The sequence below is a fragment of the Edaphobacter sp. 4G125 genome (assembly GCF_014274685.1).
Taxonomy (GTDB): Bacteria; Acidobacteriota; Terriglobia; order Terriglobales; family Acidobacteriaceae; genus Edaphobacter.
Map to the genome: position 1 here is coordinate 3,691,872 of NZ_CP060393.1, position 57,671 is coordinate 3,749,542.

Sequence of the window (57,671 nt, forward strand, 5' to 3'; positions counted from 1 at the left end):
GCGCTCGAGAGCCAGTTTGCTGCACGCGGCGCAAAGGTCATCGGCCTGAGCGTCGATCCCGTCGACAACCACCACAAGTGGGCCGAGGATATCAAAGAAGTCACCGGGTCTGCCGTCAACTACCCCGTCATCGGCGACACTGAGCTGAAGGTCGCCAAGCTCTATGACATGCTTCCCGGTGAAGCAGGTGACAGCTGTGAAGGCCGTACCCCCGCCGACAACGCCACTGTGCGTATGGTCTTCGTCATCGGACCCGACAAACGCATCAAGCTGCTGCTGGCCTATCCCATGACCACGGGCCGCAACTTCGATGAGATTATCCGCGTTCTCGATTCCATCCAGCTCACCTCGAAGCACAAGGTCGCGACCCCCGCAAACTGGAAGCAAGGAGAGGATGTCATCCTCACAGGAGCGATCTCTAACGAGGAGGCAGCAAAACTGTTCCCGGACTTTAAGACCGTCAAGCCCTATCTGCGCACTGCTGCTCAACCGCGATAAGGTAATCTAACTCTGTAATGCACTCCGCTGCGCATCCCTGTGCAGCGGAGCATGAGCACCGATGGCGAAGTGGCTAACGCGCTGGTCTGCAAAATCAGTATTCGCGGGTTCGATTCCCGCTCGGTGCTCCAAATTTTCTACGGCTTTGGCAGAAGATCCACCTCGAAGAGGTGAACCGGCGTAGAAGCTCTTCGACCGCAACCTCGATCTTTGCAGAGTCCCCGGTTCAATCTTCAGTCCTCCAAACGATAAAGTCCCTTACTCTCTCAACAGCCGTTCCTGTACTAACAAGTGCGCTCAACACGGTACCCCCGTACTTCATGACAAAGCGAGCACCTGTTGGATACTCCGGTTTCGGTTTGCTGTAACGTACCTCAACAGCAAACTTCTCAGGCTGGTTCACGCGTACGTTCCACGAAAGCACATTTCCCGTGTTTCTCAAGTCCATCGACATAGCAGCTGCAATAGCCGTCCATCACTGCCTTTATAGGTCCCTTGACCTCTAACGCGATGACGCCGTCCGCAGGATCAGAAGCCTGAGCAGGAAGCTGCACTAAGATCCAGCGCATTCATTCGAGTGACTTTCAATGGTTTTGCTGTGGCTCGCTAAGCACGTAGCCGTCTGGGCATCTCCGAGAGCTACCTCATCTCGCTTAACAGCTTTGCCCATCTGCATGGGTTCGTTCGCTGCGATGTTGCACCGTCACAGCAGGAAACTGCGCAACGATAGAACTGCCATAAATTACTATGGTTGCCTGGATTGCTTCCGGAATAAAATTCTACGCAGGTGAGAATGTCCTTATTTCAAGCTGCTATGAGCGAACGTCAGAAAAAACAATTCGGATTCACAATCCCCTCACTCTGCGCCCTGGGATTGTCGTTCGCCTTGCTTTCTGGCCTCGCACGAGCACAGCAAACCGTACCCAGACCGCAAGAAAAAGCTCCTGGTACTGCCTCAATCTCGGATAAAAGCAAAAAGCCCCCTCTCTCCCCCGAGGAACAGAGGCAAGCAGATCTGCAAGCCGATACAGAAAAGCTCTACCAACTCACACAAGAGTTGAAAGCCGAGGTAGCAAAGAGCAACAAGGACACGCTCTCGGTTTCTGTTGTCAAAAAGGCCCAGGAGATCGAACGACTCGCAAAGAGCATCAAAGATCGGTCCCGTACACGATAGACGTCAAGACTTTAACCAGTAGCAACAAATCATCTCACCATCGTTCCGGTATTCTGGCTGTGTAGCATTTTAAGAACGGATACATCGAACAATCCCATCCCCAGGAGATACGGTCGAGTGAATCCAGCTCATGCTCAAAATAATTGGCCACCTGTAGTTGTCGCCAGCGTATTTCAAACCGGGTTGAACCTGATGCGGGATCTGCTTCGCCGTGGCGTCCAGACCATTGGGATCGATTGCCACAGCGAGCACGAAGGCTTTCGTTCCTCATACGGCAAATCGTACCTCTGCCCAAACCCTGATACATATCCGGAGCAGTGGGTCGATTTCATGATCGAGCTTGCAAAAAAGCTCGGCGCCAAGCCAGTAATCATTCCCGCCGCAGATATCTTTGTCTCTGCGCTGGGAAAATACGTAGAAGTTCTCAAAGAGCATTACATCTTTTCGCTCGACTCCATTGCGATCCAGGCTGCTCTAGCCACCAAGGAACAACAGTACGCTCTGGCCGCCCAGCACGGGCTTCCGATCCCTCGAACTGCATACATCCAGTCTCGCCCTGACCTTGAGGCATTCGTCGCGCAGGCACGCTTTCCTTGTCTGATTAAACCGCGCCATCAGCGCGAATGGGATGCCTTGCCTGAAGGTAATCCTCTGCGCGGTCTGAAGTTGATCACGGCCGATACTGCGGAAGATCTGTTGACGAATTATGCCTATGCGGAATCTCAACAGCCCGAAGTCGTCGCGCAGGAAATCATCGCTGGCGGCGATGATGCAAAATATTGCTACCTCTCCGTCTATGGTTCTGGAGGTCGTCGCCTCGGCCATACCGTGGTTCACGAGCTACGGGCTCATCCGGTCCTTTTTGGCAGCGGCTCCATTGTCGAGCCGGTCATCGATCCTGAGATCGCTTTACTCTGCGACAATTTTCTGTGCGGCATCGGTTATGTGGGAATCTGTGAGATCGAAGTAAAACGAGATACTCGCGATAGTGTCGTGCGTCTAATCGAAGCAAACCCACGCTATAGCGTTACGGCTGATGCTTCAGTCTATGCAGGAGTTGATATCGGCTGGCTGCATTATCTAGACCTGATTGGTCAGCCCGTTACCCCTGCTGAAGCCTCCCATTTAGGTTTTCGTCATATCGTTCTACGACGCGATATTCCAGCTTTACCTCGTTATGTAGAACGCGGTCTGCTTACCTGGGCTCAGATTCGCAATACTTATCGGGGAGAACTGCATTTTTTTGATTTTGATCGATATGACTGGCGTCCAACACTCACAACGGTCAAGGGTTGTGCTCGTATTGCAGGTGGTACTGTGCTTCGCGCTCTGGGTTTGAGGCGACAACTCTCCTGATGACATACCGGAGCGACATTTCCTTCCCCAATAACATCCAAGTTAAGGTAAATGGGCCCAAGAGGAGAACATTCAACTGAATGTCGAAGAGACGACTAGCTGCCACCTTCCTGCAGAGATCCGGCATTCTTCAGCTTCTGGAACGATCTCGGTCGAAGCCTTCCATCCTGATCGTGAACCATCACAGAGTTGGCGACGCTGCTCTGACGCGTTTCGATCGTGATGTTTTCAGCGCCTCTGCGGATGCTTTTGAGATGCAGTTGAAGTATTTCAAACGACACTTCAACATCGTGGCCGGAGAAGAATTGGAAGATCTCGTCTCAGGAAAAACTCCCCTCAAACATACCCAAATAGCCATCACTTTCGACGATGGCTATTTAAACGACTACACGATCTCATTTCCAATTCTCAAGGCGCATAACTGCGCAGGAAACTTTTTTTTGGTTCCACAATATGTAGGCACAGCTACAGTTCCTTGGTGGGACGAGATCGCTTATCTCCTGCGCAACTCACCGAAATCCGAGATTACATTCCAATCTCCGGTTCCATTCACTATCAATCTCAATGGAGACCGCGAGCAGGCCATTCGCGAAGTGCTGCGCTACTACAAACGACGAGACAATCACAATAGTGATCAGTTCATGAATGAGCTGCGCGAGCAGATAGGATGTGAACTTCCACAGGTTGAGCGACGCTTCATCAACTGGGAAGAAGCTCGCGAGATGAAAGCCGCTGGAATGTCAATTGGCTCACATACTCAAACCCACAATATCTTGGGACAAATGGCACCAGAGGTCCAACGATGGGAACTTACCGAATCCAAAAAGAATATCGAAGCGAATATTGGAACAGAGATCCGAAGCCTTGCGTATCCCGTGGGAATTCGCGGAGCCTTCGACGAAACCACAGAGCATATTGCTCAGAGCCTGGGATACAAGATGTGCTTTTCGTTTTATGGCGGAATCAATACTTCAGATCACATCCAGCCGATGAACCTGCTACGCATGGCTACAAGTCGAGATGATCTGATTTTCCGTGTTGAAACAACGCTTCTCTCACGTCTGGGCAAGCTTCCGTATTAAAACAGAGATCTTGCAAAACAAGGATGTCGCCTGATCACTTCATCAGGCGACATCCTTGTTAATCTGGTTTCGATCAGAGTTTACGAAGCCTTCCCTTCAAGCACCGCCTCGATCCGATCGCAGGCCCATAGCAGGTCTTTGCGTTCGATCACCAAGGGGGGAGCGAGACGGATGACGTTGTCATGTGTCTCCTTGCATAGAAGGCCCTCTTTCATCAGGGCCTCGCATATGGGGCGAGCCGGCCCGTTCAATTCGATCGCCACCCAAAGACCCCGCCCACGAACCTCGCGAATCTGTGGGCTTCGAATCCGGCGGATACGCTCCATCAACAACGCGCCAAGCTCCGCGGAACGCTCCGACAACTTTTCTTCGACAATCACTTGTAACGCAACCCGCGCAACCGCACACGCCATCGGATTTCCACCAAAGGTACTACCATGATCGCCTGGGTGGATCACACCCAGTACCTCGCGTGAGGCAAGCACTGCAGAGACTGGGTAGAATCCTCCAGCCAGCGCTTTACCAACGATCATCACGTCCGGGGTAACATCCTCATGCTCACAGGCAAAGAGCTTGCCTGTGCGTCCCAAGCCAGACTGAATCTCGTCCGCAATGAACAGGATCTTGTTCTCGCGGCAGACAGCGGCAGCCTCACGCAAAAACCCGTCGGGCGGAATCAAAACTCCCGCTTCACCCTGAATCGGCTCAACCAGGAAAGCGGCTGTGTTTGGCGTAATCGCCTCACGCAAGGCCTTTACATCGCCAAAAGGAATAATCTTGAAACCAGCAAGATACGGTCCAAAGCCATCTCGGTACTGCTCCTCGGTCGAAAAGCTGATGATCGAAATCGTACGGCCGTGGAAGTTGTTCTCGCAGACGATAATCTCGGCCTTTCCTTCAGGAATGCCTTTGATCTTGTATCCCCATTTGCGCGCAATCTTCAGTGCCGATTCAACGGCCTCTGTGCCCGAGTTCATGGGCAGAACCATTTCAAATCCCGTCAGCTCTGTCAGCTCCTTATAGAAAAGAGGGAGCTGGTCATTCCGGAAGGCTCGCGAGGTCAGCGTAACGCGCTGAGCCTGCTCCAGCAAGGCGGCAAGAATACGAGGGTGGCAATGCCCTTGATTTACAGCAGAATACGCTGCAAGGAAGTCGAGATAACGTCGGCCTTCAACATCGTAGACCCAGACTCCAGAAGCGCGATGAACCACAATATCCAGTGGCTTATAGTTGTGCGCGCCGTATTGGTCCTCCAGCGCAATCAACTGAGAAGTCGATGCGCCGGTTCCCGTAACATCATTCACTGTGTCACTGTGCAGAACTGAGCTTGCCATATCAACCGCCTGAGCCAGATGAAAATTTGAATTGTTGACTATAGCTATTATTCCATGCGTTGAATGCATCTCCAAGAAGCGAGATCTTATACATCACGCTTGCATAAAAGACAGAAGGCACAGCAGGAAACCGCTGTGCCTTCTGAATACGCAATGTATAAATATGCGCTACTTCGCGGCTAATGCAAGCTGCTGCTGGTATTCCTCGTATGGGCCTTTGTGATCAGTGATGTGGAAGTCCTCTGGGCCACCCTCAAAGTGCCAGATACGCGTTCCCACCTCTTCGATCAGGTCTTCGTCGTGCGTCACAAGAAAGACTGTGCCCTCATATTTCTGCAGGGCCTGATTGAGCGCGTTGATACTCTCCAGATCAAGGTGGTTCGATGGCTCGTCCAACACAAGGATGTTCGGCTTCTGCAACATCAGCTTGCAGAAGAGGAGGCGGGCAGCTTCACCTCCGGAGAGAGCCTCGGTCTTCTTCATTCCCTCTTCGCCGCGGAAGAGCATCTGGCCAAGAATGCCGCGAATATCTTCCTTCGTCGCCTTGGGGTCAAATGTATGGAGCCACTCCGCTGCCGTCGTTCCCTTGGGGATGGAAGCAGCATGGTCCTGGGCGAAGTAGCCAATCTGGGTCTCATGCCCCCACTTCACCGTGCCGGAATCGATTGCCGTAGTTTCAGACTCATCCAATCCAGCATTAGCCAGCAGCGCTTTCAGCAGGGTAGTCTTGCCCTGACCATTGCGCCCAATCAGAATAACCTTGTCTCCACGAAGCACCGCAGCAGAGAAGTTGTTGATGACATGCTCCACCTTACCTTCAGGCTGCGCGTATGACTTATTAACACCCTCGAATTCCAATACATGCTTGCCTGACGGGCGCAACATATCGAAACGGAGATATGGCCGTTGGATATTCGAGCGGGCAAGCTCGGTCGTTTGCAACCGCTCGACCTCTTTCTTACGTGAGTTCACCTGTGAGCTACGCGTACCAGCAGAGAAGCGCGCAATGAATTCATTCAGCTGCGCAATCTTCTTTTCACGCTGCTCGTTTTGCGACTCAATGCGAGCACGAATCTGCGTCTTCTGCAGCACCATATCGTCATACCCGCCGGTATACGTGATGATCGTCTCGTAATCGATATCGGCGATGTGCGTACAAACCGAGTTCAGGAAGTGGCGGTCGTGAGAAATCGTGATCACCGTACCGTTGTACCGGTTCAAAAAATTCTCAAGCCAATGAATAGAGTCGAGATCGAGATAGTTCGTTGGCTCATCCAGAAATAGAGCTTCGGGATTACCGAATAGCGCTTGCGCCAGCAGTACACGGACCTTCTGGCCACCCTGCAGCTCGCTCATCTTGCGCTCATGCACTTCATTCGGGATATCGAGCCCCTGAAGCAGCACGGCAGCATTAGCCTCAGCCTCGTAGCCGTCTTCATCGCCGACAATGCCTTCCAATTCCCCCAGTCGGGAACCGTCTTCATCCGTCAGTTCGGGCTTGGCATAGATCTGTTCGCGCTCTTCCAGAGCCGCCCACAGGGCCTTATTGCCCATAATGACCGTATCGATCACGCGATACGCATCAAACTCATACTGGTTCTGCTTGAGTACGCCAATCTTCTTCGGCCGAACAACTGTTCCCTTCTGAGGATCGATCTCGCCAGTAAGGACCTTCATAAAAGTCGACTTTCCGGCGCCGTTAGGACCGGTCAGGCCATACCGCCGGCCAGAGGTAAAGGTAACGGAGACATCCTCGAAGAGCAGCTTCGAGCCGTAGCGCATCGTGACATTAGAAACAGAGATCATCGCTATCTATTTTCGCACGCGATAATTCGCGTTATTCAACGTGAAGGCCCAAAGGGCCGAATGAAACATAGGAAGAGAACCGAAAAGATTCTCCTCCAGAGCCCAGATCCGCGCTATTCCTCATTCAGAGAAAGCCTTTATCGCTTCCCCTGACGGGCTGTTGCAGTCCCCGGCTTACGTCCTCGGCCTTTGTGTCTGGGACCAGAACGACGGCCCTTTCCTGATGGCATCGGCGCCGACTCATTTCGCCAAGTGCGTGTCTCGAGAGCCAGTAACGCCTCCAGGCCGGAAGCCTTGCCTGTGTTGGTCGATGGTGCAGGCAGCGTATTCAGATCGATTGGCCTGTTTCGTTCCTCTTTTGCGAGGTTCTTATCTGCCTCGCGCCAGTCGAACCTGATCTTTAGTTCGCGCTCAAGTTTCCTGGCATCATGGTGCTCCTGCGGCATCACAAAGGTAGTTGCAACTCCCTTGGCGCCCGCTCGCCCAGTGCGCCCAATGCGGTGAACAAAATCCTCGCTGGCATTCGGGAGATCGTAGTTCACCACGTGGGCAATACCGGAAATATCAATGCCGCGAGCCGCAACGTCCGTAGCGACCAGAACCCTATGCTTGCCCCCGGCAAAGCCTTTCAGTGCCGACGTGCGTTGCGACTGCGAACGGTCGCCATGAATCGCATTGGAGCCGTGGCCCAACTTCTGCAGCTTGCGAGAGATACGGTCTGCCCCATGCTTGGTGCGCGAAAAGACCAGGAAGCTTCCCTCCTCTTCCTCAAGCATCTGGTTTAGCAGGCTCAGCTTCTGATCTTGCATTACGGTGTAAACGCGCAACTCGACGCGGTCCGATGGCTTTGAAGTTGAGCCGATTTCAATGCGAATCGGGTTCTTAACATAATCACGCACCACCTCCTGGATATTGGCATCCAGCGTGGCCGAATAGCACATCGTCTGGCGCGTACGTGGTACCGCAGCAGCAATCCTGCGAATCGCTGGAAGGAACCCCATGTCAAGCATGCGGTCCACCTCGTCGAGAACAAACATCTCCACGCGTGAGAGATCGATCTCGCGGCGACGGAGAAAATCCTCCAGTCTGCCAGGCGTTGCAACCACCACGCGGGGGCCGCGGTCAAGATTTTCAAACTGGGCGTTCTCCGAAAGTCCTCCGCAGATGAGCGCCGCATCGTGTCGCGCCACTGGCATCAGTTTCCAGTAGTTCTCCAGCACCTGCATCGCAAGCTCACGTGTCGGCAGAAGAATCAGTGCGCGGATCGCGTTGCGCTTGCCGCGCGTACTGGGTGTAGAAGTAGCATCGAGCTTCTCAAGAATGGGAACGAGAAAACTGAGCGTCTTCCCAGTTCCTGTTGAAGCTGTTGCAAGAATATCGCTCCCCTCGAGCGCAGGTGGAATCGCCCCCGCCTGTACCGGCGTTGGCCGGATAAAACCGGCAGTGGTCAGCCGCTCTTTCAGAGAGTCGGAAAGATCAAAATCTGTAAAGAGAGGAGAATCAGGGGAGGTAGTTGTGGAATTCCCGATGGAATTCAGCGTTTCTATTGTTTCTAATGTTGTCGTCAAAATAGTCCTTCAGTGAGGCCGCTCCTCTTATGAGCGGAAGATACAGGATGCAGAACGATGCACAAACACATCATGGATTCCTTAGGGAATTCAGCTCAAACGCTGCTGCACGGCGAGAAAGATCACAACGATCTTCCATCAAAGCCAGAGCAATCAACGCATCCAATCGACATGGATCAATGCTGGAGATTTTTGGTCTCAGCGGTCTCTGGCCAGCCTGAATCCATCCCAGGCTCTTCCCGCGAGGCAAGTACTCATACTCCAAGTACAGCTTTATTCTATCAGGCTCCCGGTTGCGCCGCGATTAAACGTAAAGGGACCTGTCTGAAACAGGTCCCCTACGGCCTGAAACTCCAATCAGATGTGGCAGCTCACCATGCCTCGTTTTTCAAGATAGCGCTGGTGATACTCCTCAGCCCGCCAGAAGGTCCTCGTCAGACGCACCTGAGTCGCGATCGAATTCCGGTAGGTTCCAGAGGCATTCAGCTCAGCAATCTTGGCTTGTGCCTGTGCAGCCTGCCGTTCATTATGGGTAAAGATGATACTGCGGTACTGGGTCCCGATATCTGGGCCCTGCCGATTGATCTGGGTCGGATCATGCATCGCGAAAAACACATCCAGGAGGGACTCATAGCTGACCCTGGAGTTATCAAACGTCACCTGAACGACTTCCGCATGGCCGGTGCGGTCTGTACAAACATCTTTGTAATTCGGTTGCTCAAGGTCTCCGCCTTCGTAGCCCACCGTTGTATCGATTACTCCAATAACTTCATTGAACTTTGCTTCTACACCCCAGAAGCATCCTGCTCCAAACGTAGCCTTCTCGGTTGCCACTTCGTGCTGCTCCTTTACTACAAAAAAACAACATATACGCCGAACAGCTGACAACAGACCATGACGATCTGCGATCAGCGATATCTATTGGATGCTCTTCACCAGGGCTTTGTCATCCCCCTAAAGATGAATAGCGTGAGTATTTTGGTCATGAGAATTGAGACCTGTCAAATGCTTCCCGGCGATCTTCCACACGGCCGTCGATAACTATCGATAGATCATGGCTTCCATGCCAGAACCAGCTTTGGTTCAATGAGGAAAAATAAATCTGACTAACGCGAAGAGGAACGTGGCCGGCGTTCTTTTCTCGCGCTCGAAGTCGGCCGACGGCCGACTTTTTTAGGTGTTGCAACTTTTTTCAGCTGAGCAAATTCAGGCGTCTTCTGCTTCGGAACAACCTTCTGCCCCTTCGCGGCTCGATCAAGCGCAGTTACCTCTCCCGGAGTCAGTTCCCGAAATTCTCCCGGGGGCACATCCAGTCGCAAAGCTCCATACCCAATCCGGCGAATTTTTTCCACATGATGTCCAATCTCTTCAAACATCTTGCGGATCTGCCGATTTCGCCCCTCGGTCAGGGCAAGTTCAAACCAGGGATTCTCTCCCCCGCGCACCAATTCCACCCTGGCAGGAGCCGTAACCACCCGATCACGCCGCCCGCTACGGACCTCGTTGAGGCGTCCGCGATCGATCATGATTCCCTTCCGAAGCTGATCAAGTCCTTCTTCTGATGGAACCCCGGCAACTTTCACCAGATAGGTCTTCTCAACGCCTGCGGCGGCCTTGGAGAGGCGGTTCGCCAAGTCACCGTCATTCGTCATCAACAGCAACCCCTCCGAGAGATAATCCAGGCGCCCTACTGGATACAAACGCACACGCGCACTATGAGGCCCCTGTCGCTTCGCAATCAGGTCGACCACCGTTGGTCGGTTCTCCGGATCGGACACTGTGGTGACATAGCCACGCGGTTTGTTGAGCATGTAGTAGCGCTGTGGCTCTCGGCCATGCAGCAGCTTTCCGTCTACCCGGATATGATCCTGTTCGAGGTCGGCCCGTGTGCCAAGCTCGGTCACAACCTTCCCGTTCACCTGGACGCGGCCTTCAAGGATCAGTTCCTCGGCCTTGCGGCGGCTGGCAATCCCTGCCTGCGAAAGAATCTTCTGGAGGCGCTCGCCCCGGGGTTCGGTCGATTGAGTCATCCTTCCATTATCGCCTGAATATCCGGAGCAGCATCATGGATCATAGCCATCGACGATCAGTTATTCAGGTCTCTTTCCGCTTGTGCGACGGTAGCCTCGGATTCAGCTGCTGGCTGTTCTTCCTCGTCGGGAATTTGATCATCGAGCGGGTCATCCACTGGGTCCGGACTGCCATCGGCCTGGGGCAGATGCGTATGTCGCTCCGGCTCAAGCTCCGCGGCCGTCTCGGGAGCATCATGCTCCTCGTGGGCCTCCATTGGAATCTCTTCCTGCTCATTGAGTTCGCCAGCCATCTTCTCGAACTCTTCAATGGAAGGAAGTTCGCTGATGTCCTTCAGGCCAAAACGCAGCAGAAAATCCTTGGTGGTCTTGTAGAGAATCGGCCGGCCGATTACCTGCTTGCGTCCTGCAGTCGTAATCAGCTTGCGCGCCATCAATGAGCCAAGCACACCGCCAGAATCCACACCGCGAATCTCGGCAACCTCGGGCGCAGTGATGGGTTGCTTATAAGAGACCACGGCCAGCGTTTCCAGGGCCTGCAGCGACAACTTCAACGGCGGTTTGAGAGACTTCACAAACCCACGCACAGCGTCGTGATACTCCGGCTTGGTGGCCATGCGATAACCACTGGCAACCTCGCGAATCTCAAGTCCTCGATCCCCATTGGTATAGTCGGCGATCAACTCCTCGAGAATCGAGCGGAAGTGCTCGCGCAAGCGACGAGTCTTCTCCTTATCTTCCTTGTTTTCGCGGGCCGAACGCTGTTCCTGGCTCTCTTCACCTGCCCCTTCGGAGGGTTCAGGTGATGCCTCTGGAGCCGATACAGGTGGTTCAGATTCGGCAGAAATCTCACGATTCAGGTTCTCCAAGTCGACATCTGAATCCTGTTCAGATTCTTCGAGAGCAAGCGCCTGCTGGGCTTGTGCAATCTGGTCCAGTTCGGCCTGGGCCTCCTGGCCGAGCAGGCCCATCAGTTGGGCCAGGGTAACCGGTTCTTCCGATGCGTAAATAACAGCTTCAATCTTTGCTTTGAGGCTCATTGCCTTTGAGTGTATAGGAACGAACCCACACCATAAATGAGGGAAATCCCCCATTTAAGACGCGTTTTGCACAGAATGGCGCATGTCTCTTACCGGAGACAAATCAAAAGGTCTACTTCACAACAAACAAGTTAAAGAGCCAGTAGAGGACCCCGGAGAGCAGCGCAGCCGCAGGTAGTGTAAAGACCCATGCCAAAGCGATATCGCGCAACGTGGAGGTCTGTAGCCCGCTCTTATTGGCTGCCATCGTTCCGGCTACGCCCGATGACAGGACATGAGTCGTACTCACCGGAAGTCCATATCCATCCGCGGCAAGGATAGTCATCATCGCAACCAGCTCTGCCGAGGCGCCCTGGGCATAAGTCAGATGGGTTTTGCCGATCTTCTCGCCCACGGTCACTACGATACGTTTCCAGCCCACCATCGTTCCTAGTCCCAGAGCCAGGGCAACAGCCACCTTCACCCACGTGGGAATAAACTTCGTCGAGCGGTCAAGAAATCCCTTGTAGTTCGCAAAGATCTTCTTATCCTGATCGGAAATCGCGGGGCCATACTTAGGCAACAACCGCATCGTCTCACTCACCAGATACATCTGATTGCGAACGTTGGATTGCATATCTGGCGGAACCCGATTGAGCGCTCCGTAACGAGATACTTCGTTCTGGATATCATCAACCGTCTGTCGCAAAGCAAGCATTGTCTCTGGCTTGAAAGTGCGCGAAGAAACAAATTGCTCCAATTCCGGACCGGAATCAGCAATAACCGTGTTGACGTCCACATAGTGGGAAACAACGTCAGAGACCTGATGCGAGACTGCCGTAAAGGTCTGCACCTGAGAGTTGGTGACAGCGTGATTGAGCGCATAGGCCGTCGGCACCGTCCCCACAAGGATCAGCATGATCAGCCCCATCCCCTTCTGGCCGTCGTTAGAGCCGTGCGCAAAACTAACGCCGGTGCAAGTCAGGACCAACAGAGCGCGGATGTAAAACGGAGGCGGATCCGTACCCTTGGGAGCTTCATAGAGACGTGGATCACGCAACGCCAGCTTGAACAGAAGGAAGAGTACCGCAGCGCCGGCAAACCCAACCAACGGAGAAAACAGCAATGCTTTGAATACCTTCGTGACCTGTTCCCAGTCCACGCCACTGACGCCGCTAGCACCATGGAGCAATTGATTCGTAATACCCACGCCGATAATGGATCCGATCATGGTGTGCGAGCTCGAAGCCGGGAGTCCGCGATACCAGGTCGCCAGATTCCACAGAATCGCCGCCACCAACAGTGCGAAGACCATGGCGAATCCTGATCCCTTGCTCACTTTGAGGATCAGTTCCACCGGCAACAAAGTAATCACCGAATAGGCCACCGCACCCGAACTGGTCAATACGCCGACAAAGTTCCACAACCCCGACCAGACAACGGCAACATGTGGTTCAAGCGAGTGGGTATAAATGACCGTCGCGACTGCATTCGCCGTATCGTGAAAGCCGTTGACGAACTCAAACCCCAGGGCGATCAACAGAGCAACCCCAAGAAGAAAGTAGGGGAAGATCGAGCTGGGATGAACAAACGAAAGATCCTCTGCCAGCCTACTGACGATATATCCAACTCCTCCCAGCAGCAGAAGCCCAAAAACGATCCTGCCTATTTTGCCAGGAGAGGATTTCTTCAATTTTTCGTCGAGAAGAGAGCCCGAAGGAAGCGTAGCTGGCGTTGCCATAAGGTTGGTCACCTGAAAAGAGCAGATTCGGGGCCCTAGGTGAGAACACTATAGTTCATGATTTCCCGTGACAAGATGAATCCCACATGAAAGATTTCCACTGGCGGCGACAGAAAACTACCGCCAGTCGTCCCGAGCCTGCTGTTGATCCGCGAAGACTTGGTCGAAGTTGTCAGTCTTTTTGATCAGGATGTCTCCTTGCGTAACTGGCTGATGCAGCAGTACTGCCTGCAAGCGAACTAACTCCAGCATTGCCAGAAACATGCAGATTAGCGCCCGCTCTGTGTGAGTATTGTGCAGCAAACGACGAAGTGAGACTGGCTTGTCTTCCATGACCAGGCGACGCTTAACGTAGTCGATCATCTGGGCGACCGTCACCGACTCCTCGTCCACATCGAGCACCGGGCGCTTGCGCATTCGGGAAAGAATGTCCTGAAACACGCGGACCAGATCGACCGTATCCGCCGCGATCTCACGATCGGCATCAGCAGCTTCGCGAAACTCCCGAATACCGGGATTCGTCCACGTGGCCTCTTCAATCTGCTGCTTCTGCAACAACATCTGGGCGGCAGCCTTGAATCGCTCGTGCTCCAGCAGCCGCTCCACCAATTCGCGCCGTGGGTCTTCGGCATCGCCTCCGGCAACGTCACTCGGATCGCGCGGCAGCAGCATCTTCGACTTGATATGGATCAGCAGAGAAGCCGTGTAAATAAACTCGCCAGCAGCATCGACGTCAGTTTGTTTCAGCTGGTGCGTGTACTCGAGGAACTGCTCCGTAATACGAGCGATCGGAATGTCGTAAATATCGATATTCTGCTTACGGATAAGGTCCAGCAGAAGATCGAGCGGACCGTCGTAGACCTGTCCCACAATCACAGAGAAAGGCGACTGCGATGCCTCTTCTTTCTCCTTATCCCTTTCCTTCGCCACAGAACGTTTCGGTTCGGGAGCAGGCGGGGGCACAGGATGCTTCAGAGCAAAAGGTTCTTGAGGCACCGGCTGATCTGTCGCTTCGGCGGTGAGAGTCTCTGTCTCTTCAGGCTGACTCAGTGGCTCGAGATTGGGGTCGCGTGTCTCTTCCGGCATGGATTAATCAAGTCCTACGGTAGCGCGTACCTCGCGCATCGTCTGGTTAGCGCGAGCATTCGCGCGGGCATTACCGTCTTCAAGAATGGCGTCGAGCTCAGAAGGATGCTGCTCAAAGTATGTGCGCCGCTCGCGAATAGGAGCAAGCTCGCGGACAAGGTTATCAGCAAGCCAGCTCTTGCATTCGATGCAACCAATGCCTGCCGTCGTGCACCCCTGACGGGCATTTTGTTGCGTTTCGAGAGGCGAAAAGACCTTATGCAAGTCGAAGACCGGGCAAACATCAGGGTTACCCGGGTCTTCGCGGCGGATGCGCGCCGGATCGGTCACCATCGTCTTCAATTTGGAGCGAATCTCCGTCTCCGAGTCAGAGAGCAGGATGGTGTTGCCATAACTCTTGGACATCTTTCGACCGTCGGTGCCGGGCAGCTTCGGGGAAGGTGTCAAAAGAACCTGCGGCTCAGGTAGCACTTCGCGACGACCGAAGCCGCTAAGTTTCTTAGTCTGCTTCGCTGCTTCATAAAGTTCGTGCGCAGAAAAGACGCTCTTTCTTTTGTCACTTGCCAGCTTGCGAGCCTTCTCCTGAATCGCCCCTATCTCCCAGGGAGCCGCATTGGGGCTGAGGTAAAACTCACCGGGAAAGAACTGATTGAAGCGGCGGGCAACCTCGCGTGTCAGTTCAACGTGAGCCACCTGATCCTGCCCAACGGGGACATACGATGCCTGGTAGGTGAGGATGTCAGCGGATTGCAGAAGGGGATAACCAAGAAAGCCATAGGTGGCGAGATCCTTCTCCTTCAATTGCTCCTGCTGGTCCTTGTACGTGGGGACCCGCTCAAGCAGACTGAGCGGAGTAATCATGGCCAGCAGATCATTAAGCTCGAAGTGCGCCGGCACCTTGCTCTGCACAAAGATGGCACAGAGCTTGGGATCAAGACCGGCTGCGAGAAAGTCGAGAGCAACCTCGCGAATGTTCTCCTTAAGTCTGCTGGTGTTGGCATAATCCGTCGTCAGCGCATGATAGTCGGCAATAAAGAAGTAGCACTCATACTCATGCTGCAGCTTCACCCAGTTATAGAGCGCACCCATATAGTTGCCCAGGTGCAGCTTTCCCGTGGGACGCATGCCGCTCAAAATACGCGGACGTGAAGATGAATTGGAATCGGTCATGATGCTCAAATAACGATGATACGGGAAACGGCTTACATTGCTGCCAGAATGCCGTCAAAGGCCGATTGCAGCGGGTAGAGAAAGACTCGAAAGATGAATCCACCCGCCAGCAGCATGAAGATCCACAAGGCCAACATCCCCATGCGATCGTAGATCTGCAACGCATTATAGGGAAGAAAATGTCGCAAAATGCGGCTACCGTCCAGTGGTGGGAATGGCACCAGGTTGAAAACAAACAGCAGCAGGTTGATCAGGATGATGAAGTAAAGCAGCAACGCAATGGGAAAGAGCGCGGGAAGATTCTCCGTCGAGACCCCGGGATAATGCATCGCCAGCGCCATCGCAGTAAAGACCGCTACCGTTCCTCCAGGAATTAGGTGCTTGATAATGAGCAACAGAATCAGTGCTCCGGTTGCCAGCAGAAGATTGCTGATCGGACCCGCAACCGTCACCAGAATGTCGTCGCGCCTGTAATTCTTAAAATTGCGCCCCGTCACGGGGGTCGGCTTCGCCCATCCAATCAGTGGCCAATGATAAACCAGAGCAATCAGCGGCATCAGCACAGAACCAAAGGGATCCAGGTGCTTGAGTGGATTCAGCGTGACGCGGCCCAGCATACGGGCCGTAGGATCCCCCAGCCGCCATGCTACCCAGGCATGCGCGCACTCATGCACACTGAAGGCAAGGACCAGCGCAACCACCTGGAAGAGGATAAGGACGATGTCCTGGTTCATTCCACTAGCTTAAAGGAAAGATCGCTCCAACGAAAACAGCTCCGGATTATGCCCGAGGTCTCTTCTCCCGCTTTACCTTCGCGGGAATCCCCACCGAAACAACTCCAGGCGGAACCGGCTTGGTCGCCAGAGCCATGGCTCCCACCATCGCGTCTTCCCCCACGTTCGCTCCCGCCAGCACCGTCGAATGATATGTCAGCCGCGCTCTCGGCCCGATCACTGTCGGTTTATTCGTAACATCGGCCTGCACATTGATGTCGTGCGTATGCGAATAGATGTTGGCATAGTCCGAAACGCTCGTCCCCTCCCGCAGAATCAACTCGCCACGATCGTCCAGCATCACGTTTCTGTGGATCGTACAGTTGTCCTCAATTGTCAGGTTGTATCCAAAACTGAACTCGACGTTATGAAAGATCTTCACGCCTTTCCCCAGTGACTTGAAGATATGTCGGCCCAACATGCAGCGGAAGCGAAACCCCAGCCAGTGATTCAGTCCCAGCGGTGAACGGTCGAACATCTGCCAGAACCAGATCAGCGGTTTGCGAATGGAGTATCTTTCGGCATCCACATCGCCGTAATACTCCGGTTCAAGCGTCACATTGCGCGGATCGAAGGCTTCGACGAGCACATGGCTGCCAAGCTCGCTACTTAGGGTTACCTGGCCGCGACCTCCATGCGGCTTGCCCAGGTAAATCTGGTAAAGTTCATCGCGCACGATCTCAGAACGCCGATCGATCGACTGATGCTTCGTGAACTCATCGTTCAACTGTGTAAGCCACCGGCGAAAGATCGCTTCGGCTTCCGGTGTCGGTTTCAGTTCGCGATAGGTGTACTGGGGCATGCATTCTCTCTTTCAAATGACTGACCGGTCTGGCCGTTTAGCTCTATTCGATGGCGAAGACCGCGTAAACGGTCGCTGTTTTCGTGATTTTCTCAGGAGCGATCGCCAGTGGCTTCAGATTGACCCTCGCTGAGCTAGCTGACGCCGTCTCGGTATTAAGCGTTGCGCCAAAAAGCCCTCGGATTGGGACCTGATTGCTGGCATAAATCATGGAACCTAATCTACATTTCAATCCTGCAGCATAGCGTTCGGCAACCTTCTGTGCATGAGCGAGAGCCTTCTCCTCTGCTGCGGCTTCCAAGGCATCCTCATTCTTCAACTTCCATTGAATATTTCCGCTGTTGTTTGCGCCAGCCGAGATAGCCGTATGAAGAACATCAGCTGCCGAGGATGCATCGACGGTCACGTTCCATGATTGAGCAAAACGGAAACGCAATCCCTTTGCCGAGTGAATTTTGTCTTCTGCATCGATCTCGGTAAGGCTCTGGTCCGCACTTTGGATTGCATCTGCGCGGACGCCCGCCGCATGCAGCGCATCGATTACTCGATTCGAGATTCGCGTGGCATCTGCATACGTCTGTTGCTGGTCCGAGCCATAGGACGTAAACCCTACACTCACGACAGCGGTATCGGATTCGACCTGCGCATCATCGGTAACCGTTACGGCAACAGTACGGTTGTCCTTGCCAACAGTGATTGTCTGCGCCAAAGCGCCGACCCCGGCAGACAGCATGATGGAAGTAAGTAATAGTTTTTTCAAGCGGACTCTCCTTACACGCGAGGCGAATAGTAAACGAGAAGCCCGCCTGAGACAAAGTTATTCGATGGCAAACACAGCGTAAACCGTCGCCGATTTTTCAATCTCCCGTGGATTAATTGCCAGCGGTTCCACCTTATCCATTGCCATCGGCGCGGCAGCCATAGCTCGGAACATCGGACGCGGCCCGCTGGGCTGAACCTCATTGCTTGCATAGAGCAGAGAGCCCAGCTTCGCGTTCAGACTGGTCGCCATCTGCTCGGCCTGAGCGTGAGCACGTTTCAGGGCCTTGGCGGCAGCCTCGGCCTCAGGAGCATTCTCATCTTTGAATCCCCAGTCGATCTGGCCCGATTGGTTGGCCCCAGCTTTCACCGCCACATCCAAAGCCTTGGCTGCATTATCCGCCGCCATCTTTACCGTCCAGCTCTGCTGTACCTGGAACTGCCGCTGCGCTTTCTGTGCCTCCGTCAACTTATCCAATTGGTAGTTCTGTACCGGAGTGATCTGCTGGTTCTCGCTCTGGATCGTGTCTTTTGGGATTCCAGCGTCCGTCAGGGCCTTCATAATCGCATTCGAGACGCGAGAACCATTTGCATAGGCCGTATTGCTATCAGGCCCATACGCTATAAAGCCGATGTGCAGGGTCGCCTGATCTGCAATCGCAGTGACCTTATCCGTCGCCGTAATGGCGATGGTGCGGTTCTCCTTGTTCACCTGGATCGTCTGGGCTGCACTGGAAACAACAGCAGGAATCAGGACGGCGGACAACGCAACTGCTCGGAATCGAATCATGCTTCTTCTCCTGTCTTGTTCATCAGATTGGCTAACGTCTCTTTATATTTGGGCTGGTTTATGCGCTTCTGCTTCGGATCTGGAAGTACGCGCTCCGAGGGAGGCGTGCCCACGCGTTCCCGGGCATTGGACTTCACGGCTTTCACGGCGGAAAAGACCTTCTTCTTCGCTTTGCCCATGCCGCGCTCCTTGGGACCTCTGCCAGAACTGCTGCATGGCCCTCTGCGATTATGCAATACTCTTGTTCTCGCAGTCTGGTAACCACCAGACCGCACAACGTCTGCGGATTCCAACGACGCGGCGCTGATGGTGAGGTGCAGGATGGAAGAACGGGATTTTTTCGACGAGCGTGCGGAACAACGAACCCACACGATGACTTGCCCGCACTGTGGACAGCAGGCGGAATATGAACTGAGCTGGATCGTACGCAGGAAGAAAAATCAGCTTCCCAACTGGGCAGACGATCGCGATCGTGCACGCTTTGCCAAAGCCCAGAGCTACATGGTGCGTCGCGATGATATGGTCGGCTGCAAAAATGCTCGCTGTCGCAAACGTTTCGACGTCGCTGGAATTCAATCGGTCGCCTTTATCTAATGCCTCTGAAGGCACCTCGTCCGTCGGCGATTATTTTCTGCCCACGCACTTTACGGATGAATCGTCATTCAGCTATTCTTTCCGCCTGCTGGACGGAGACTCCTCTTTGGACCGCACAGGAAGGGAAGAACTTGGAACTATGTTTTAATGGAACCGAGCGGATACTTTCCTGAACCGCAGAACATCCAGGGAGACGTAAAAGGAATCATGGCTAACACGCTGCTGCCCATCGAAGAACGAAACCTGAACCCCGAAGAGGTCGAACAGCTGGATCGGCGCCGCCGTCGCGGTCAGCTTTTCCTGGTCATCGGCTTCCAGTGCCTCATCGTCTCCATTCTGGTGACGGTCTGGGCCGGGCAGGACTTTACCCTCTCACCGGGCTGGGCACACCCCATGGTCTATTGGGATGTCCTCACGGGAATTCTGGCCGTGTTTTTCCTGCTTGCTGGTCTTCGCCTGCGCCGCGGCACCACAGAGTTCCTTAGCTACTAAGGAACTCCGTCAGCCTCGGAAGATTCGGAAAGAGCGGACAGGCACCCGTGCTCTGCTCGCGGACAGGTTCGGATGGTTGCTGAGGCTCTCCAGTTGACACCGGGAACCCGTTATTACGCGGGTTCCGTCCTTCTTCTCCATATCAGACACTCTTCTCTTCTCCCTTCCACATTGGCGGAACCCGGCCATTTCCCGGCTATCGAATCCATCCTCCTCGCCATCGGAATTCTGGTTTCCTCCGTCCTCTTCTTCTGGCGTTTTAGCCCCATCCTCCGCAACATCCTCCGTTCGAAAAAAGACGCGAACTTCTCGCTCTTTCCCCTCAGCGGCCGTGTCTGGGACTTCTTCTGGGAGGTTCTTTGCCAGGGAAAGGTCATCCGCCAACGCCCTCTCCCCGGTCTAGCCCATGCTTTCGTCTTCTGGGGATTCCTCGCCTTCGCCCTCGTCAGTCTCAACCACATCGCCACCGGCTTCGGCCTCAGATTCCTCTCTCCCACCAGCATCCTCGGAGGGTTCTACTTCCTCTTCGCTGCTGTCTGGGCTCTGCTCGTCGCCGTTTCTATTGCCGGACTGTTTATTCGCCGCTTCTTCATCCGTCCCATCTGGCTTGGAGAGAAACTCTCCTACGAATCCGGAGTCATTGCTCTCCTGATCTTCCTCCTGATGGCCACCTATCTGGCAGCCTTCTTTGTCACGAACGGTGGAGCAGCTGTAAAGTCGCTATGGTGGGCCCATACACTGACCCTGCTGATCTTTCTCCCTCTCATCCCGCACACCAAGCACCTGCATCTCGTTCTCAGTCCGCTAACCGTCTTTCTCAAGAACGGTGGTTTCTCGACAATCCCCCCTCTGAGCGACGATGAAGACTTCGGCCTGGTCGCCGGAAAGGACATTACCCAGCTCGTTTCTCTCCAGACCTATAGCTGCGTCGAGTGCGGCCGCTGCACCGAACACTGCCCTGCTGCCAATACAGGCAAGCTACTCAATCCAAAAGAGATCATCCTTGGAATGCGTGGCTATCTCAACGAGTTCGGCCCAGCATCCGACAACCCGCTCCTGACGGAGCAACGCATCCCGTCTCCCGACAATCCGCCCGCTCCGTATCTCAGCATGGAGGCCGCCTTCCAGTGCACCACCTGCGGTTCCTGCGAGTACCAGTGCCCTGTGGGCATCCAGCATGTCCCGATTATCGTCGGCCTGCGCCGCGGAGCCACCAATACCGGTGCGTGGGAAGACGATTACGGCACCAAGCTCTTCCTTGCCCTCGAAAAGCACGGCAATGCGCTCGGCCTCAGCGCAATAGAGCGTGACAAATTCATACAGAAGCAAGCCTTTCCCATCTTCGACGGCACTCAGGAATACTGCCTCTGGCTCGGCTGCATGGGAAGCTACGACCCCAAGGGCCGCGAGATCATCGCCGACTTCGCTCGCGTCATGCAGCACCTAGGAACCACCTTCGGCGTCCTCAAGAAAGAGAAATGCACTGGCGACCCTGCCCGACGCCTCGGTAACGATCTCGTCTTCCAGACCCTTGCCGAGTCTGGCCTCAAATCCTTCGAGACCGCCAGGGTTCAGAAGATCGTCGCCATCTGCCCCCACTGCGTCCGCACCATCGCCAACGACTGGCGCGAGTTCGGCATCGCACCCCAGATCGAGCACCACTCCGAGTTCATGGCCCGCCACCGCGACCGCCTGCCCCAACAGTCCGGCGACAGCATCGTCTACCACGACCCCTGCTACCTCGGCCGCTACCAGGAGATCTACGAAGAACCCCGCGCCGTCGTCGCCCGGGCTGGCACCCTCGTCGAAGCCCCGCGCTCCCACGAGCGCAGCTTCTGCTGCGGAGCCGGCGGCGGACTCGCCTTCCTCGGCGAAGAGAAGGGCGAGCGCGTCAGCCATGTCCGCGCCAAAGAACTCGCAGGCACAGGCGCGAAGGTCGTCGGCACAGCCTGCCCCTTCTGCAATACCATGTTCCGCGATGCACTCACCGCCGTTAGCGAAGCGCCACCACAACTTCTCGATATCGCCCAACTAACCGCCCGCGCATTACCTGCATCACAGCCACAAGTTTCTGGAGGAACCGAGTGAAGATCGTAGTAGCCATCAAACAGGTCCCCGAGCGCGACGCTCCCATCCACATCGCCTCCAACGGCAGGTGGATCGACGACGCCGACCTCAACTACACCATCAACGAGCCCGACGCCTATGCCCTCGAAGAGGCCCTCCAACTCAAAGAGAAAAACGGCACCGGCGAGGTCATCGTCGTCTGCGCCGGCCCTGAGCGCGTCCAGTCCACTCTGCGCGAGGCACTCGCCAAGGGCGCTGACCGCGCCATCCACATCGAGGCCGAAGACCTCACCGGACTCGACACCCTGGGCATCGCCCAGATCCTCGCCGACGCCATCAAACCCGAGTCTCCCGACCTCATTCTCACCGGACTCCAGTCCGACGATCTCGGCCTCGGACAGACTGGCGTTGTCCTCGCTGAGCTGCTTGGCATCCCACACGCCACCATCATCATGCACGTCGAGCCAACAAGTACGGGTCTAAAGGTCAAACGCGAGCTCGAAGACGGCTGGTTCCAGCACGTCGAGATGCCCCTTCCCACGCTGCTTACCATCCAGTCAGGTGGCAACAAACTCCGTTACGCCACACTCATGGGCATCAAAAAAGCCAAAACCAAGGAGCTTAAGACCGTCGCGGCCTCAGCCTCTACTGCCGCTTCAGCGGTCACGCTTGATCGCGTCTACCTTCCCGAGAAACAGAAGAAGACCGAGATGCTGACCGGCTCTCCGTCTGAGATCGCAACCAAGATCGTAGAAAAATTGAAGTTCGAAGTGAGGGTTTTATGAGCGGAGTTCTCGTCATCCTGGAGCAACGCTCCGGTACCTGGAATCGCATGAGCTATGAGGCCGTCGCCGCAGGCCGCGCTCTCGCCGAAAAGACCGGTCAGCCACTTGCCGTAGCGACTCTCGCAGGTAAAGGCGCCGCGCTCTCCTGGCAAATCGGCGGGCAACCCACTACTGCTTATCTCGTTGAGCACGAGTTGCTCGAGCCATACACTTCGGACGCATACGTTATCGCGCTCGAGCAGCTAATCAAGAAGCTGGAACCCTCCTACGTTCTCTTCCCACATACCTACCAGGTCCGCGACTTCGCCCCCGCGCTCGCGACACGCTTCAAACAAGTCCTCATCAGCGACGTCATCGCCATCCGCTATGACTCAGCTGGCTCCGCGGGCCCCGTCTTCGTCCGGCAGCTTTTCCAGGGCAAGCTCAACGCCGACTATCGTCACGCCGGAACCGGCCCCTGCTTCGTCTCTCTCCAGGCCGGCAGCTTCCGCGCCGATGAATCCACTTCCTCAGGTACTCCTGAAACTTTTACTCCACAACTTGAAGCCTCGCAGATCCGCAACAAGCCCGGCGAACGTTTCCGCGAATCTGGGCAGACCGTCGATCTTACTCAGGCTCCCGTCATCGTCTCTGTCGGCCGGGGCATCGGCGAGCAAGATAATCTTCCAATCGTGGAAGAGCTCGCCCAGGCCCTCGGGGCCGAGCTCGCCGCCTCGCGTCCTATCTGCGATAACGGCTGGCTTCCCATGGAGCGGCAGGTCGGCAGCTCCGGCCAGACCGTTTCACCGAAACTCTATCTCGCCATCGGTATCAGCGGAGCGATCCAGCATCTGGTTGGGATGAAAGGCTCCAAATCTGTTATCGCAATCAACAAAGACGAGAATGCGCCGATCTTCGAAGTCGCCGATTACGGAGTCGTCGGCGATCTCTTCGAGATTGTTCCTGAACTGACCAAGGCAATCCAAACGGCCAAAGCATAGAAATCTCTCGCGGTTTGTCCTTGCATCTATACTGAAGGCCTGTTCCACTTGTTTCGTTTTTCTGGCCACGCGCATCGAATAAATGAAAGACGAGGGCCATGGCGACCATCTCCCCACCTCTTCCCATCGACGGCGAATCGATCATGCGGATGGAGCAAACAGGACACGGACGCCTGCGCGACCGTTTTGGCCGCGCAATTACTGATTTGCGCCTCTCGGTCACCGATCGCTGCAACTACAAATGCGTCTACTGCCGTACTGGAAATGAAGGCGCTCAATACACCGAGCTGGCCACGGGGGATTACCTCCGCATGGTCCGCATCATGGTGTCGCTCGGCATCGAAAAAGTTCGCCTCACTGGAGGAGAACCTCTGCTTCGCTCTGGGCTTGTCGAAATGGTGCACGAGCTTTCCACGCTACGCACTGCCTTCCTTTCCGACGGGACCGCGACAGACTCAGGCCTTCCGATCGATCTCGCCCTGACCACCAACGGGCACCTCCTCGAGCCGTTAGCAGCCCCCCTAATGGAAGCGGGGCTCAAGCGAATCACCGTCAGTATGGATGCGGTCGAACCCGAGACCTTCGCGGCCATCACCCGCGTTCCACGCAGCTTCGAGCGTGTGCTTGCAGGAGTTCGCAAGGCAACAGCCGTCGGCTTTGGCCCGGTCAAAATAAACTGCGTCCTGCTCCGCGGCTTCAACGATCACCAGATTGAGGCCTTCGCCGAGTTTTCGCGACGCGAAGGAGTCATCGTTCGCTTCATCGAGTTCATGCCGCTCGAAGAGGACCGCAGCTGGCGTTCAGAGACGGTCATCCGCATGGATGAACTCGTTGCTCGATTGAACCACTTCCGCCCGCTGGTTGAGCTTCCGCAACACTCCGCAAGCGAAACAGCGCGACGGTTTACCTTCGACGACGGCGTCGGAGAGATCGGTATCATCGCTCCCGTCTCGCGCCCATTTTGCGGACATTGCAGCCGTATCCGCATTACCTCCGACGGCAAACTTCGCACCTGCCTTTTTTCGCAGAGTGACCACGATCTCTATGGCCGGATGTTTCGCGGGGGAACCGATCAGGAGCTTGCTGCGTATATTCGTAGCGTTGTATTTCAAAAAGAAGAACGTCATCACATTGGGGAACCGGGGTTTGAAAAACCCTTACGCAATATGGTTCATATTGGTGGCTAACAACCATCGGCAATGATAGAAACGAAGAAAGTTTTATTTTCCCGATAAAACACTCTCTCCATAACCTGCCAGGATCAAAGCTCTGTGTTGAAAGAACGCCGCCAGTTCGAAGTAATAGAAAGCCGCCAGATGGATCATCTTCGGATGTTCCACGACGTGGCGCGCGGACTGACGGCCAGCCTGGAGCTGGAGGAGATCCTCAGCACCATCATGAACAAGATGGCGCAGTTCTTCGGCCCCGAGCGCTGGTCCATGTTGATGGTTGATGAAAAAACGAACCAGCTCTTCTATGCCATCGCCGTTGGAGAAAACGCAGAGAGTCTGCGAGGTCTCCGCATCAATATGGGCGAAGGTGTGGCCGGGTGGGTCGCATCTACAGGAAACCCGCTTGTCGTTCCGGATGTCAGGCTCGATCCGCAATGGTCCGCCTTCGTCGCGAAGAACCCTGATCTCAACATTCAGTCCATCGCCTGCGTCCCGGTACGCTCTGGCGACAAGACGCTCGGCGTCATTCAGCTCCTCAACAGCAAACTCGACCTGTTGTCGGAGTACTCTATCTCGTTCCTTCGAATTCTCTGCGATTACGCTGCAATTGCCATCCAGAATTCCCGTTCGATGACGCTGATCCAGGAGCTGACCATCACCGACGACTGCACCGGACTGTTCAACGCTCGGCACCTGTACACCATGCTCGAAGAGCAGGTCGCAAAAGGAACGGAATTCAGCCTTCTGTTTATCGATCTCGACCGCTTCAAGTCCGTCAACGATACGCACGGGCATTTGATCGGCAGCCGTCTGCTCTCCGAGGTCGGCAACCTGATGCGCCGCTCTCTCGGCCCGGCAAACTCCTCCTTCCGCTATGGCGGCGATGAATTTGTCGCGCTGCTGCCCGGCATGGGGAAAGCTGCCGGTACAGGAGCGACCCTGGCGCTGCATGAAGACCTTCGGCGCAACCGTTTTCTGGAAGGCGCCGGTCTCTCTCTCGGCCTGTCGGGCAGCTTTGGACTCGCCACCTTCCCCGAGGACGGTAACACCGTTCAGGCGATTTTGCGTGCCGCCGACGAGATGATGTACCTGGCCAAGACTACGCGCGACAACATCGCGGTCGCCGGCCGGGGTCTTCTGCTCGATCGTCCAAAGATCCCGACGCCGATTCGTTCTTCGCGCTGATCTATTGATCGGGCCTGCGTGGTGACAGTGCAAATGGCCGCTTCGGCTGAGGCAAAATTGCGTCACGGTTTGCCGGAGCCGTCGGATGTATGCCGAAGTCCCACACTCCCAGGTTCACCTCGTGGTCCGACAGCACTTCCATTAGCGCATACTCCCCGAAGATTAGGGGCTGGCGAGGAGTCAGCTTCATCCAATGGCCGCCTGGCAGAACTTCCATCTTCGTATCCACCACGTCCTCGTCCTGGCGAACATTGCCCATCATGCTGATCTTGAACGAGGCGACGATTCTCGAACCTGTCCGCACATCAGCCCTCACAATCACATAGCGACTTGCTGCAGGATCGCCTGGCTTATCCTTCATCGCGCTGGAGGCTCCATGCGTATCGACGGTCAATGGCATACTGCCGCTCGGCACGATCGCATCGCCCAACCGGATGTAGATCACTGGAGTATCGACGTGCAGTTGCACCATCGACCGCTCTCCCTTCAGCTGGACGAGCTGGTGCGAGCTGGAGAGCGGATTCACCACAGCCTTCAGGACGTTGTGGCCCGTATTGTGGTTCAGCTCGCCGTCTGACTGCGGCAATGGCACCAATTGCGGCTGCCCCTGAAAGGTATCGAGCGCCAGCACATTATCCAGCTCCGGTAAACGCAAATCAGGCGCAACTTCGGGAGTCATCGCAGCACGATCTGCCTCCTCTTTCAGCAACTCGGGATCAATCGCAGGCGCCGCGCTCTGGCTCCCGTCCTCCTCAGCCTGCGAGTGGCTGCGCTCCCAGCGATGCGTCGCGTCAAAATCGACCAAGGCTACGGGAATCTCTTCCTCTGCCCCTCCGCGCTCGGCAGAGACATACCGTACCCGATCGCCCACGATCCGATAACTCATTACGACCTGGTAACTTCCGTCCTTCAAAATCAAACGGGTACGGCGAGGCGCAGCCGCGTCCGCTGAAGGAAGCGGCTTCTGAGACTGCATCGCCAGCAACCTGCCCGTCGAGGCCAGCCCCGAAAAGAGCAGGAAAATGAGAAAAACCTTTACCCCTGTTCGCATCGTCTTAATCCATAGAATCCGGTCTCTCAGTTTAGCCCCCTGCGCTCCGTTAGACGCGCCGCCGATGCGAACAGTAAGGGAAGGGAAGTTGGGGATTTCAACCTCACTATGCTAAACAAAAAGAGACGACTTTTTCATGTGCACGCTCTTCCAGCTCGGCATTCGAGAACAACGGCCTATGTGGCTGCAGGTTCTCGCGCTGGTCTGCATCCTTGCAGTCAGCCTCATGAGCACGGCACAGGTCTCTCATACGCACGCGGAGTTCTCCGCACTCAAGCAGGGCCCACATCAGAATGGCCCCGCACCGGATGACCACTGCCCGCTCTGCGTGGCAATGCACTCCGTCCTTGCAGCTCCACATTATTTCGCTCCAGAACCGACACTCTCCATCCAGCGACTGGACTCAGTCGCTGCCGAAGCCATCCGCATCTTCCGCTGGCGCTTCGAAATGGCCAGCCGCCCCCCACCTGCGCAGGACTACGTCTAGTCCCGCAGGTATTCGTGTTTCTGGAAATCACTTTCCCCTGAATCACCGCTACCTGTCATTCATCACGGCGTCGTCTTTCGAACGCCCTTTGTAGCTTCGACAGGAGTTTTTCCATGCGCAGGCCCGTTTTTCTACGGTTTCTTTCCATTTTGTTCTTCTTCAGTTCTCTTCTCCCAAGTGCGTACGCCTTTCAGAGCAATTCCGGAACCGTCTCCGGAACCATCACCGACCCCAGCGGGGCCCTCGTTCCGGGAGCAAGTGTTGAGATTGCGAATCACGTCAGCGGCTACACCCGCAAGGCGACCACGGACGCTACCGGTCAATTCCGCTTCTATAACGTTCCCTTCAACCCCTATCGCATTTCCGTTTCAGCAGAAGGGTTCGGTGCAGCCAGCAAATCGGTTGACATCAACTCCATTGTCCCGATCACCCTTCCCATTCAGCTCAGCCTTGCCGCAAGCTCCACAACTGTAACTGTCGAAAGTGGCTCGGATCTCATCGAGAACGACTCCACCTTCCATACTGACGTCGATCGCTCCACCATCGACCGTATGCCACTGGAAAGCCAGTCCTCCTCGCTCAGTTCGATCGTGACGCTCTCCTCACCCGGCGTAACAGCAGACTCCAACGGTCTCTTCCACGGCCTCGGCGATCACGCAGAGAACTCCTTCTCCGTCGATGGTCAGCCCATCACCGACCAGCAGAGTAAGGTCTTCTCCAATCAGCTTCCCTCCGATGCCGTCCAGTCTCTTGAAGTCATCGGAGGAGCCCCGCCCGCCGAATACGGAGACAAGACCAGTCTCATCATCAAAGCCACCACCCGTTCCGGCCAGGGAGTCACCTCGCCGCACGGCAGTATTGCCCTCGACTACGGCACCTTTGGCACCGCCAGTCTCGACGGCAACATCGCCTATGGTGGCCAGAACTGGGGCAACTTCCTCGCCGTCAGCGGAATGAACTCTGGCCGCTTCCTCGATGGTCCCGAGTTTCAGACCCTTCACAACAAAGGCAATCAGCAAAACATCTTCGATCGCGTCGACTTCCAGTTCGCCGATGAAGACTCCTTGCATACCAACCTGCAGTACACCCGTTCCTGGTTTCAAACCCCCAACTCTTACGACACCATGAATGTCTTCGATCAGTTCGGAAATTCAGTCGGTGCGGCCGATCAACGCTCAAAGATTGAAACCTTCAATATCGCTCCAACCTGGACGCATATCATCAATCAAAACACCGTTCTCAACTTCGGTGCCTACATCCGGCGCGATGGCTACAACTACATTCCCAGCAACAATCCTCTGGCCGATCTCGGGCCCATCCAGCAGGAGACCGTCCAGCAATACCGTACGTTGACGAACACCGGCGTTCGCTCCGACATCTCATGGGTCAAGGGCATCCACAATGTGAAGATCGGCGCCCTCTATCAGCAGACCTTCCTTCGTGAAAACCTGCATACCGGCATCGTCGATCCTGCTCTCAACGCTCCGTGCGTGGATGCCGAAGGTAGTCCCGTCAATGGCTTTACCGATCCCAGCCAATGCGCGGCTGCCGATCTGACAGCCAACGATGCCTTCAATCCAGTGCTCCTGCCTCACGACCTGACTCGTGGCGGCATCAACTACTTCTGGAACGGACGTACCGATGTCAAACAGCTCGCGCTCTACGCGCAGGACCAGATCACCAAAGGTCCTTGGCTCCTCAACCTCGGCATTCGCGGTGACCTCTACAATGGCCTCTCGGTCCAGCGACAGGCTGAACCCCGCGTCGGCATCTCCTACAACATCAAGCAAACCAACACCGTCCTGAGGGCCTCTTATGCCCGTGTGATGGAGACCCCCTTCAACGAGAATCTCGTCCTCTCCGTCAAAGGCTGCTACGATCCTGTGATTCAGGGCATCTTCGAAACTCTGGGCCAGTGCGTTCCAGCGTCCTTCGATCCGGGCTTCCGCAATGAGTTCCACGCCGGAATCCAGCAGGCCTTCGGCAGACACCTCGTCGTCAGCGGCGAGTACATCTGGAAGTACACCCACAACGCCTACGACTTCTCCGTCTTCGGCTCGACACCCATCACTTTCCCCATTGCCTGGCATAACTCGAAGATTCCCGGCTTCGCTCTTCGCGCCAATGTGCCGGAGACGCACGGCATCAGCGCCTTCCTCGTTCTCTCCTCAGTCTCGGCGCGGTTCTTCAATCCACAGGTCGGAGGAATTGGTACCACCCCCGGAACTCCGGGCTCCAATTATCCGTTCCGCATTGACCATGACGAGCGCTACAACCAGACTGCACATTTGCAGTACACCCTGCCCTTCCGAAAGAGCACCTGGCTCGGATTCAACTGGCGATACGACAGCGGCCTCGTCGCCGGTTCCACACCCTGCTATAACGTCACCGATCCCAACAGCGGCTGCTCCAACTTCTCCTTTGATCCAAACGGCAATCCACTCACGATCGGAGGCCAACCCGCAGTCAGTCTCTCGAGCCTTACCGCGGACCAGCAGTTCCAAGCTGGACTGGCCTGCAATGGCGTTCGTGCTACCCCTGGCAATCCACTGCCGGACCTTTGTCTGGCCTCGCAACTTAGCTCAGGCCTGTTGAAGATCCCCGCTCCTAATACTGGCAACGACGATCGGAACCCACCGCGTATCCAGCCACGGAACCTCTTCGATATCGCTCTCGGAGAAGACAACCTCTTCCATGGCGATAAACGCAAGATCGGCCTGAGAGTTACTGCCGTCAACGTCACCAACAAATACGCGCTCTATAACTTCCTGTCGACGTTCTCGGGAACGCACTACGTCACCCCGCGCGCGATCACAGCAGAGATTAGCTACAGCTTCTAACTCCTTCAACAGAAAGAGCGCAGATAACAGCTCTGCGCTCTTTCTTTGCATAAACAAATCTAGTTAAAGGAACCTGACCGATGAGTTACGTACTCTCCTCATCGCAGGCGCATTTGCGCCGCCATGCCGATCTTCTGGGTGCCGTAGCCTCAGGCGTCTGCTTTCTCCACTGCCTGATTACTCCGTTGGTTATCAGCCTCTTCCCAAGTATCATTCCCTACTTACCGGGCGATGCCTGGTTCCATCGTCTGCTTGCGATCGGGATCGTCCTTCTTGGAGCAGTCGCTTTCATCCCCGGCTATCGTCTCCATCGGCGCAAAGCTCTTCTCTTGCTTATTGGGATCAGCATCTCGTTCATCCTGATCGTCGCGTGGTCAGGTGAATCGCTCAACCGTGCGACAGAACTCTACCTCAGTCTTCCTGGATCAGGCATGCTTGTCGCTGCTCATCCGCTCAATCGGAGCTTTTGCAGGCAGTATCTCGCATGCAAAAGCTCCGATACTTGTCATTCGACAAACGTAGCGCCTTAAATTAAGGCTCATTTCAACGAAGCAATCAACGACTCTTCCAGTAGATCCAACGCAATATCCGCTTCGTCCTGTGTAACCACTAGGGGAGGACAGAGCCGTATACTCGACTCCCCACACCCCAGAATCAACAGGCCTCGCTCGAATGCTTGCTCAACCACACGATCGCGCAACTCTCCCGCAGCCTTGCGTGTCTTCTGGTCCTTTACCAGCTCGAGACCAATCATCAGCCCTCGCCCACGAACATCGCCAACATTCGCATGTCGATCGATCCACGTCCGCAGTCGCTCCATGATCTTGCCGCCGACCTGATCTGCATTTGCGATTGCTCCGCCTCCCAACACATCCATCGTCGCAAGCGCCGCTGCAATCGAAATCGGATTTCCTCCGAAGGTACTCGCATGAGAACCCGGCTTCCAATCCATGACCTCCGCTCGCGTTATGCATGTTCCCAACGGCATACCGCTTGCGATTCCCTTTGCGCTACAGACGATATCCGGTTCGACTCCCGTATGCTCAATCGCCCACCACTTCCCTGTCCTGCCCATCCCTGATTGGACTTCATCGGCAACCAGCAAAATCCCATGCCGATCGCAGATCTTCCGAAGCTCCTGCATAAACACATCCGGCCCTACGACATATCCACCTTCACCTTGAATCGGCTCTACGAAGATCGCGGCTACCTCTTCCGGCGGAAGAATCGTCTTGAACAGCCTCTCCTCGATGTAGCGCGCGCAACCCAGTGCGTACTCCTCTCTCTCCTTCGGGTCTTCACTGCAATTCCGATAAAAGTTCGGATAGGGAACGTGATGCACGCCGGAAATCAATGGAGCGAATCGTCGCTTCTGCTGCGGCTTCGAAGCAGTCAACGACAACGCACCCATCGTGCGACCATGGAAAGCCCCAAGAAACGCAATGATGTTCTGACGCCCTGTGTGATAGCGAGCCAGCTTCAGCGCGCACTCCACCGCCTCCGCACCAGAGTTGCCATAGTAGACCCTGTGCGGCCCTCGCATCGGCGCGATCGCCGACAGCTTCGCCGCAAGCTTTGCCATGCTCTCGTAATAAAAATCCGTGCCCGACATATGAATCAGCTTCGCCGCCTGATCCTGAATCGCTCGCACGATATCGGGATGGCAATGCCCGGTCGAGTTGACCGCGATTCCAGCCGTAAAATCCAGAAACTCATTGTCATCTACATCCGTAATGCGTGCTCCGCTCCCTGACTTCACCACTAACGGATAGCCTCGCGTATAACTCGGCGAGATCAACTGCTCATCGGCTGCAATCGCCTTCTTCGCCAACGGCCCAGGGAGTGCTGTCTTTAGTTTCGGGCCATGCTCTGCAAACGTAGCTTCACTTGCAATACGGGCCTGCGCCTGTGTCATAGGGCTCATAAATTTCTCCTTTTAGTCGCAACTGTTCTAAACCTCCCATTCCTTTGCAGCGCGACGACCCAATCGTCGAATGTCTTGCTTAAAGGCACGACTTTAGAGCCTGCCCTGAGCGAAGTCGAATACGTGCTTTAGCAGCACATCTGGAAATGTGGCTTTAGTCGCTGAGGTACTGAATAACCTCTACTTCGCGTACAAAAGAAATGGCTGAAGATGCGAGAAGAAATTACTAATCGGCGAAGAGACCGGGGCGCATCACCGCGGGCTGAACGCATAGATCCAATGCTGTCATCCCGCTGGATCTGCTATCAGTTCTCGTATAGGAAATGCTCTTCGGCATACAGAGTCTCGTGGCCGGAAGTATAGCGCGATGACATCAAGACGGTCGACTATTGATTTTTAATTGCCTCATCACCTAAAAGACACGCACGATATAGCCCACCCCCAACGGATGTCGCCGACTGCTCTATATCTCCATTGTTCTCATACAATCAGGAGTCTTTGCATGAGTCGCCGCGAAGCGAATGTGAACCATAAAAATTGAAGGATCTGCAGTTCCTTTAAATTCGGCCTACTTCCTGCGCCAGCGAACTCCGTCCTTGGAGTCCTCGATCAAGATTCCCTTGGCTAGAAGGTCGTTGCGAATCGCATCCGCACGAGCAAAGTTGCGGGACTTCTTCGCCTGCGTCCGCTCTGCAACCAGCGCATCGATGTCCTCGTCGGAGAGCGACAGCTTCGTCACCAGTTCCGATGAAGCCTCTCCAAGCCGCCCTTCCGTTTCGGCCCATGTCAGTGCGGCGCGCGTGATTGTAGCGTCGTTGTCCTTCAATACAGCAAAGACACCGTCGAACAGATCGAGCACACGCAAGATCTCTTTGACGTTCCCCGCTCGCAGCGTTCCAGCATCCGCAGCCGAGTTTGCTGCACGTACCAGCTCGAAAATCGCTGCCCGTGCATTCGCTGTATTCAGATCGTCTGCCAACGCGGCCGTGTAGTCTGTCTCGGTCTTCGCCGTCACCGCAGCAATCGCCTCATCCAGGCCGTCCGCGAGCCCGCCCTTCAGCATTCGCTGATGGAATGTACGCAGCCGATCAATGGCATTGGTCGATTCCGTCAGCGACTCGAAGGTGAAGTTCATCTGGTGCCGGTACGGAACCGAGATCAGCAGAAAACGGATCGCCGAAGCGCGATAGCCCTTCAACAACAGGTCACGCAGCGTGTAGAAGTTCCCTTCGGACTTCGACATCTTGCGCCCTTCCACCAGGAGGAACCGCACATGCATCCAATGCCGTACAAAGGGCTTGCCCGTCGCCGACTCCGACTGCGCAATCTCATTCTCGTGATGCGGGAACATCAGATCTTCGCCGCCGCAGTGCAGATCCAGCGATTGCCCCAGGTACTTCATCGCCATCGCCGAGCACTCGATATGCCAGCCCGGCCTGCCACAGCCCAGAGCCGTATTCCAGCTCTGCTCACCCGGCTTGCAAGCCTTCCACAAAGCAAAGTCGCGCGCCGCATCCTTTTCGTACTCGTCCACATCTACCCGCGCGCCGTCTTCAATGCCCTCGAAGTCCTTGCGCGACAGCTTGCCGTACTCCGGGAAACGAGCGATGCGGAAGTACCAGCTTCCATCTTCAGCCCTATAGGCGATGTCCTCGGAGGCTAGCTTCTCGATCAGCGTCACCATGTCGGGAATCGAATCCGTCGCCCGGGCCACCACCTCCGGCCGTTCAATCCCCAGAGCGTCTGAATCCTCAAAGAACGCGTGCTCGTACTTCTTCGTATACTCAGCGATCGATTTTCCCACCGCCGCAGCGTTGCGGATGATCTTGTCATCCACATCGGTGACGTTCATCACAAACTTCACCGCCATGCCCTGCTGCCGCAGAAAGCGACGCAGCACGTCTACATGCAGAAAGGTACGGAAGTTGCCAATGTGCCCATAGTCGTAGACCGTAGGCCCGCAACAATACATTCGCAGTTCAGGCGCACCCACCGGTTCCAGCTTCTCGATCTTGTCGCCAAGAGTATTAAAGAGTTCCATCGTTGCCACGTGCGCTTTTGTCCCGTCGCAGCCGACCACACGGGCGCGGTGCAGACTCCCTTTTAGATTTCCTTGTCGATTTTAGCTGATAGCCCCATTTTAGGTTCAGCAAGGAACCCCTGCCTCAGCCATCAGGTATTTCAAAGTGTCATCCTGAGCGGAGCGCAGCGAAATCGAAGGATCTGCGGTTAATCAGGTTCCTAGCGGGCATAAATAAGTAATGGATCGAGATATCGAGTCGGTCATTTCCCGCCCAGACGAAGCTGCGGAGTCGCTCCCAACGTCTCCGGGGCAAATTCGCCGGAGACAAACTTCGGCCACGCCGCCGCTGCAATCATCGCGGCATTGTCCGTCGAGAGCGCCAGCGAAGGAAACGCCACCGGCAACCCACGCCGGTCTGCTTCAGACTGGAACCGTCGTCGCAACTCGCTGTTCGCCGCAACGCCTCCCGAGACGACGATGCCCTCAGCTCCATACATCTCGGCAGCCGCAAATGCCTGCCGTAGCAGGTTGCCGACCACTGCGTACTGAAATGATGCAATCAGGTCCAGCGTCTGCTGATCACACAGCGCCGCCGCTTCGTCTGAACCAGGACGCCATTCCGAATGCTCAGCCAACGCCCTGCGGCGAGCCTCAATACTCTCGCGCATATGGTGAGTCTCCACATAACGTAGCACTGCCGTCTTGATGCCACTAAAGGAGAAGTCAAAGCTCGGCCCCGACGATCTTGCAGGAGCCTTTTTGTTCGGCAGAGAAACTCCTTCACGATGGGCCCTCGGCTTGATCTGCGCGAACCGAAACGGAACTGCATGGGGATTCCCTCGCCGCGAAAGAGCATCAATCCACGGCCCGCCCGGATACCCCAGCCCCAACAGTTTGGCGACTTTGTCGTATGCCTCGCCCGCGGCGTCATCGACCGTTCGACCTACATTGCAGTATCGCCACACCCCAGCGGCGCTCTTCTCCGCAAGATCCCCCGCTTGTTCTGCCAGGTACAGATGAGTATGTCCGCCTGATACGACTAACGCCAGCAGCTTCGCCGACTCGCTGACCTGCTTCCCTGCTTCCATTAACACCGCATGGATGTGACCTTCCAGATGGTTCACCCCGATCAGCGGTTTTCCCAACCCGAAGCTCAGTGCTTTCGCATACGTGATCCCCACCAGCAGCGCACCCGCAAGCCCCGGCCCTTCCGTTACTGCAATGGCGTCCAGTTCTTCGAACGAAACGCCTGCCTGCTCCATGGCGGCTCGCACTACTGGAACCACGTTGCGCAAATGCTCCCGTGACGCCAGCTCCGGAACCACCCCCCCGTAGTTCGCATGAAGATCCATCTGCGACGCCACCACGTTCGATAACGCCCCTGTACCAGCATGCACCACCGCGGCCGCGGTCTCGTCGCATGAGCTTTCGATGCCTAGAATCAATCCACTGCCCAGGCCGCTTCCCTTACCGTCCTGGCTCAAATCGCGCATCTCTTTATCATAGGGGAGAGACATGGCCGGGTCCTCCAAACCAAACATCGCAACACCGAAGTATCTCGCCGCGCGCAGCATCGTGGAGACTCTGCGCCATGCCGGACACCAGGCCTACCTTGCCGGTGGCTGCGTGCGCGACCTCCTCCTTGGCGTCGAACCCAAGGACTTTGATGTCGCAACCAGCGCTACACCGGATCAGGTCCTCCAACTCTTCCCCGATCGAAAAACTCTCACCGTCGGAGCACACTTCGGAGTCGTCCTCGTCTGTGAACCAGATGGCATCTCCACCGAAGTGGCTACTTTCCGCCACGACGGCTCCTACTCCGATGGCCGTCGTCCCGACGCCGTGCGCTTCTCCACCAATCCACGCGAAGATGTACTTCGTCGCGACTTCCCGATCAACGGCATGCTGCTCGACCCCGAGCAGTATGACCGCACTGGCGACCCCGTCGTGGCTACGCTCGACTATGTCGGCGGACGCGATGATCTCTCCACGCGCGTCATCCGCGCCATCGGTGACCCCACCCTGCGTTTTACCGAAGACAAGTTGCGCATGCTCCGGGCCGTCCGCTTCGCCGCCCGGCTCGGCTTCGCCATCGATCCCGCGACCGCCGCTGCGATCCGTCAGCTGGCTGCCCAGATCACCATCGTCAGCCCGGAACGCGTCCGCGACGAGCTTACCTTGATCCTCACAGAAGGTGGAGCGCGCTATGGTTTCGAGCTTCTCGACCAGCTCGGCCTCCTTCCCTACATCCTCCCGGAGATCACCAAGCTGCATGGCGTCCAGCAGCCACCCGAGTACCATCCCGAAGGCGACGTCTGGATCCACACCCTGCTTCTGCTCGAAAAGCTCCCTGCGGGTGTCTCCCCTACGCTCGCCTGGGGAGCGCTGCTTCACGATTCCGGCAAGCCCGCCACCTTCCAGGCCCCCGACCCCGCTAATCCACACGACCGCATCCGCTTCAACGGACACGTCGAGGTCGGTGTACGCATCGCTGAAGTCATCCTGCAACGCCTGCGCTTCTCCAATGAAGAAATCTCCCAGATCGTCGCCCTGGTAAAAAACCACATGCGCTTCGGTGACGTGAAGCACATGCGGGAATCCACCCTGAAGCGCTTCCTTCGCCTCCCTCGCTTCGACGAACACCTTGTGCTGCATCGCATGGACTGTCTCTCCTCACATGGAGATCTCAGCCTTTACGAGTTCGCAAAACAAAAGTACGAAGCCACGCCAATTGAATCCATCCAGCCAAAACCCCTTCTAACCGGACGCGAGCTGATCGCTGCTGGTTACCCACCCGGCCCTCGCTTCAGAAAGATGCTCGAAGCCGCCGAGGATGCTCAGTTGGAGGGCTCCATCTCCACGCCAGATCAGGCTCTCCGTTTCATCGAGAGCCGCTTCGGCCTGCCCGTAAAATAGGTCTGCGTCTTCCTCCGGCCCTTCTTCGTCCATCCAGCAGGCCCACAGTTCAGGTAGCAAGAACAACCTATGAGCAAACGGAGCCTCGACACGATCGTTGTGGGAGCCGGGATCGCAGGCCTCACCGCCGCTCGCGCCCTGGTCGAGGCCGGAGTTCGCGTCACTGTGCTCGAGGCCCGGAATCGTATCGGTGGACGAATCCTCACCCACCACTTCGGCGGACAACCCATCGAATTGGGAGCCGAATTTATTCACGGTCGCCCTCCCGAACTCTGGGCTCTTATCAAGGAAGCTGCCCTCGAAACCTACGAGCGCGACGGCTCCCAGATCAGCTTTCAGAATGGCTCTCTCCAACGCCGCAGTGAAGAAGAGCTGGCCTTCCACCTACTGGAAGACCTGGAAAACTTTAAAGGGCCGGACATCAGCTTCAACGAGTACCTTTCGTCGCTCAACGCCACCGAAGCCGAGCGAGCTTCCGCTCGGGGCTTTGTCGAAGGCTTCAACGCCGCCGATGCCAGTCGGATCAGCTCCGCTGCTCTCGGCGTACAGCAGAATGCAGAAGATTCCATTGAAGGCGACCGCATGTTCTATCTCCGTGGAGGCTACGACCGTATCGTGCAATACCTTGCCGGAAAGATCATCGACCACGGAGGGACCATTCGCCTGAATAGCGCCGTGCAGGCTATCCGCTGGATACCAGCCTCGGTTGAGGCCATCGACGACAAGCAAAACTTCTCCGCTCATCGCACCATCATCACCGTACCCCTCGGAGTCCTGCAGGCCGGAACCCTGTCGATCGAACCCCGCCCCGACGACATCTTCCAGGCCGTTTCCCAACTCTGCATGGGCCATGCCATCCGCTTCACGCTGAACTTTCGTGAGCCGTTCTGGACCTCGCTTCTTCCTGCATCACCCGTCACCGATCTCAGTTTCCTCTTCAGCTTCGAAGAGACGCCTCCGGTATGGTGGACGACTCACCCGCACCTCAGCGGCCTGCTTACGGGATGGATCGGCGGTCCTCGCTCTGCCGTGCTCGAGGGCCTAACCTCCGATCAACTCGCCAGCCACGCCTGCTCTACCCTCGCCCGCATCTTTTCGCTTCCAGTCAATAAGGTTCAGGAACTCCTTCTCGGCTGTTACTTCCACGACTGGAAACACGATCCGTTCTCGCTCGGAGCCTACAGTTACATCGCAAACGGCGGGTTGAGCGCACCTCGTCGCCTCTCCGAACCCATCGCCGACACACTCTTTTTCGCGGGCGAACATACCGACACGACCGGCAACTGGGGCACTGTGCACGCCGCAATTCGCTCCGGCCTGCGGGCAGCGCAACAAATACTCAATCTACCCTGATAGGAAAACGCAGAGTTTCGCGGTAGCATCTGAGCCGATATGGCTATCCCTCGCCCGTTATTGAACACCCCTCACGACCGCACTCCCGATACGCAAGTCACTCTCGATGGCGTGACAGTTCCAGCGCGATCCGGAAATCTCCTGATCGATCTCATCAATGATTACCGCGAAGAACAGCAGCATAAACCTCTTCCCCAGGTTTGTTACGTGCCCCAGATGGGCCCCATCGAAAGCTGCGACACCTGCATCGTCGAGGTCAGCGCCGCGCCAGGAGAACCGGCCAAACTAGCTCGAGCCTGCGGCACCCAGATCACCCCGGGTATGAGCGTTGTCACCACAAGCGACATCGTCGATATCGCCCAGCGCGAGGCCTTCGACCGCATCCTGCAGAACCATATGCTCTACTGCACCGTCTGCGACAACAATAATCAGAACTGCACCATCCACAACACCACCGCCGTTCTCGACGTAAAGCATCAGAAGCGGCCCTTTACTCACAAGCCTTATCCCCAGGACCTCTCCAATCCCTTCTATCGTTACGATCCCGATCAGTGCATCCTCTGCGGACGCTGCGTCGAAGCCTGCCAGGACGTGCAGGTCAACGAAACCCTCACCATCGACTGGGCGAATGAGCATCCTCGCGTGCTCTGGGATGGTAGCCAGAAGATCGACGGTTCTTCCTGCGTCTCCTGCGGACATTGTGTGAATGTTTGTCCTTGCAATGCGCTGATGGAAAAATCCATGCTCGGTCACGCCGGCTACCTCACCAATCTGCCGCACAATGTCCTCGACGAGATGATCGACGTGGTCAAAGCCGTCGAACCTCCCATCGGCTACAGTCCTATCCTCGCCATCTCCGATATCGAATCCGAGATGCGCCACGCCCGTGTCAAACGCACCAAAACGGTCTGCACCTACTGTGCCGTCGGATGCTCCTTCGAAGTCTGGACACGCGATCGTCACATCCTCAAAATCGAACCCTCTCACGGCCCCGCGAACGGCATCTCCACCTGCATCAAAGGTAAGTTCGCCTGGGGACACATCAACGCAGACGATCGTCTCGTCAAACCCCTTCTTCGCAAAGACGACACCTTCGTCGAGATCTCCTGGAACGAAGCGCTCGACCTGATCGAAGAGAAGTTCACCACCATCAAAAAGCAACACGGCCCCGACGCTCTCGCCTTCATCGCATCCTCCAAGTGCACAAACGAGGAGAGCTACCTGATGCAGAAGCTCGCCCGCGCCGTCATCGGCACCAACAACATCGACAACTGCGCCCGCTACTGCCAGAATCCCGCAACCAAAGGTCTTCAGCGCACGGTCGGGTACGGCGGCGACTCCGGCTCCATCGCCGATATCGAACGCGCTGGCCTCGTCCTCATCATCGGAGCCAATCCCGCCGAAAACCACCCCGTCCTCGCTACCCGCGTCAAGCGTTCCCACAAATTTGGACGCACTCGCCTCATCGTCGCCGACCTGCGTAAGCACGAGATGGCCGAGCGTGCCGACCTCTTCTTTCGCCCCAATCCCTCCACCGATTCCGTCTGGCTCAACGGTGTCGCGAAGTACATCCTCGACCACAACCTCCATCAGCCGAAGTTCATCGAGCAGTGGGCTAACCACTTCGAGGAGTACAAAAAGTCTCTCGAGCCCTTCACCCTCGAACACACCGAGCGCGTCACCGGCATCCCGCAGCCCACCCTCGTCACCGTCGCTAATGAAATCGCAGCAGCCAACGGTGTCTGCATCCTCTTCGCCATGGGAGTCACCCAGCACACCGGCGGCTCCGACACTGCCACCGCTCTCTCCAATCTCCTCCTCCTCACCGGCAACTACATGCGCCCCAACGCCGGTGCCTATCCTCTTCGCGGACACAACAATGTCCAGGGTGCCAGCGACTTAGGCTCTATGCCCGACGTCTTTCCCGGCTACCAGAAGGTTGATGACGAAGCCATCCGTGCGAAGTTCGAGGCCGCCTGGAGCGTCACCCTCCCCACCTCTACAGGCAAAGATAATCACCAGATGATCGACGCCATTCTCGAAGGCACGATCAAGGCGATGTACATCAAGGGCGAGGACACCATCACCTCCGACTCCAACGCCAACTATGTCGCCAAAGCCCTCTCAGAGCTTGAGTTCTTCGTCGTCCAGGACATCAACTTCTCCGCGACCTGCCGCTACGCCAACCTCGTTCTTCCCGCAGCCGCCTCGCTTGAGAAAGACGGCACCTTCACCAGCACCGAGCGCCGCATCCAGCGCATCTACAAAGCCCTCGATCCCATCGGCGAATCCAAAGCCGACTGGGAGATCATCCAGCTCATCGCCAACCGCCTCGGCGCAAAGTGGCACTACACCCACCCCTCCGAGATCATGGACGAGATCGCCTCCCTCACCCCACTTTTGTCCGGTGTCACCTACGAGCGTCTTGAAGGCTTCAAGAGCCTGCAATGGCCCGTACACCCCGACGGCACCGATACCCCGCTCCTCTTCACCAAAGAATTCAACTTTCCCGACGGCAAAGCTCGCTTCTATCCCATCGAATACATTCCGCCGTCCGAGGAACGCAATCAGACCTACGATCTCCACCTCAATAACGGCCGCCTGCTCGAACACTTCGAACAAGGCTCGATGACCAGTCGCACTCCCGGCATTCGCAGGATGACACCCGTGAACTTCGTCGAGGTCTCTCCAGAGCTCGCCGCCGAACGCGGCATCACCACAGGCACCTACGTCCGCCTGCGTTCTCCTTATGGCGAAGTCCAGCTTCAGGCCCTCGTCACCGACCGCGTCCATGGCAAGCAGCTCTACATGACCCTCAACTCCGTCAAAGAGCCGGTCAACGAACTCACCAGTAGTCACACTGACCGCGCCACTCATACCCCTGCCTTCAAAGAATCCGCAGTCTCTATGGAGGTCCTTCCTGAACAAGACGACACCGGTCGCAAGGGCAGGAAGAACCGAGGCCCTCTTGGTCCCGGAAATTTTCGCCTCGCAACTCGCACACCGCAGAACGGCGTCGAGATCGAACGCAAATGGGCCCGCCCCGACTACCACCTTCCCGGCACACGCCCCGAAGACAAATTAGTGCAGATCACATCCACCAAAGTCTGAATGGATTACTTGCCGTCACCTTGAACGCATCGAAGAATCCCTGTATTGGAGCTGAAATATGGCCGTCCCTCTCTCCTTCAAGCCGCAACCCGTTGATCCCCACCTTGAGCTGGAACGCCGCCTCGCCAGCGCTCCGCGCGAACACGCCGAAGCTCTCCTCGTCGTCTACGACATCCTCCAGGCTGCGCATGAAAACGGTACCCTCGACGCAATCCACGGACTCATCTATGCCCGCGACAAGATCGCCGGCCAGCTTGCCGAGGCTGCGAACACTCCTGAAGGCAAAGATGCTCTACTCAATTTGCTCGAATTGGGAAAGATCTTCGCATCGCTCGATCCAAAGGTACTCGCTCCCCTTACCGATGCAATGCGTCAAAGCTCCGACCAGCATCGACAGGAGAAAAAGACACCCTCCTTCTGGCAGATCTTCCGCCGAGCCACCAGCGAAGACGGGCGACGCGGACTTTCCTTCTTTACCCTACTTCTCACAAATTTCGGAAAATCATTGAAAGCATAGGACTTTTCCCATATATTTGACATCGTCAATTTATTTAATTGACGATGTCAAATATGAATCGCCCTTCTATTTCCGAATCCGACATTGCATCCGTCCGGCGCTTCAGTCGCTTCTATACGCGGCTTCTTGGCACTCTCAACGAAGACCTGCTCCAGAGCAAACTCTCTCTTGCTGAGGCGCGCGTGCTTTATGAGATTGCCAACCGGAATCAGCCGACAGCCTCAGAGATCGCAGCCGAGCTCTGCCTCGATCTCGGCTATCTCAGCCGAATCCTCCGGTCCTTCTCCTCCGCCAAATGGATTCGCCGCCACTCTTCAAAGTCCGATCGCCGTCAAAATCTGCTCTCGCTCACTGCGGCAGGACAGACAAAGTTCGAAACCTTGAATCAACGCTCGAAACAACAGGTCCAGGCATTGCTTCAACCTCTTTCCGCCGAACAATGTGACCAGCTCACCCGCTCTATGGCCACAATTCAGTCCTTGCTGGAACCACGTTCAGACTCATCTTCCATCACCGCTCAACCGGTTATCCTCCGTCAGCATCGCCCCGGCGACATGGGCTGGGTCGTCGAGCGACACGGCCTGCGCTACTCCCAGGAATATGGCTGGGACGCGCGCTTCGAAGCCCTCGTAGCGCGCATCACCGCAGACTTTATCGATCAACTCGATCCGGAACGTGAACACTGCTGGATCGCCGAACGCAACGGCGAAAGGCTCGGATGCGTCTTCCTCGTCAAAGATAAGGACTCAGATCCCGCCACCACAGCGCGCCTGCGTCTCCTGCTCGTTGAGCCTTCCGCTCGTGGCCTGGGACTCGGTCGCACCCTCGTGCAGCAGTGCACTGCTTTCGCTCATAGCGCGGGTTATAAACGTATCGTCCTGTGGACCAACTCCGTCCTCACCTCCGCACGACGCATCTACGAGGGAGAAGGCTATCGTCTACTCCAGGAAAAGCCTCATCAGAGCTTTGGCAAGAACCTCATCTCCCAGGATTGGGAACTTCTTCTCTAACTTTCTGGCTTGCTGACTCGCTAAAATTGAATCCGTGAATCATCCCTTCGAAATCGGCAACATCTCCGTAGGCCGCGGCAAGCTCTTTCTCATCGCCGGCCCCTGCGTCATCGAATCCGAACAACACGCCCGCATGATGGCTGACTCTATTCAGCGCATCACCTCTGATCTCGGCATCCCTTATATCTTCAAGGCCAGCTACGATAAGGCGAACCGCACCTCGATCCACAGCTTCCGTGGCCCCGGTGTCGAGGAAGGTACCCGCATCCTGCGTACTATCTCCGAAACTACCGGCCTGCCTGTCCTCACCGACGTCCACACCGCCGAAGATTGCCCACGTGTAGCCGAAGCCGTCGATCTCCTCCAGATCCCTGCCTTCCTCTGCCGCCAGACCGACTTGCTGATCGCTGCGGCCACTGCGGCAAAGCAGCATAACCGGGCTATCAACATCAAAAAAGGCCAGTTCGTCGCTCCTGCCGATATGCGCCACGCCGTCGAAAAAGTGCGTGACAGCGGCTGCGACCGGGTCTCACTTACGGAACGTGGAGCCAGCTTTGGCTATAACAACCTCGTCGTCGACATGCGGTCACTCCCCATCATGCGGGCCTTTGCCCCCGTCGTCTTCGACGGAACTCATTCTGTACAAACGCCTTCCGCCGCCAACGGAGTCTCAGGTGGCCAGCCAGAATTTATCCCCGTCCTCGTTCGTGCCGCAGTCGCCGCAGGAGTAGATGGTGTCTTCCTCGAGGTTCACAACGACCCTCCACACGCTAAATCCGACGGTGCCAATGCCTTGCACCTGAACCATCTTCGGGGCATGCTTGAACAAATCATTGCAATCCATAACGCGGTGGCCTAGCATTTTTATATAACTTGCAACTGGCTCTCCCTTGGTTCTTCCTCCCCATTAGGTTTCAAATCATTAAAAAAAACGGCCCCTCGCGTGAGGGGCCAATCTGCCTTGGTTCTCTCTGGTTAGGAGAGTCTATTGTGGGAGCGATCTAGGCCGCTCTCCGACAAACCGCTAAACTTGCGGGCGACACAGAACAAATCCATGCCGCCCTTTTGGGGGAGGGCTACTTTTACTGATTTGTCTCGGGTGGCGCACTTACGCCCGTGTGTGAAGACTGCTGGGGCGAAGACGGTAATCTGTTGGATGCAGAATTGGAGTCCATCGTTGCCAGGCTGTTGTGCAGCAACGTCACGCGGACACCGTTAGTGACAGCCTTTTCGCCATCGACTGACTTAGCCGTATTTCTTCCCATTCCAGTCCGGTAAATCCGGTAGACGGGAACCTGGTGCTCGGTTACGAGATAACGAACCACGGAATCAGCCATTGCCTGCGACGTCTGCACGCCAGACCGGCTATATCCCTGTACCTCAATGATGTAACCCTTCTCGTTCGCTAGCTTGGCCGCTACGTCATCGAGATCAGCCTTTGCCTTCGGACCCAGTGTCGTGCGGCCGGAGACAAATTTCACCGAGGTCGCGGAAACCTCCTGGTACTGATCCAGATTGCTGACCGTGGTGTTCAACGAAGTTGCACGGTTGCTTGCGTTGGTAGCTGTTGTCTGGGCTGCATTAGCGCGGTTCGAAGCGTCCGTCGCGTGCTGATCGGCAAGATCGGCTGCGCTCTGCGCCTTGTTGATTCCGGCCGTAGCGCGCGAATCTACGTCGCGAATATCATTGGCATTCTTTGCCTGCAGCTGATCCAGTTCGTTGGTCCGGTCCTTGATCGGATCCACCTGCCTGTGAACCCACTTCTTGCGGGCCAGCGGATTCAGGTGTCCCCAGAACCCTTCCTTAGACTCTGGCGCTAGCGGCTTACCGGTGGCATACGTTGAGCTGTCATCGACGCTCATCTTGCTTGGAGCCTGTGGTGCGTTCTGATTCTGATCCGGGGTGGACTGCGTCGCCGATTGAGCCAGTGCGCTCATACCCATCGCCGTGCCGAGTACTACAACTGAGAGACCAAATCGAGTTCCGGTTTTCATCATGTTTTCGCTCCTCATACACTGCGTCTGCCGTTTCAGACGCCCGTGTACCCCTGATAAGAGCATCTCCTATGCCAAACCAGAAAAAGGAGGTAAACAATTGAAAACAATAGAACTAAATCCTTCACCCTACAGAGAAGAAATGCGTTGCTCTTTTGATGCCTGCAAATTCTTCCGGCTGCCCGGTAACTATTTCTGAGTGACCGACAGGCAGAACTTCACCGCGTTACTTCTTTTCCACCCCGATCACCCGGATCTCCGGCATCTGCATGTTCCAGTTCGCCGGAATCGACTCAAAAATTAAGCGAAACTCCTGCTCATCTCCCGGCTTCAACGGAGCCGCACTGACCGGTTGGGTATCCACATAAGGCTCATGTGTCCGGATCAAGGCCAGCGGAAGTGTCTCAATCTGCGGAGGCATCTGCTCCTCGTTGCGAAACAGCACCTGCACCGTCACTCCCGTCACCGTCGCCGCACCCGAATTCCGGATATGGCCATCGACAAACGTCGACTTCCCTCCCGAGAGGCTCGTCGATTCGCTCATCTGCAACTGCGTAAGCGGAAGATTGGCTGCATACGAGTCGAGCGGGCGGATGCCGGTGATTGCAGGGATTTTGCGATGCCCTGCCAACAGCAGTCCGGCCACAATCGCCAGCACCACCGCTCCGGCAATCAGCCACGCCGACAGCGGCATCCCACCCGAACGGGCTGGCGGAGGGGCAAACATCTCCGGGGACGGAGCCGTCAGCGGGTCAACGGAAAGGTCTTTCTGCGGCTTCGAGGTTTTTGTCTCGTCTGGTCTCGGATTCTGGTCGCTCATGGCCGAAATTTTATACCGCAGCCTTCGCCACCGGCCCGGCAAGGAACCACCAAGACTTCGTATGGCAAAACTTAGTCGGATTTTCATCGCCAGGAACAACTTCCTGGTGCATCATCGGGTCATAGACGGACATCTACTGCTATAGCAGCAGGAGAAGTGAGCGAGCCATGACTCCCCCAATCGGCTTCCGGACTGACAAGACAGCAGACGACAAGAGTCCTCTCGCGCAGATTCGACCTGTCGCTGCGTTCGTGGATGCCCCGGCGACTCAAACAACATCCTTCTCGCGGGCTGCTGACTACGCCTACCGCATTGCCGCCGTTACCGCCGGACTCATCCTGCTCGCCACCGTCATGTAAATCAGGGCAGAACAACGCCCTTTCCCTACGCGAAGCTCGCCCGTTTCACCTTCTGCCGGAAGTCCTGCCCCTGCATCTCCACCACGACACACATCTCCTGCAAACGCGACCGCATCCGCTCGCCGATCCGGTCCCCCAGCGTCTCTTCGCGCAGGCGCGCCGCTCCATCTCCGCCTACAACCAGCGGTCCCAGGTTGGGATAGTTCGTCGTAATAATCGTCGTCCGTCGATCGTTGTATCTCGTATTCAGGATGTGCGCGACCGTGTCCCACACCCAATCCGTAGGCTTGGCCGCACCCAGTTCGTCCAGCACTAGCACCTCGGCATCAAACACCGGCCGCAGAATCTCCAGCTCTGTCTCCCTGACTTGCGGGTTGTAGCTGTTCTGCACCTGTTTCAGCAGATCGCGGTAATCGAAAAACAATCCCGTCGCACCTTTATCGATCAGAGCCTGTAAAATCCCCACCGCCAGGTGCGTCTTCCCTACACCAATCGAACCTGTCAGCAACAGCCCGGTGCCGTCCGTCTCCAGCGGATAGCTCTCGACAAACTTCTTCGCCCGCAGCAGAGCCGGCCCAAGCGAACGATGCGACGAAGGAAAGTTCGTCTCATAGCTCTCCAGCGTGCAGTGCTCATATCTGCGAGGAATCCCCGCCCGCCTCAACCGAAGCTGTGCGCGCTGCTGAATCCGGCAGACACACTCCTGGGCAAACCTTTGCCCATCGCGCTCCACCACGCGCAGCCCCGCACCTTCGCAGATTGCACAAACCTCAGCCATCGGTGTTACCAGTATCGCAGCACTGGCAACTCCTCTACCTGTGCGAATCCAACTCACATCTATGGAAAAAAAAATGTCTATTCCCCACCCCAACCGTGTTGTTTCGGCCAGAGGCGGCTCTGCCGCCGTAGTGGAAGAACCTGCTTCTCTCTCACAAGAAAATACCGTCTACAGAACCGAACAGAATTGCGATTTTATTCCTTCCCTCATCCTGAGCTCCTGAGCACAATCGAGGCAGCCTGCTCTGATCGAGCCCAGCGAGTTGAATGGGGAAAATTCTGTATTTGCAGAACACCCAGCGGAAGACCCTTGTCAAGCCCTCTCTTCCTCCTTCAAAACCCGCATCAAGCTCAATCGAAATCACTTACACTCTAGAAATCAGCCTCCAAACGATGCGGATTTACCCACCTTGCTCCGCTAAAATAGAATCAGAAAGAGATCTCCGTCTCCTTTCGAATTAGTACTTTGGCTGTCAACCCATTTGTTTTGAGTATCTTGCGGTCGAAGTACCGAGCTAAGTCTTTTAAATGGAATACTTTGCGCAACTTTGGGGGAGGGGGGGTCGATTCCATCGGCGTCCTAAGACAACCGCCGGAAGATGCTAAAATAGAAAGAACTTGCCACACCGGCATCGCGACAGGCACATCGATGTAACGTGATCACACCGTTGCAAGCGATCCGCGAACCAGTACAAGCCAATCTCAAAACGCAAGCGTAAAGAACGCCTTGCGAAAGGACCGATATGCCGAAAGAAGGAATCCACCCGAAGTACGAGACCATCACCGTGAAGTGCGCCTGCGGCACTCATTTTGAGACGCGCTCCACACACAAGGGCGACATCGTCCTCGAAATCTGCTCCGCCTGCCACCCGTTCTTCACCGGCAAGCAGAAGCTGGTCGACACCGCCGGACGCGTCGAGCGCTTCCGTCGCAAATTCGCCCAGTCCGACGCAGGCAAAGCGGCAGCCAAGTAAGCGGAGTAAAGCGCTACATTACAAAGGCCTCCGTCTGGAGGCCTTTGTAATGTATAAAAATCAGCCCATTATCGGAGCCTCCCATGAACCTCCGTCAGCAGCTCGCAGCAGACCTTGCCCGGCGAATCTCCGGTTCGACCGCTGAAATCGATCGCGGCCACGGCTGTCTCATGGTCGACAGAAAGATCTTCGCCTTCACCCGTCCTGACGAGAGCGCTGCCTTGAAGCTTCCTGAAACTCGCATCGCCGAATTGATCGCCGCCGACAGTGAGTTTCAGTTCCTTGTCATGGGTAAACGAACGATGCGCGAGTGGGTTGTGGTTCCCAATATCGCCGCTCCCGGCAACACGAAGCTGCTCCTCGAATCCAAGGCTTATGTCGCCTCGCTCCCCAAAGAAGAGCGACGCAAACCTGCAAAGAAGTCATCAAAAAAGACGGCAAAGAAAACTGCAAAGAAAGCCATAAAAAAGAAGGCAACTAGATCACGATGAAGAAGCGCTACACACTCGAGCAGAAGAAGTGGGACTCGCCCGTCGAACACGCGATGCCTGCCCATGCTCGTGTGCCCGCCAGCTTCACCGTCGGAAGCGTCACCATAGCACCGGCCACAGTGCTGGCTCCTATGGCCGGAGTCACCGACACCGTCTTCCGCCGCTTCATCAAGAACGCCAGCCAATTCACGTCATCATCACAAAATTGTCATCCTGAGCGGCGCGACGAAGAAGTGAAGTCGAAGGACCCGCGGTTCGCTTCCGACACCACAGGAGTCGAAGCAGAAACCACCAACCAGCAATCCGGTTGCGGACTCATCATGACCGAGTTCACTTCAGCCGATGGCCTTTCTCGCATGCGCGAGACCAAGCGCAAGCGCTATCTCACCTACTACGACGACGAGCACCCCATCTCTGCGCAACTCTTTGGCTCGAATCCTGAGACTCTCGCGGACTCGGCTCGCATCGTCCAGGACGCTGGCTTCGACATCGTCGACCTCAACCTCGGCTGCCCCGCCAAGCGAGTGGTTGCCTGCAACGGCGGCTCCGGTCTTCTGAAAGACCTGCCGCAGATCGAACGCATCTTCAAGGCAATACGCGCCGCTGTTACGATTCCCTTCACCGTCAAGTTCCGCATGGGCTGGAACGACAACCACATCGTCTGCGTCGAGCTGGCGAAGATGGCAGAGGACTGCGGCCTGAACGCCTGCGCTCTCCACGCCCGCACCCGCGAGGACGGCTACACCGGCCAGGCCCGCTGGGAGTACATCGCCGCCGTCAAAGGCGCGGTCAAAATCCCCGTCATCGGCAACGGCGACATTCGCACTCCTGAAGACGCCGCAGCCATGGTTGAAAAGACAGGATGCGACGCCGTGATGATCGGCCGCACTGCGCCTGCTAATCCGTGGATCTTCCGCCAGATTGCACAGTACACCGCATCTAAGGAAGCATCGGGCATCGGCACCTACGATCATCCCACCAACGAAGATCGCTACCGCATGATCCGCACCTACTTCCAGATGTTGGTCGATGAGATCGCTCTCGAAGAGGCTGCTGAGGCCGCGCGTGCGGAAGCCATCATTGCCTCTGGTCAAATCGCTCGTGAAAAACGCAACCGTGACGCTGTCGGCAAGATGAAGCAGTTCGCCGCCTGGTTCACTCACGGAGTCCCCGGCGGAGGAGCTCTCCGCAAGCAGATCTTCGAGTCCAAAAACGGAAACGCAGTCATCGCCGCCGTCGAGCAGTTCTTCGAAACCCACCAGAACTTACCCGACGAAGCAGACACAGCACCCGTTCAGGACGACGACACAACGCTGCTAACCGAGGCCGCCTACTGCGACTGACCGCCGCTCGGCTATCGTGAATACACCCGCACGTAATCCACCAGCATCTTTTGTGGAAACGTCGTCGTCTCATCCGGATTCCCCGGCCACGCTCCTCCAACCGCAACATTCAGGATGAGAAAGAAAGGATGGTCGTAGACCCATTTCGTCCCGGCAGGGAGGTCCTTCGGCGTGCGCTCCACAACCAACTTGTCATCGAAGAAAAACTTGATGTCATTCGGCGTCCACTCCACCGCATAGACATGAAAGCCGGTGTTGACAGCCTCTCCTGCAGGCAACAAAAACCTCTGCGAGATCCCTTTCGCTCCGCTGTATCCCGGCCCATGCAGCGTGCTGTAGATCACATCCGGTTCGCCGATATTTTCCATCATGTCGATCTCGCCACAAGCCGGCCACGATGCTGTCTTAACGTCCTCGCCGAGCATCCAGAACGCAGGCCAGATGCCTTTCCCCAGCGGAAGCTGCATCCTCGCCTCAAACCGTCCATAAGTCTGCGCGAAAACGCCTTGCGTCTTAATCCGCGCCGAAGTATAGGGCCGTTCAATCCCATCCAGCCCTGTGTAACTTTCCTTTCGGGCCGTGATTATAAGGTTTCCGCCACGCTGCTGTACGTTCTCGAGACGCGAGGTATAGCTCTCCAGCTCTTTGTTTCCCCATCCGCGTCCGCCAGTATCGTAGGTCCACTTCGCCAGATCAGGAGGGCTGCCATCGGGTCCATTGAACTCATCGTTCCACACCAGCTTCCATCCGGTGTGCGCGTTCTTCGCAGGAGCCTTGGCTTCCATAGCAACACAAAGAACGCTCGGCAGAACCGCAAAGCCAATCCACCTTGCTAATCGCTGGACCTTCATTGCACTCTCCTGAGCGTCAGGTTCATCTTCGTGTTAATCGGCTTCAGTCCACGATCCAACGATTCCAGCGCTGCCCCATTCTGCTTCAGAAGATACGCCTGCGCTTCGGAAGGCTTATCTGGATTGAGCTGATACACCGTGGCATTCGGGTCCACTGCGCTTCCCTTCAGCACGGTCCACAAACCGCGATCGCTGTAGGAAACATCTCCGTTGCGAGTGGCGCGATAGGTGCTCGTCTCCACATAAAACGCATCGGTCATATCAAACTTACTCTTCGCATATAACCGCAGTTCTGTGTCGAGCCCGCTGCAATCCGCACACGGCAACGTTCCTTTATAGCGACCGATCAGAACTGCATCCCCTGGCGCGGGAGCACCCGAGGACACCCGCACCTGCACCAAGAAACGGGAGGTTACCGATACAACGCCTGCTTGCTTTTTCTCAATCTCAAAAGCAAGGTGCAATGTTGTCTCTCCAACCAGTGCGGCGTTATAGCGGAACTGCTGTCTCCCCTCACCCTTATTCCCGTTCTCACCTCTAGCAGGAATCAGCGAATCTCCCTGCGGGCTCAAGGCCCCTCCTTTGGCAAGATGCGAAACCCATCTGTATTGCCCCGGAAGCGTCGAGGGTAATTCCACCACAAGCGTGTCCCCTTGATTCAGCGCAACCGAAGTATGGTTATCTGCCTCTCCCATCGTTACCGTCTTGGCTTCGGCAAATGCTCCACATATAAGAGCGGCAAACACGATTGCATAGAATAAGCGCACTTCCGCACCTCCAGGCCTGCTTACACCTCACGACGATCCGTACTTCGTTTGCGCCAGACCGCTTTCACCTTGCGTCGCCAGCGCTCATCCAAAGCCACCAGCTCCCAATCGACCTCAGGAGACAGATAGCGCAACACAATCTCCGTCGCCGGATGCACCCTCAACGCCGGAGCCACGAGATAAAGCTTTGGAGCGAGCGGCGACAAAACGACTCCGCCAAAATAACCAGCTCGCTGAAGCTCACACGAGCCAACATTATTGTTCCTACAAAGATGATGCCAGCGCACACGAATCCAGTAGTCCAGCCCCTGCAGGGCAAGATGCAGATCTTCTTCGGCCTTCAGCTCCATAACGGCAAGACGACCATCCCGCAACACGCCCAGCAGATCAAGCATGCCGCGATCTCCACCGACAAAAGCCGGAACCTGCGTGTAGACATGCCTGGCATCGAGATGCGCATCGAGCGGCTCAAGGTCGCGTCGCAACACGCTTTCGAGCCATCGTTCCGGCTGCATCCGATACAGCGGATCGCGCTTGTCACCCTCTGCTTGCCGCCGCTCAAAGAGACGCGCTACCAGTTCACGCAGCATCCCCTCATTGTCCGAAGTCAATGCTGTCTCATTTGCACCCGCGCCAAAGGTAATCGCTTCCTGCACGTTGAACGAGTTCCCCGCATATCCTGCGCGAATGCGCGCGAACTCCAGCCCATGCAGTAGAAACAAAACCTCAGCACTATTCGCAATGATGATCTCTACCTGCATCCGCATCGCTTCGGGTACCAACGACATGACACGCTCGATTGCCATAGCAAAACGCTCGCGCACGGCATTGTGATCCGGTGCATGAATCAGTCGCGTTGCGATGTTGCCGGTATCATTCGTCTCGCGCGGCTCCAACTCCTCCGTCTGCGAATCCAGCTCCCACAGCTCCCACTGCGCAGCTCGTGGATTGAGCCATCGCATACGGGTTGCCGTAAGGGTTCCTGCTCCCTGTGGAACGATCACTTTCAACCCCTGCCATACGCGTCGGCCATCGCCTGTAGACCGACAGTGTTCCAGCCACAGGATGCCGATCGTCAGAATGCCGTCAATCGTCGCCTGCGTCTCCTCTGGGTTGACCGCAATTACGGCCCATGCACTTTGCCCCTGCACCAACACACCGCGAGCGTATTCCGGACCGAAACTCTTCTCCAGATCCATCGCAGTCCGCAATCCATCCACTTTCCAATGCGGAAAAGCTCGTGCCAGAACTCTCGCCAGCACGCGAAGATACTTCACTCGCGTCGCCTCGCGTGTAGAGGGAGTCCTGCGCTCTCGCTCGGCAACTATCTCAAGCGTCTGCGATCTCGTCTGTCCAAAGCGCAACACCGACAACCGCAGCGAGCCCTTCCGCCTTTCGGCTGCCATCACCCGGCGCACAAAATTTGCCTCTTCACTCCAAAGATGGAGCGTGCACCGACCATGCTCCGTATCGAGACGGTACTTCGCCGAACGCATATCGAAGACGACACGGCCATCTTCGAGAATCACCGCGGCGGGATACTCCAGGAGAAAGTCCGCAATGGAGGAGGAGATCTTCTCCGGCAACTGCTCCTCGGCTGGCTTACGCGCTCTGCTGCCCGTCGAACCGGCATCACAGGTTAAAGGCATAGCCGAACGCTACCACACTTTAAAGCTGTGTTTGGAAGTGAAAATCGGTAATCCGCAATCCCTGGCGGAAGTAGAAGGCATGTGCTTGTTGCCGGTGTGTCCCTGAATCCAGCGAGAAGGTCTCGCATCCCTCTTCGCGGGCACGAGCTACCAGCCATGCGATCATCTGTTCACCAAAGCCACGCGAGCGCATTGCCTCATCCGTAATCAGATCGTCCACATAGAGCGTCTTGCCGCTCCAAAGCACATGCATCACCCGAAATCCGGCAACCGACACGATCTTCCCTTGAGACTCAAGGAAGGCCAGACGATAACCCTCGCGCTGCTGTTGCTGAATGCGCGCTACGAACTCTTCTTCCCGGAGCTTCGGACGAAGCTGATGCATGACCGAAAAACAGCGAGCAATCTGCTCGCTGTTTTCTGCTATCTGTATCAAACTCATCGTGATCTACCAGCCTTCTTTCGTGCGCAGATGAGTAATGTGGGCAACGTGATGGCGCGAATGCCACGCGTACAGCAACGTAGCCACATCCAGCATCGTCTCTCCACTCTCCGGATGTCGATACCCACGCTTCCACTGCTCCTCCGTAAAAGACTGCAGCAGCATGACCCAACGGGCGTGAAGGCTCTCAATCAGTTCGAGCGACCACTCGATCGGGGCCACGGAATCATGCAACTTCGCCCATGCTGCCTGATCATACGGCTTGATCGTCGGCCAATCTTCCGTCAACGCCAGCCGAACGCGGATAAAAGCATTCATGTGGCTGTCCGCAACATGGTGGACTAACTGCCGTACCGTCCAACCTCCCTCGCGATACGGAGTGTTCAACTGCCCTGAACTCAACCCTTCCACTGCATTGCGTAAATTCTCCGGTAGCTCGGCCAGCGTTGCAATTGCATTCAAACGTTCCTCGGGAGTGATGGTTTCGGGCTGCTCAAATTTTCCAATGGGATAACGCGGATCTGTTGCCGTAACACTCATCCGATTCGCTCCTATTTGTCTTCTTGTCTATCGGGCTCTCTAAAGAAAAGCTAGCATAGCTATGCGATGAACTCTGAGAAAAGAAGACCGGTACGCCATAATCTTTCGATCCTTACACTCGGCCTGGCCACGCTCGCCCTCGCCTTCTCTCAACAGATCCTGGCCCAGAATCCGCGACCTTCGCTGGGTTTCGACCGCAATCACTACCCCGGCGATGCTGCACTGCCTGCATTGAAGCAGCATTTTTCCTTCACTGGCTACTGGCTGAATAATCCTCCTGGCGAAACAACAAATGATTGGCAGGGCAAGCGCGAGATCTTGCACAAAAATAAATTTGGCTTTCTAGTTCTCTTCAATGGCCGACTCGACGCCGAGATCATACGGGCAAACCGCCGCAAAATCTCTCCTGCCAAGCTCGGCAAACAGGATGCAGCAGCAGCCATCCTCGCAGCCCGACGCGAGCACTTTCCCGACGGAAGCATTATCTTTCTCGACCAGGAAGAGGGTGGCCGACTACTTCCTGAACAGGCAGCATATCTCTTAAGCTGGACTGAGGCTATCGCGGCATCGACGTACAAACCCGGCATCTACCTCAGCGGCCAGCCTGTCGAGGATGATCCCGGCAAAACCATCACTACAGCGCAGGACGTCCGCGAGCAGATCGCAGCAAAACACCTGCACTCGGTCGCGCTCTTCGTCTACCAGGATGCCTGCCCGCCCTCGAACGGCTGCACTCTCAATCCGCCACCCATCGCCGCTGCCGGAACTCCCAACATCGATGTATGGCAGTATGCACAGTCTCCACGCCGGCCGAAGATCACCCACGCCTGCGCCAAGACCTACGCCGCAAATAATGATTGTGTCATCGCCGGAGTCGTCGATCTCGATCTCAGCGTCGCCATCTCTGATGATCCCTCGCACGGCCGATAAGACAGTTTCGTCCGTCCATCCCATAAGCTTCAGCGAGATGGCGCATAGTACCCAGAGCGAACATTGATACGGGCTATGCGTTCTGGAGGCACAACGACGATACGGTGGAACGTTCCATCACGTTTGAGTTCAGTAGGGTTATAGATCAATCGATATTGGTTACGAAGATTTGCCTCGATCAGATGGAGGTCGTCGTCGATTTCGGAAGCCGAGATGCTGTCGCGGAAGACACGGCCTCCTGTTTGAGAGGCGAGTTGGGCAAGGGTGGCAGTTCCTGTCGAGCCGGAGTTTGATTCAGCATGGAAGGCATAGATGGCGGTGTTCGTCTGCTGGCACATATTGACTGCTGCCTCTAGGGAGAGAAAGGAAGCGTCGTCTTCTCCGTCAGAGAAAAGCAGGATGAAGTTACCGCTGGCGGCATGATCGAGCTTGCCAAACTGGTAGCGACACACGGCGTAGACGGTATCGAGGATTGCAGTCGTCGAGGGAAAGATACGAGTCTGATGGATCGCCGAGGTTAGGACATCAGGATTGTTGGACCATGTTTGGCGCATTTGAAACCGGCGACCGAAATCCATAACAAATGCCTGATCGGTCTTCATCTGAAGAATGCGCCGGACATAAGCGACAGCGATAGCTTGGTCGGACGGAAGGTTCTGCTCCATGGAGGAGCTGGTGTCGATGAGGATGCCAGCACGGATAGGAAGGTCGCGAAGAGTTTCGAAGAGAACAGTGCGCCGAGGTGGACGGCCGTTGTCGAGGATGTGAAGTTCATCGAGGCGAAGATCATTAACGGAGAGGCCTTGCGGATCGGTGGCGTGGAAAGTGAGCTCAACCTCATCTACGGAAACCTTGAGATTGTAGGCCGCAGGATTTTGGGTAGTCTGGGAATCGATATCCTGAGCCTGCACAAGAAGTACAACAACGCACAGAAGCGAGATGGTTCGATAGAGGTTCATTGCTATTTAGAAAGACGTTAACGGCTCATCGCTTACGCTTAGACGCAGCCGATGCCGTTATCGATTATCCTTGGTGGTGTTTTCCAGGAGGCTTATGAGACAACTGTTGCGGTCCCCTCGTTTTCGCAGGGGAGAACTGGTCCTATCGATTGCTGCCATGTTTGCCGTGAGCTGCTTCCAGGCGATGGCGCAGAGCGGGAATGCCTTGTCAACGGCAGAACTGAAGGAGAAGACTCTTCCGAGTCCTCCACGGAAGCAGAGCATTCAGGATGGCGTGCAGATCCAGAAGCCGCAGCTTGAAGACTACGTTGCCATGCTGGACAACCTGCCGTCGAAAGCATATGCAAAGCCGAAGAAGGCCCGTAAGGTACTGGTGCTGGCGCATGCGTCCGGCTTTGTGCACTCATCGATTCCGCTGGCCGCCGAGACGGTGAAGGAGCTCGGCGAAAAGACAGGTGCATGGTCCACAACGATTACCTACGACCCCGCACAGATTACCGCCGAAAACCTTGCAGGGTATGACGCAATCTTCCTCGACAATACGACGCTGGGCTTTCTGGACGATCCAAAGGATCCGGTTGCAACCGAGGCGCGCAAGAAGGCACTGCTCGAATTCGTACGCGAAGGCAAGGGACTGGCAGGTATCCACGCTGCTGGCGACAGCTATCACACGTCGGGGCCTGCGCCTACGGGCACATGGCCGGACTTCGACATCATGATCGGCGGTTATTTCAAATTCCACTGGGTTTATCCGCAGGAAATTACGGTCAAGATCGACGATCCCAAGAGCCCGTTGAACCAGATGTTTCATGGGCCATTTACGATCCACGACGAGATCTACACCTTCGCGCAAGACTCGTTCTCGCGGAAGCGGGTTCATGTGCTGACTAGTGTCGACTATGCAAAGATGAGCGATGCCGACAAGGCAAAGGAACCGGCGGCGACGAAGCGCACCGATGGCGACTACGCTCTCAGCTGGATTCGGCATGAGCAGAAAGGACGTGTTTTCTATATGGCGCTCGGCCATAGCGAACACATCTATGCCATGACGCCCATCATGGAGCATCTGCTGGCCGGGATTCAGTATGCGTTAGGAGACTTGCCCGCAAACGATAGCCCCAGCGAAAAGTAGTTTGCGGTGGGAGATAAAAGGCGGCGCTTATGGCGCCGCCTTTTTAACGGCTTCGGCAAGATAAGGCATCATCTCTTCTTCTGTCTTGACACCATGTACAACGGCCTCGCTGGCGCCCTTCCAGAACCCCAACCGAGTGAGTACAACC

The 57,671-nt window shown here is 56.0% G+C and carries 53 protein-coding genes and 1 tRNA gene (2 of these 54 cut by a window edge); 26 read left to right on the forward strand and 28 right to left on the reverse strand.

Translation table 11 applies throughout. From position 1 onward, the window contains the following. The 4 genes from H7846_RS15470 to H7846_RS15485 form a co-directional block, all read left to right on the forward strand. A protein-coding gene (locus H7846_RS15470) for a peroxiredoxin (protein ID WP_186696425.1) crosses the window boundary here: on the forward strand, positions 1-498 show its 3' portion. 159 nt of this gene lie to the left of the window's left edge; the window shows 498 of its 657 coding nt (coding positions 160-657); its start codon lies off the left edge, out of view; its stop codon occupies positions 496-498. Between the two features lie 55 nt (positions 499-553). Next, positions 554-629 (forward strand) — tRNA-Cys (locus H7846_RS15475). A gap of 1,160 nt (positions 630-1,789) precedes the next feature. Next, complete coding sequence (locus H7846_RS15480) at positions 1,790-3,028, forward strand: carboxylate--amine ligase (RefSeq protein WP_186693349.1); 1,239 nt, start codon at positions 1,790-1,792, stop codon at positions 3,026-3,028. An 80-nt stretch (positions 3,029-3,108) separates the two neighbouring features. Further along, complete coding sequence (locus H7846_RS15485) at positions 3,109-4,110, forward strand: polysaccharide deacetylase family protein (protein ID WP_186693351.1); 1,002 nt, start codon at positions 3,109-3,111, stop codon at positions 4,108-4,110. A gap of 80 nt (positions 4,111-4,190) precedes the next feature. On the opposite strand, the gene rocD is transcribed toward H7846_RS15485, so the two are convergent. The 14 genes from rocD to H7846_RS15555 form a co-directional block, all read right to left on the reverse strand. Then, positions 4,191-5,444: an ornithine--oxo-acid transaminase gene (rocD, locus tag H7846_RS15490; RefSeq protein WP_186693354.1), complete on the reverse strand. Its 1,254-nt coding sequence runs from the start codon at positions 5,442-5,444 to the stop codon at positions 4,191-4,193. Positions 5,445-5,612: 168 nt separating this feature from the next. Next, complete coding sequence (locus H7846_RS15495; protein ID WP_186693364.1) at positions 5,613-7,250, reverse strand: ABC-F family ATP-binding cassette domain-containing protein; 1,638 nt, start codon at positions 7,248-7,250, stop codon at positions 5,613-5,615. Between the two features lie 137 nt (positions 7,251-7,387). After that, positions 7,388-8,818: a DEAD/DEAH box helicase gene (locus H7846_RS15500; protein WP_255460675.1), complete on the reverse strand. Its 1,431-nt coding sequence runs from the start codon at positions 8,816-8,818 to the stop codon at positions 7,388-7,390. Between the two features lie 357 nt (positions 8,819-9,175). Then, on the reverse strand, positions 9,176-9,652 hold the full coding sequence (gene msrA, locus H7846_RS15505) for a peptide-methionine (S)-S-oxide reductase MsrA (protein WP_186693366.1): 477 nt from the start codon (positions 9,650-9,652) through the stop codon (positions 9,176-9,178). A 272-nt stretch (positions 9,653-9,924) separates the two neighbouring features. Beyond that, positions 9,925-10,848 (reverse strand): pseudouridine synthase, encoded by a 924-nt coding sequence (locus H7846_RS15510; protein ID WP_186693368.1) that lies wholly within the window; start codon positions 10,846-10,848, stop codon positions 9,925-9,927. Between the two features lie 56 nt (positions 10,849-10,904). Beyond that, positions 10,905-11,888, reverse strand: a complete 984-nt coding sequence (gene scpB, locus H7846_RS15515; protein ID WP_186693370.1) for an SMC-Scp complex subunit ScpB — start codon at positions 11,886-11,888, stop codon at positions 10,905-10,907. A gap of 112 nt (positions 11,889-12,000) precedes the next feature. After that, the gene (locus H7846_RS15520; protein ID WP_186693372.1) at positions 12,001-13,608 is read right to left on the reverse strand and encodes an inorganic phosphate transporter; all 1,608 of its coding nucleotides are present in this window, start codon (positions 13,606-13,608) and stop codon (positions 12,001-12,003) included. Between the two features lie 117 nt (positions 13,609-13,725). After that, the gene (locus H7846_RS15525) at positions 13,726-14,694 is read right to left on the reverse strand and encodes a segregation and condensation protein A (RefSeq protein WP_186693374.1); all 969 of its coding nucleotides are present in this window, start codon (positions 14,692-14,694) and stop codon (positions 13,726-13,728) included. Between the two features lie 3 nt (positions 14,695-14,697). Next, positions 14,698-15,864: a tryptophan--tRNA ligase gene (trpS, locus tag H7846_RS15530; RefSeq protein ID WP_186693376.1), complete on the reverse strand. Its 1,167-nt coding sequence runs from the start codon at positions 15,862-15,864 to the stop codon at positions 14,698-14,700. A gap of 32 nt (positions 15,865-15,896) precedes the next feature. Beyond that, positions 15,897-16,598, reverse strand: coding sequence for a site-2 protease family protein (locus H7846_RS15535; protein ID WP_186693378.1), 702 nt, complete (start codon positions 16,596-16,598; stop codon positions 15,897-15,899). A 46-nt stretch (positions 16,599-16,644) separates the two neighbouring features. Beyond that, positions 16,645-17,439: an acyltransferase gene (locus tag H7846_RS15540; RefSeq protein ID WP_186693380.1), complete on the reverse strand. Its 795-nt coding sequence runs from the start codon at positions 17,437-17,439 to the stop codon at positions 16,645-16,647. Between the two features lie 43 nt (positions 17,440-17,482). Beyond that, positions 17,483-18,199, reverse strand: a complete 717-nt coding sequence (locus tag H7846_RS15545; RefSeq protein WP_186693381.1) for an SIMPL domain-containing protein — start codon at positions 18,197-18,199, stop codon at positions 17,483-17,485. Positions 18,200-18,256: 57 nt separating this feature from the next. Then, entirely contained in the window at positions 18,257-18,988 is a 732-nt protein-coding gene (locus tag H7846_RS15550) for an SIMPL domain-containing protein (protein WP_186693383.1), read from the reverse strand. Continuing rightward, the gene (locus H7846_RS15555) at positions 18,985-19,167 is read right to left on the reverse strand and encodes a hypothetical protein (protein WP_186693385.1); all 183 of its coding nucleotides are present in this window, start codon (positions 19,165-19,167) and stop codon (positions 18,985-18,987) included. The genes H7846_RS15550 and H7846_RS15555 overlap by 4 nt, the downstream gene beginning before the upstream one ends. Positions 19,168-19,309: 142 nt before the next feature. Between H7846_RS15555 and H7846_RS15560 the strand changes: the two genes are divergently transcribed. From H7846_RS15560 to H7846_RS15590, 7 genes are all read left to right on the forward strand, one after another. Further along, positions 19,310-19,582, forward strand: coding sequence for a hypothetical protein (locus H7846_RS15560; protein ID WP_186693387.1), 273 nt, complete (start codon positions 19,310-19,312; stop codon positions 19,580-19,582). 207 nt (positions 19,583-19,789) lie between these two features. Then, positions 19,790-20,074: a hypothetical protein gene (locus H7846_RS15565; protein ID WP_186696427.1), complete on the forward strand. Its 285-nt coding sequence runs from the start codon at positions 19,790-19,792 to the stop codon at positions 20,072-20,074. A 72-nt stretch (positions 20,075-20,146) separates the two neighbouring features. Beyond that, positions 20,147-22,162, forward strand: coding sequence for a (Fe-S)-binding protein (locus H7846_RS15570; protein ID WP_186693389.1), 2,016 nt, complete (start codon positions 20,147-20,149; stop codon positions 22,160-22,162). Beyond that, the gene (locus tag H7846_RS15575) at positions 22,159-22,926 is read left to right on the forward strand and encodes an electron transfer flavoprotein subunit beta/FixA family protein (protein ID WP_186693391.1); all 768 of its coding nucleotides are present in this window, start codon (positions 22,159-22,161) and stop codon (positions 22,924-22,926) included. The genes H7846_RS15570 and H7846_RS15575 overlap by 4 nt, the downstream gene beginning before the upstream one ends. Beyond that, positions 22,923-23,906: an electron transfer flavoprotein subunit alpha/FixB family protein gene (locus H7846_RS15580; RefSeq protein ID WP_186693393.1), complete on the forward strand. Its 984-nt coding sequence runs from the start codon at positions 22,923-22,925 to the stop codon at positions 23,904-23,906. The genes H7846_RS15575 and H7846_RS15580 overlap by 4 nt, the downstream gene beginning before the upstream one ends. A 143-nt stretch (positions 23,907-24,049) precedes the next feature. Further along, entirely contained in the window at positions 24,050-25,093 is a 1,044-nt protein-coding gene (gene moaA, locus H7846_RS15585) for a GTP 3',8-cyclase MoaA (RefSeq protein ID WP_186696428.1), read from the forward strand. 129 nt (positions 25,094-25,222) lie between these two features. After that, positions 25,223-26,263 carry a sensor domain-containing diguanylate cyclase gene (locus tag H7846_RS15590; RefSeq protein WP_186693395.1) on the forward strand — a complete coding sequence of 347 codons (1,041 nt, stop codon included), beginning with the start codon at positions 25,223-25,225 and terminating at the stop codon, positions 26,261-26,263. Between the two features lies 1 nt (position 26,264). On the opposite strand, the gene H7846_RS15595 is transcribed toward H7846_RS15590, so the two are convergent. Beyond that, positions 26,265-27,314 (reverse strand): hypothetical protein, encoded by a 1,050-nt coding sequence (locus tag H7846_RS15595; protein WP_255460676.1) that lies wholly within the window; start codon positions 27,312-27,314, stop codon positions 26,265-26,267. 136 nt (positions 27,315-27,450) lie between these two features. On the opposite strand from H7846_RS15595, the gene H7846_RS15600 reads away from it, so the two are divergent. From H7846_RS15600 to H7846_RS15610, 3 genes are all read left to right on the forward strand, one after another. Next, positions 27,451-27,801, forward strand: coding sequence for a hypothetical protein (locus H7846_RS15600; protein ID WP_186693397.1), 351 nt, complete (start codon positions 27,451-27,453; stop codon positions 27,799-27,801). A gap of 113 nt (positions 27,802-27,914) precedes the next feature. After that, positions 27,915-30,641, forward strand: coding sequence for a TonB-dependent receptor (locus H7846_RS15605; RefSeq protein ID WP_186693399.1), 2,727 nt, complete (start codon positions 27,915-27,917; stop codon positions 30,639-30,641). Positions 30,642-30,721: 80 nt separating this feature from the next. Next, positions 30,722-31,171 (forward strand): MerC domain-containing protein, encoded by a 450-nt coding sequence (locus H7846_RS15610; protein WP_186693400.1) that lies wholly within the window; start codon positions 30,722-30,724, stop codon positions 31,169-31,171. Positions 31,172-31,179: 8 nt separating this feature from the next. On the opposite strand, the gene H7846_RS15615 is transcribed toward H7846_RS15610, so the two are convergent. The 3 genes from H7846_RS15615 to tsaD form a co-directional block, all read right to left on the reverse strand. Beyond that, the gene (locus tag H7846_RS15615; protein WP_255460677.1) at positions 31,180-32,565 is read right to left on the reverse strand and encodes an acetyl ornithine aminotransferase family protein; all 1,386 of its coding nucleotides are present in this window, start codon (positions 32,563-32,565) and stop codon (positions 31,180-31,182) included. Positions 32,566-33,133: 568 nt separating this feature from the next. Then, the gene (gene cysS / locus H7846_RS15620) at positions 33,134-34,606 is read right to left on the reverse strand and encodes a cysteine--tRNA ligase (protein ID WP_186696431.1); all 1,473 of its coding nucleotides are present in this window, start codon (positions 34,604-34,606) and stop codon (positions 33,134-33,136) included. Between the two features lie 242 nt (positions 34,607-34,848). Next, the gene (gene tsaD / locus H7846_RS15625; protein ID WP_370561294.1) at positions 34,849-36,105 is read right to left on the reverse strand and encodes a tRNA (adenosine(37)-N6)-threonylcarbamoyltransferase complex transferase subunit TsaD; all 1,257 of its coding nucleotides are present in this window, start codon (positions 36,103-36,105) and stop codon (positions 34,849-34,851) included. Between tsaD and H7846_RS15630 the strand changes: the two genes are divergently transcribed. The 6 genes from H7846_RS15630 (at position 36,104) to kdsA (ending at position 44,354) form a co-directional block, all read left to right on the forward strand. Continuing rightward, a complete protein-coding gene (locus H7846_RS15630; protein WP_186693401.1) occupies positions 36,104-37,504 on the forward strand; it encodes a CCA tRNA nucleotidyltransferase in 1,401 nt (466 codons plus the stop codon). The genes tsaD and H7846_RS15630 overlap by 2 nt on opposite strands. A gap of 69 nt (positions 37,505-37,573) precedes the next feature. Beyond that, positions 37,574-38,857, forward strand: a complete 1,284-nt coding sequence (locus H7846_RS15635; protein WP_186693402.1) for a flavin monoamine oxidase family protein — start codon at positions 37,574-37,576, stop codon at positions 38,855-38,857. A gap of 39 nt (positions 38,858-38,896) precedes the next feature. Further along, on the forward strand, positions 38,897-41,968 hold the full coding sequence (gene fdhF, locus H7846_RS15640) for a formate dehydrogenase subunit alpha (RefSeq protein ID WP_186693403.1): 3,072 nt from the start codon (positions 38,897-38,899) through the stop codon (positions 41,966-41,968). Positions 41,969-42,026: 58 nt separating this feature from the next. After that, entirely contained in the window at positions 42,027-42,485 is a 459-nt protein-coding gene (locus H7846_RS15645; RefSeq protein ID WP_186693404.1) for a DUF1641 domain-containing protein, read from the forward strand. 53 nt (positions 42,486-42,538) lie between these two features. Further along, positions 42,539-43,495 (forward strand): bifunctional helix-turn-helix transcriptional regulator/GNAT family N-acetyltransferase, encoded by a 957-nt coding sequence (locus H7846_RS15650; RefSeq protein ID WP_255460678.1) that lies wholly within the window; start codon positions 42,539-42,541, stop codon positions 43,493-43,495. A gap of 34 nt (positions 43,496-43,529) precedes the next feature. After that, entirely contained in the window at positions 43,530-44,354 is an 825-nt protein-coding gene (kdsA, locus tag H7846_RS15655; RefSeq protein ID WP_186693406.1) for a 3-deoxy-8-phosphooctulonate synthase, read from the forward strand. Between the two features lie 223 nt (positions 44,355-44,577). Here kdsA and H7846_RS15660 read toward each other — a convergent pair whose 3' ends face one another. Both H7846_RS15660 and H7846_RS15665 read right to left on the reverse strand, forming a co-directional pair. Then, positions 44,578-45,492, reverse strand: a complete 915-nt coding sequence (locus tag H7846_RS15660) for an OmpA family protein (protein WP_186693408.1) — start codon at positions 45,490-45,492, stop codon at positions 44,578-44,580. 223 nt (positions 45,493-45,715) lie between these two features. Further along, complete coding sequence (locus tag H7846_RS15665; protein WP_255460679.1) at positions 45,716-46,309, reverse strand: DUF2393 family protein; 594 nt, start codon at positions 46,307-46,309, stop codon at positions 45,716-45,718. Positions 46,310-46,476: 167 nt separating this feature from the next. On the opposite strand from H7846_RS15665, the gene H7846_RS15670 reads away from it, so the two are divergent. Continuing rightward, positions 46,477-46,668, forward strand: coding sequence for a hypothetical protein (locus H7846_RS15670; protein ID WP_186693410.1), 192 nt, complete (start codon positions 46,477-46,479; stop codon positions 46,666-46,668). Positions 46,669-46,693: 25 nt separating this feature from the next. Here H7846_RS15670 and H7846_RS15675 read toward each other — a convergent pair whose 3' ends face one another. Next, the gene (locus tag H7846_RS15675) at positions 46,694-47,446 is read right to left on the reverse strand and encodes an ATP-binding protein (RefSeq protein ID WP_186693412.1); all 753 of its coding nucleotides are present in this window, start codon (positions 47,444-47,446) and stop codon (positions 46,694-46,696) included. A 742-nt stretch (positions 47,447-48,188) separates the two neighbouring features. On the opposite strand from H7846_RS15675, the gene rpmE reads away from it, so the two are divergent. The 3 genes from rpmE (at position 48,189) to H7846_RS15690 (ending at position 50,253) form a co-directional block, all read left to right on the forward strand. Beyond that, complete coding sequence (gene rpmE, locus H7846_RS15680; protein ID WP_186693414.1) at positions 48,189-48,419, forward strand: 50S ribosomal protein L31; 231 nt, start codon at positions 48,189-48,191, stop codon at positions 48,417-48,419. 83 nt (positions 48,420-48,502) lie between these two features. Next, complete coding sequence (locus H7846_RS15685) at positions 48,503-48,910, forward strand: hypothetical protein (RefSeq protein WP_186693415.1); 408 nt, start codon at positions 48,503-48,505, stop codon at positions 48,908-48,910. Then, positions 48,907-50,253 (forward strand): tRNA dihydrouridine synthase, encoded by a 1,347-nt coding sequence (locus H7846_RS15690; protein ID WP_186693417.1) that lies wholly within the window; start codon positions 48,907-48,909, stop codon positions 50,251-50,253. Before H7846_RS15685 ends, H7846_RS15690 begins: the two co-directional genes overlap by 4 nt. Before the next feature lie 11 nt (positions 50,254-50,264). Here H7846_RS15690 and H7846_RS15695 read toward each other — a convergent pair whose 3' ends face one another. Genes H7846_RS15695 through H7846_RS15715 form a run of 5 tightly spaced genes read right to left on the reverse strand, consistent with a single transcriptional unit; the run spans position 50,265 to position 54,502 of the window. Continuing rightward, a complete protein-coding gene (locus H7846_RS15695) occupies positions 50,265-51,104 on the reverse strand; it encodes a glycoside hydrolase family 16 protein (RefSeq protein ID WP_186693419.1) in 840 nt (279 codons plus the stop codon). Continuing rightward, a complete protein-coding gene (locus tag H7846_RS15700; protein ID WP_186693421.1) occupies positions 51,101-51,871 on the reverse strand; it encodes a copper resistance protein NlpE N-terminal domain-containing protein in 771 nt (256 codons plus the stop codon). Before H7846_RS15700 ends, H7846_RS15695 begins: the two co-directional genes overlap by 4 nt. Positions 51,872-51,891: 20 nt before the next feature. Further along, entirely contained in the window at positions 51,892-53,520 is a 1,629-nt protein-coding gene (locus H7846_RS15705) for a hypothetical protein (protein WP_186693423.1), read from the reverse strand. Between the two features lie 19 nt (positions 53,521-53,539). Then, positions 53,540-53,962, reverse strand: a complete 423-nt coding sequence (locus tag H7846_RS15710; RefSeq protein WP_186693425.1) for a GNAT family N-acetyltransferase — start codon at positions 53,960-53,962, stop codon at positions 53,540-53,542. Between the two features lie 6 nt (positions 53,963-53,968). Further along, positions 53,969-54,502, reverse strand: coding sequence for a YfiT family bacillithiol transferase (locus H7846_RS15715; RefSeq protein ID WP_186693427.1), 534 nt, complete (start codon positions 54,500-54,502; stop codon positions 53,969-53,971). A gap of 66 nt (positions 54,503-54,568) precedes the next feature. Here H7846_RS15715 and H7846_RS15720 point away from each other — a divergent pair, with 66 nt between their 5' ends. Continuing rightward, entirely contained in the window at positions 54,569-55,432 is an 864-nt protein-coding gene (locus H7846_RS15720) for a glycoside hydrolase domain-containing protein (RefSeq protein ID WP_186693429.1), read from the forward strand. A gap of 29 nt (positions 55,433-55,461) precedes the next feature. Here the strand turns inward: H7846_RS15720 and H7846_RS15725 are convergent, their stop codons facing one another. Next, positions 55,462-56,391, reverse strand: a complete 930-nt coding sequence (locus tag H7846_RS15725) for a VWA domain-containing protein (protein ID WP_186693431.1) — start codon at positions 56,389-56,391, stop codon at positions 55,462-55,464. A gap of 94 nt (positions 56,392-56,485) precedes the next feature. Between H7846_RS15725 and H7846_RS15730 the strand changes: the two genes are divergently transcribed. After that, positions 56,486-57,523 (forward strand): ThuA domain-containing protein, encoded by a 1,038-nt coding sequence (locus H7846_RS15730; RefSeq protein ID WP_222597520.1) that lies wholly within the window; start codon positions 56,486-56,488, stop codon positions 57,521-57,523. A gap of 27 nt (positions 57,524-57,550) precedes the next feature. On the opposite strand, the gene H7846_RS15735 is transcribed toward H7846_RS15730, so the two are convergent. Next, a protein-coding gene (locus tag H7846_RS15735; RefSeq protein WP_186693433.1) for a hypothetical protein crosses the window boundary here: on the reverse strand, positions 57,551-57,671 show its 3' end. 608 nt of this gene lie beyond the right edge of the window; 121 of the gene's 729 nt are visible here — the last part of the coding sequence; its start codon lies beyond the right edge, outside the window; it ends in the stop codon at positions 57,551-57,553.

What these genes read in the sequence shown, in the direction of transcription:
- H7846_RS15485 (WP_186693351.1), top strand. Translation starts at nt 3,109, where the DNA reads ATGTCGAAGAGACGACTAGCTGCCACCTTCCTGCAGAGATCCGGCATT.
- rocD (WP_186693354.1), bottom strand. Translation starts at nt 5,444, where the DNA reads ATGGCAAGCTCAGTTCTGCACAGTGACACAGTGAATGATGTTACGGGA.
- H7846_RS15495 (WP_186693364.1), bottom strand. Translation starts at nt 7,250, where the DNA reads ATGATCTCTGTTTCTAATGTCACGATGCGCTACGGCTCGAAGCTGCTC.
- H7846_RS15510 (WP_186693368.1), bottom strand. Translation starts at nt 10,848, where the DNA reads ATGACTCAATCGACCGAACCCCGGGGCGAGCGCCTCCAGAAGATTCTT.
- scpB (WP_186693370.1), bottom strand. Translation starts at nt 11,888, where the DNA reads ATGAGCCTCAAAGCAAAGATTGAAGCTGTTATTTACGCATCGGAAGAA.
- H7846_RS15520 (WP_186693372.1), bottom strand. Translation starts at nt 13,608, where the DNA reads ATGGCAACGCCAGCTACGCTTCCTTCGGGCTCTCTTCTCGACGAAAAA.
- H7846_RS15525 (WP_186693374.1), bottom strand. Translation starts at nt 14,694, where the DNA reads ATGCCGGAAGAGACACGCGACCCCAATCTCGAGCCACTGAGTCAGCCT.
- trpS (WP_186693376.1), bottom strand. Translation starts at nt 15,864, where the DNA reads ATGACCGATTCCAATTCATCTTCACGTCCGCGTATTTTGAGCGGCATG.
- H7846_RS15535 (WP_186693378.1), bottom strand. Translation starts at nt 16,598, where the DNA reads ATGAACCAGGACATCGTCCTTATCCTCTTCCAGGTGGTTGCGCTGGTC.
- H7846_RS15540 (WP_186693380.1), bottom strand. Translation starts at nt 17,439, where the DNA reads ATGCCCCAGTACACCTATCGCGAACTGAAACCGACACCGGAAGCCGAA.
- H7846_RS15550 (WP_186693383.1), bottom strand. Translation starts at nt 18,988, where the DNA reads ATGATTCGATTCCGAGCAGTTGCGTTGTCCGCCGTCCTGATTCCTGCT.
- H7846_RS15555 (WP_186693385.1), bottom strand. Translation starts at nt 19,167, where the DNA reads ATGGGCAAAGCGAAGAAGAAGGTCTTTTCCGCCGTGAAAGCCGTGAAG.
- H7846_RS15560 (WP_186693387.1), top strand. Translation starts at nt 19,310, where the DNA reads ATGGAAGAACGGGATTTTTTCGACGAGCGTGCGGAACAACGAACCCAC.
- H7846_RS15565 (WP_186696427.1), top strand. Translation starts at nt 19,790, where the DNA reads ATGGCTAACACGCTGCTGCCCATCGAAGAACGAAACCTGAACCCCGAA.
- H7846_RS15570 (WP_186693389.1), top strand. Translation starts at nt 20,147, where the DNA reads ATGGTTGCTGAGGCTCTCCAGTTGACACCGGGAACCCGTTATTACGCG.
- H7846_RS15580 (WP_186693393.1), top strand. Translation starts at nt 22,923, where the DNA reads ATGAGCGGAGTTCTCGTCATCCTGGAGCAACGCTCCGGTACCTGGAAT.
- moaA (WP_186696428.1), top strand. Translation starts at nt 24,050, where the DNA reads ATGCGGATGGAGCAAACAGGACACGGACGCCTGCGCGACCGTTTTGGC.
- H7846_RS15590 (WP_186693395.1), top strand. Translation starts at nt 25,223, where the DNA reads ATGGATCATCTTCGGATGTTCCACGACGTGGCGCGCGGACTGACGGCC.
- H7846_RS15595 (WP_255460676.1), bottom strand. Translation starts at nt 27,314, where the DNA reads ATGCGAACAGGGGTAAAGGTTTTTCTCATTTTCCTGCTCTTTTCGGGG.
- H7846_RS15600 (WP_186693397.1), top strand. Translation starts at nt 27,451, where the DNA reads ATGTGCACGCTCTTCCAGCTCGGCATTCGAGAACAACGGCCTATGTGG.
- H7846_RS15605 (WP_186693399.1), top strand. Translation starts at nt 27,915, where the DNA reads ATGCGCAGGCCCGTTTTTCTACGGTTTCTTTCCATTTTGTTCTTCTTC.
- H7846_RS15610 (WP_186693400.1), top strand. Translation starts at nt 30,722, where the DNA reads ATGAGTTACGTACTCTCCTCATCGCAGGCGCATTTGCGCCGCCATGCC.
- H7846_RS15615 (WP_255460677.1), bottom strand. Translation starts at nt 32,565, where the DNA reads ATGAGCCCTATGACACAGGCGCAGGCCCGTATTGCAAGTGAAGCTACG.
- cysS (WP_186696431.1), bottom strand. Translation starts at nt 34,606, where the DNA reads ATGGAACTCTTTAATACTCTTGGCGACAAGATCGAGAAGCTGGAACCG.
- H7846_RS15630 (WP_186693401.1), top strand. Translation starts at nt 36,104, where the DNA reads ATGGCCGGGTCCTCCAAACCAAACATCGCAACACCGAAGTATCTCGCC.
- tsaD (WP_370561294.1), bottom strand. Translation starts at nt 36,105, where the DNA reads ATGTCTCTCCCCTATGATAAAGAGATGCGCGATTTGAGCCAGGACGGT.
- H7846_RS15635 (WP_186693402.1), top strand. Translation starts at nt 37,574, where the DNA reads ATGAGCAAACGGAGCCTCGACACGATCGTTGTGGGAGCCGGGATCGCA.
- fdhF (WP_186693403.1), top strand. Translation starts at nt 38,897, where the DNA reads ATGGCTATCCCTCGCCCGTTATTGAACACCCCTCACGACCGCACTCCC.
- H7846_RS15645 (WP_186693404.1), top strand. Translation starts at nt 42,027, where the DNA reads ATGGCCGTCCCTCTCTCCTTCAAGCCGCAACCCGTTGATCCCCACCTT.
- H7846_RS15650 (WP_255460678.1), top strand. Translation starts at nt 42,539, where the DNA reads ATGAATCGCCCTTCTATTTCCGAATCCGACATTGCATCCGTCCGGCGC.
- H7846_RS15660 (WP_186693408.1), bottom strand. Translation starts at nt 45,492, where the DNA reads ATGATGAAAACCGGAACTCGATTTGGTCTCTCAGTTGTAGTACTCGGC.
- H7846_RS15665 (WP_255460679.1), bottom strand. Translation starts at nt 46,309, where the DNA reads ATGAGCGACCAGAATCCGAGACCAGACGAGACAAAAACCTCGAAGCCG.
- H7846_RS15670 (WP_186693410.1), top strand. Translation starts at nt 46,477, where the DNA reads ATGACTCCCCCAATCGGCTTCCGGACTGACAAGACAGCAGACGACAAG.
- H7846_RS15675 (WP_186693412.1), bottom strand. Translation starts at nt 47,446, where the DNA reads ATGGCTGAGGTTTGTGCAATCTGCGAAGGTGCGGGGCTGCGCGTGGTG.
- rpmE (WP_186693414.1), top strand. Translation starts at nt 48,189, where the DNA reads ATGCCGAAAGAAGGAATCCACCCGAAGTACGAGACCATCACCGTGAAG.
- H7846_RS15685 (WP_186693415.1), top strand. Translation starts at nt 48,503, where the DNA reads ATGAACCTCCGTCAGCAGCTCGCAGCAGACCTTGCCCGGCGAATCTCC.
- H7846_RS15690 (WP_186693417.1), top strand. Translation starts at nt 48,907, where the DNA reads ATGAAGAAGCGCTACACACTCGAGCAGAAGAAGTGGGACTCGCCCGTC.
- H7846_RS15695 (WP_186693419.1), bottom strand. Translation starts at nt 51,104, where the DNA reads ATGAAGGTCCAGCGATTAGCAAGGTGGATTGGCTTTGCGGTTCTGCCG.
- H7846_RS15705 (WP_186693423.1), bottom strand. Translation starts at nt 53,520, where the DNA reads ATGCCTTTAACCTGTGATGCCGGTTCGACGGGCAGCAGAGCGCGTAAG.
- H7846_RS15710 (WP_186693425.1), bottom strand. Translation starts at nt 53,962, where the DNA reads ATGAGTTTGATACAGATAGCAGAAAACAGCGAGCAGATTGCTCGCTGT.
- H7846_RS15715 (WP_186693427.1), bottom strand. Translation starts at nt 54,502, where the DNA reads ATGAGTGTTACGGCAACAGATCCGCGTTATCCCATTGGAAAATTTGAG.
- H7846_RS15720 (WP_186693429.1), top strand. Translation starts at nt 54,569, where the DNA reads ATGAACTCTGAGAAAAGAAGACCGGTACGCCATAATCTTTCGATCCTT.
- H7846_RS15725 (WP_186693431.1), bottom strand. Translation starts at nt 56,391, where the DNA reads ATGAACCTCTATCGAACCATCTCGCTTCTGTGCGTTGTTGTACTTCTT.
- H7846_RS15730 (WP_222597520.1), top strand. Translation starts at nt 56,486, where the DNA reads ATGAGACAACTGTTGCGGTCCCCTCGTTTTCGCAGGGGAGAACTGGTC.